Source organism: Streptomyces sp. Je 1-79 (assembly GCF_025195125.1).
In the GTDB taxonomy this organism is placed as follows: Bacteria; Actinomycetota; Actinomycetes; order Streptomycetales; family Streptomycetaceae; genus Streptomyces.
This window is the reverse complement of record NZ_JAMGSL010000003.1, coordinates 1-57,671: the sequence shown is the minus strand read 5'-3', so window position 1 is coordinate 57,671 and position 57,671 is coordinate 1. Positions and strand designations below refer to the sequence as shown.

Sequence of the window (57,671 nt, the reverse complement as noted above, 5' to 3'; positions counted from 1 at the left end):
CGACATGCGGGCGGCGATCGCTCCGGTCGTCGCCGTCGCCGCGTTCGGCATCGGCGCGGTCGCGGCGGTCGTCCTCGCCATGACGGGCGGCCTCTTCGCCGCCCGCCGGAGCTCCGAACTGGCGCTGCTGCGCTCGCGCGGCGGCTCGCTCGCCGGGATCGGCGTCCGGCTGGTCGGCGAGACGGCGGTCCTGGCCCTGCCCGCCGCCGGTCTCGGTCTGCTGCTCGCGACGCTCGCCCTCCCCGAGGGGCGCCTCGTGCCCGCCGCCGTCGCCGCGGGCGCGGTCGCGCTGCTCGCCACCGCGGCGCTGCCGCTGCGTGCGCTGTTCCTGCACCGCAGGCCGCTCGCCCACGGCGGGCGCGAGGACCTCGTCGACGCCCGCCCGTCCCGGGGCCGTACGGTCGCGGAACTCACCCTCCTCGCCCTGGCGGTCGGCGCGGTCGTGGCGCTGCGCCGGCGCGGCACGGAGGACGCCGGGGACCACCTGGTCAGCTCGGCGCCGGTACTCGTCGCGCTGATCGCCGCACTCGTCCTCGTACGGCTGTATCCGCTGCCGCTGCGGTGGGCGACGCGGCCGGCGCGCAGGCTGCGCGGGGCGGTCGGCTTTCTGTCGCTGGCCCGGGCCGGGCGCTCATCGGCGACGGGCGCGCTGCCGCTGCTGGCGCTCCTGGTGGCGCTGACGACGGCCGCGTTCGGCGGTTCGGTGCTCGCCGGGATCGCCGACGCGCGGGACCGGGCGGCGCTCCTGGAGACGGGCGCGGACGCGCGGGTGACGGGCAACGCCGACGCGGTGCCGCTGCCGGACGGGCTCGCGAAGGCGGTGCGCGGGACGGCGGGGGTGAACGACGTGGCCACGGTGCAGGTCGAGTACGGCGTGGCGCTGCCGGTCGGGACGGGCAGGCAGCCGAAGCTGCGGACCACGCCGCTGGTGGGGGTGGAGCCGGAGTCGTACACCCGGCTGGCCGGGCGGACCGGCTTCGGGCCCTTCCCCGCCGAGCTGCTGAGGTCCACAGGGACGGGCGGGAAGGTGGACCCGGAGCGGGTGCTGCCGGCGATCGCCTCGCCCGCGGTCGCGGCGCGGCTCGGCACGGAACCGCAGGACGTGGTGGCGACGGCCGGCAGGTTCACGGTACGGATCGTGGGGGTACGGGACACCACCCCGGTCCTGCCCGCCGAGGACTTCCTGCTGGTCAACGCGGCCGATCTGACCCACCGCGCGGACACCGTCCTGCTGGCCTCCGGGCCGTCGGTGGACGGGGACGCGCTGCGGGCCGTCGTCGCGGCGAAGTCCCCGGACTTCTCGGTGGGGCTGCGGTCCGAGCGACGGGCCGCCTATGTGGACTCGCCGATGCAGTCGGGCGCCGAGCGGATCTATCTGGCGGCGATCGGGGCGGGCGCGGGCTATGCCGTCCTCGCCGTCCTGCTGTCGCTGCTGCAGTCCGCGCCGGAACGGGCCGTGCTCCTGGCCCGGTTGCGCACGATGGGCCTGACCCGGCGGCAGGGCAGGCGGCTCCTCGGCCTTGAGGCGCTGCCGCAGGCGCTGCTCGCGGCGGTCGGCGGCACGCTGGTCGGCTGGGCGACGATCCTGCTGCTCGCGCCGGGCGTGGATCTGGTCCGGCTCTCCCTGTCGGGGACGCCGGGGCCCGCGCCGCTCGCCGAGGCGCCCCTGCGGGTGGACCTGTGGTCGCTGGCGCTGCCGGCGGCCGGTGTGGTGGTACTGGCCGGCCTGGCGGCGGCCCTTCAGGCGTGGTGGTCGGCGCGCAGCGGATCGATCAAGGAACTCAGGGCAGGAGACGCACGATGACGACGACCGACACCACTCTGGCGGAGCTGGAGCAGCGGGCGACGGCGCACCGCGACCGGCCCTCCTACGGGCACGACGCCCTGATCGCCTGCGACCGGCTGGTACGGATCTTCACCACGGACGGGGTGGAGGTGCAGGCGCTCCAGGGTCTCGATCTCCTGGTGCGGGAGGGCGAGTTGATGGCCCTGGTCGGGGCGTCGGGCAGCGGCAAGTCGACGCTGATGAACATCCTGGCGGGGCTCGACGTGCCGACGGCGGGGGCGGCGACCGTGGCGGGCTGCGACCTGCTGTCCATGGACGCGAAGGCGCGGCTGCGCTACCGGCGGGACGTGGTGGGCTTCGTCTGGCAGCAGACGTCCCGGAACCTGCTGCCGTATCTGACGGCGGCCCAGAACGTGGCGCTGCCCATGCAGTTGCGGGGCCGCGGGCGGGGCGGGGTCCGGCGCGCGAAGAAGGCGGAGCGGGCGGAGGAACTGCTGGCGATGCTGGAGGTCGCGGAGTGCCGGGACCGCAGGCCGCACCAGATGTCCGGCGGTCAGCAGCAGCGGGTCGCCATCGCGGTCGCGCTGGCCAACAGCCCCGCGGTGCTGCTCGCCGACGAGCCGACGGGCGAGCTGGACTCGGCGACGGGCGAGCAGGTCTTCGCCGCCTTCCGCCGCGCCAACGAGGAGCTGGGCACGACGATCGTGATCGTCACCCATGACCAGGCCGTCGCCTCCGAGGTCCGCCGTACGGTCGCCATCCGTGACGGCCGTACGTCCTCCGAGGTGCTGCGCCGCACGGAGGTCGACGCGGAGGGGCAGGAGTCCCTGGTCTCCCGTGAGTACGCGATGCTCGACCGCGCGGGCCGTCTGCAACTCCCGGCGGAGTACACGGCGTCCCTGGGCATGGAGCACCGCGTGATGCTGGAGCTGGAGCAGGACCACATCGGGGTGTGGCCGGACGACACCGAGGGGTGAACGGGCCGGGGGGACGGGGGCTGTGGGCCCGGGGGGGCATCGGCCGAGGGCTGTGGACCCGGAAGGGGCGGGTCAGTGCCCGGGGGTGACCGTGAGGGTCATCGGCGCGGTGCGGAGGACCACCGAGCCGTACGGGGTACGCAGCCGCAGCCAGGGACCCGAGGCGAAGAGCGCCACCGGCACTCCCTCGCCGGGCAGGAAGCCCAGCGACTGCGCCGCGTGCACCGCTCGCAGCGGAAGTCCGGTCTCCGCCACGGTCCGCGACCAGATCTCGCGGCCGATCCGGTCCCGCTCCGCCCGCGTCCGCCGCTCCTCGGGCAGCTCCTCGTCCCGTGACCGGAACTCGGCGACGGCCGCGGCGACCGCTCCGCGCAGCCGCTCGGCGCCCGGCAGTCCGGCGACCGGCTCCCAGCCGCCGCGCGGCGGCAGGACACCGGCCCACGGCGGTCCGGTGACGGTGTCGGGGACGACGGCCTTCCCGGCCGACTCCTCGACACCTTCGAGGAGTTCGCCCGCGGAGACGGTGACGTCCAGCTCGACCGCGTCCTCCAGCCGTGCCGTACGGATCGCGAGCACCTCGAACGACGGCGGCCGGCCGAACACGGCGAGCGCGCCGCCCCCGGCCTGAAGACGGACGGCGGCGGCGCGGTCGTAGTGGATGAGCCGGGCCAGGAAGGCGGCGAGGTCCGCCGCCTCCCTGGCGTCGGCGAAGTGCAGCGGCGCGATCATGCGGCGGCAGTCATCCCGTCGTCCATGTACTCCTCCAGGAACGACCGCTCCTCGGCGGAGATACGACGCGGCCGCTGGGCATCGAGGTCGAAGGGGACGACGATCGTGGAGGCCCGTACGTACGTGACGTCCGGGTCCTTGATCTCGTACGCGATCGTCAGGGACGCCGCGCCTATCTTCGTGACCCACGACTCGATGGTGACCGGCTGGTGCCGGTGCACCAGCGGCCGTACGTAGTCGATCTCGTGGCGGGCCACGACGGACCCGCCGGAGAACGACGGCGAACCGTCGCCCGGCGCCAGCCGGAACATGAAGTCGATCCGCGCCTCTTCCAGGTACCGCAGGAAGACGACGTTGTTGACGTGCCCGAAGGCGTCCATGTCCGACCAGCGCAGGGGACAGCTGTAGATGTGACGCACGCTCAGCCTCGGGTCAGCTTCTTGTACGTGGCACGGTGCGGACGGGCCGCGTCCGGGCCGAGGCGCTCGATCTTGTTCTTCTCGTAGGACTCGAAGTTGCCCTCGAACCAGTACCACTTCGAGTCGCCCTCGTACGCGAGGATGTGCGTGGCGACCCTGTCCAGGAACCAGCGGTCGTGGGAGACGACCACGGCCGCACCGGGGAACTCCAGGAGCGCGTTCTCGAGCGAGCCGAGGGTCTCGACGTCGAGGTCGTTGGTGGGCTCGTCGAGGAGCAGCAGGTTGCCGCCCTGCTTCAGGGTGAGCGCCAGGTTCAGGCGGTTGCGCTCACCGCCGGAGAGGACGCCGGCCGGCTTCTGCTGGTCCGGGCCCTTGAAGCCGAAGGCGGAGACGTAGGCCCGCGACGGCATCTCGACCTGGCCGACGTTGATGTAGTCCAGCTCGTCGGAGACGACGGCCCACAGCGTCTTCTTGGGGTCGATGTTGGCGCGGCTCTGGTCGACGTACGAGATCTTGACGGTCTCGCCGACCTTGATGTCGCCGGAGTCCGGGGTCTCCAGGCCCTGGATCATCTTGAAGAGCGTGGTCTTGCCGGCGCCGTTCGGGCCGATGACGCCGACGATGCCGTTACGGGGCAGGGTGAAGCTGAGGTCGTCGATGAGGACCTTGTCGCCGAAGGCCTTGGAGAGGTTGTTGACCTCGACGACGATGGAGCCCAGGCGCGGGCCCGGCGGGATCTGGATCTCCTCGAAGTCCAGCTTCCGCATCTTGTCCGCCTCGGCGGCCATCTCCTCGTAGCGGGCGAGGCGGGCCTTGGACTTGGCCTGACGCCCCTTGGCGTTCGACCGCACCCACTCGAGCTCTTCCTTCAGACGCTTCGCACGCTTGGCGTCCTTCTGGCCCTCGACCTTGAGGCGGGTCGCCTTGTTCTCCAGGTAGGTGGAGTAGTTGCCCTCGTAGGGGTGGGCGCGACCGCGGTCGAGCTCCAGGATCCACTGGGCGACGTTGTCGAGGAAGTACCGGTCGTGGGTGACGGCGACGACGGTGCCGGGGTACTTGGCGAGGTGCTGCTCCAGCCACTGCACGGACTCGGCGTCCAGGTGGTTGGTGGGCTCGTCGAGGAGCAGGAGGTCGGGCGCCTCGAGGAGGAGCTTGCAGAGCGCGACGCGGCGCTTCTCTCCACCGGAGAGGTTGGTGACGGCCCAGTCGCCGGGCGGGCAGCCCAGCGCGTCCATGGCCTGCTCCAGCTGCGCGTCCAGGTCCCAGGCGTTGGCGTGGTCCAGGTCCTCCTGGAGCTTGCCCATCTCCTCCATGAGCGCGTCCGAGTAGTCGGTCGCCATGAGCTCGGCGACCTCGTTGAAGCGGTGAAGCTTCCCCATGATCTCGGCGGCGCCGTCCTGGACGTTCTGGAGGACGGTCTTGGACTCGTCGAGCGGGGGCTCCTGGAGGAGCATGCCGACGGTGTAGCCGGGCGACAGGAAGGCGTCGCCGTTGGACGGCTGCTCAAGACCGGCCATGATCTTGAGGACGGTGGACTTACCGGCACCGTTCGGGCCGACCACACCGATCTTCGCACCGGGCAGGAAGCTCAGCGTCACGTCATCGAGGATGACCTTGTCGCCGTGCGCCTTGCGCGTCTTGCGCATCGTGTAGATGTACTCAGCCAAGAGAAACCGTCCGGCAAAGAGTGAGTGGGCAGATACACCCCATCTTGCCTGACCGCCACCCCTGGGAGCGAACCAGTACCCGCTCACTCCCCTGACCTGCGGGTTCCCCGGGCTCCTCGGTAGCGGAGCTGTCACTTGCGGTGGCCGCCGGTCGCGGGAGTCTGTTCGTGTGCGGTTCCGGCCGTCCGGGGCGTGGCCGTGTACGACACCGGCCCCGGTGCGCGGAGAGCGCACCGGGGCCGGTGGGTGCCGTGAGGCGGGTACTGCTTCGGTACTACTGGCCGGCCGTCTTCTTCTTGCGGAGGAAGAAGACCGCGCCGCCGCCGAGGACCACGAGGAGCGCGGCGATGCCGGCGATCATCGGGGTGGCGTTGGAGCTACCGGTCTCGGCGAGGTCGCCGCCCGTGGTGGAGCCGGTGGTGGAGCCGCCGGCCGTGCCCTCGGTGGGCGGGGTGGTGACGGACGGCTCGGTCGACGGGGTCTCCGACGGGAGCGGGCCCGGGGTGGCCGTCTTGCAGTCGAGAACGCCCTTGAAGTTCTTCTCGAAACCGTTCGGGCCGGTGATCGTGAAGTCGTAGGCCTCGTCCTCGGCGAGCGGGATCGTCACCGTCTTGGACTGACCGCCGGCGATGGTGACCTTCTGGCCCTTGACCTCGAAGGTGAAGTCCTCGTCACCCTCGTTGGACGCCGTGACGTCCAGGCCGCCCTTGGCGCAGTTCTTCTCGGCCGTGACGGCCGGGATCGCGCCCTTCTTGGCCCACGTGGCGGTCGCCTTCGCGGTGACGCTGGAGGTGCTGGTGCCCGCCAGGATCAGGGTCTGGCTCTTGACCTTGGTGGAGACGAACGCGCGGCCGATCGGGACCGTCGTGTCGGCCTGGACCTTCAGCTCGGCGGCGCCGTCGGGCGTGCCGGCCGGAATGTCGAAGAAGACCTGGTCGCCCTTGGCGACATTGGTGACGACCTTGCCGTCCTTGTCGACCAGCTTGACGCCCTCGGGCGCACCCGGCGTGAGGGAGACGGCCGCCGTGGCGGAGTTGGTGTCGACCGTGATCGGGCCGAGGCGCTCGCCCGACTTACCGGCGACCGAGGCCGGGGAGACGCTGAGGGAGGCCTTGGGCTCCTCCAGGTTCACCGCCTCCTTCTCCAGGTACTCGGTCAGCTTCTTGGCGTTCTTGTTGACCGGCGTGGCCTCGACGTTGTCCGAGAAGTGCCAGATCGCGGCCTGCGTGGCGGCGGCGGCGGTCTTCTCGGTGAGGTTCTTCGCGCCGACCTTCTTGGCGAGCGCGTCGAGGTCGTTCACCTGCGGGTACGAGTTCTGCAGGATCCAGCGGATCTTGCCGGCGTTCTCGTTGTTGTGCAGGGAGGACTGGTCCCAGCCGACCTCCTTGTACTCCTGGCCCGTCTTGGCGCCGGTGTAGAGGTCGATGCAGTAGGTCTTCAGCACGCCGCCGGGCGTCACCTGCATCTCGAACAGGCCGGCGGAGATCTCGCCCTTGCCCTTGATCTTGACCGTGTCGAAGACGGTGAGATTGCCCAGCGTGGCGGTCGCGCCACCGGTGCCGTCACCCTCGTCGGCCAGCGCCGGTCCCGCAACAGCTATCGCACCCGCAGCGACGAGGCCAGAGACCACGGTCGCGGCGGCAAGGCGGGCAACGCCGCGCCTCCGAACAGAAAACATGAATTTCCCCTCCGGGCGAGCAGCTCCGTGCCTCCGGTACTTGACACGTGGGGGGAGCGCATCGCCAGCAGTTCACAGACCCGGTTGACTCAACTGTCGACTCAAGTGCTTACTCAAGTCCCGTATGAGTACCCGCGAATCCTATGGATGGGGAAGACCCTGATGCCCGCCCATACGGTCTGATAACCATTCCGACTCGGAATCGTTATCAGCGGCGTCCGCTACGCGGAGATTCGCTGGTCATGGAGTCGACAAATCCCCACAACTCCAGGTCAGGCCGCGGGTTCCAGGACCTTCGGGACCTCCGCCACCTCCCACGGGTCCCGTTCCACGACCCCTTCGCCCCCGTTCCCCTGACGTTCCGTCGTGCGTGGCTCGCCCTTCACGACGCGCCGGAAGGCCGCCGTACCCCGCGTCAGATCGTGGCCCACCGCCACCGCGTCGATGTCGACGAACGTCCTGCGCCGCGCCTCGGGCGGCCTGCCCTCGTCGGGGACGTCCTCCTCGCGCACCCGCAACCGTCCGTGCACCACCAGCGGCTCCCCGACCGAGACCGACGCCGCGAGGTTGGCGCCGAGCGCCCGCCACGCGAACACCGTGTAGAAGCTGGTGTGTCCGTCCGTCCACGTGCCCCGCTCCCGGTCCCAGCGGCGTGCCGTCACCGCGAACCGGAACCGGGCCACCCCGCCCGTCGCCGTGTCCCTGTACTCCACGCTCGTCGCCACGTTCCCGACGAGCGTCACCATCGTGTCGTTCATGCCCCTCCCCTTTCCTCGGCCTTGCCTGCCCCTCCATGCTGGACCGGCCGGCCGAAGCGCGCCGAGGCCTGTGGACGAACGGCGCGTTGGGGACAACTCCGTCACCCGGGAAGGTGATACGTCACGTAGAGGGCGGTACGCCTCCGGAGAGGCCTGTACGTCATCTCAGCCGTGCGCCCGCCCTCGTACCGCCCCATCGCGCACCGCCACCGCCACCGCCGCCGCCCAGCCGGGTCACCCGTGCGCCCGAGCGCGTCCCGGACACCGTCACGTACTGGTCGCGCACCTCCCGGTAGCGCATCAGCTCGGCCGAGATCGGGTCCAGGACCCGCGCCCGGCCGCACGCGGCGGCCGCCTCCCGCAACTTCCGTTCGGCTTCCTGCCCGTACCGCCGGGCCGGTCCCTTCACCGCCGCCGCGCAGGCCCACTCCACCAGCGGGCCACCGACGATGCCTCCGAGCATGATGAGGACGGGCGGCAGCAGCCCCGGCTCCACGACGCCGACGATCTGGCCGACCAGCCACAGGGCGCCGAAGATCTGCAGAAGCGTCATCAGGACCTGTGCCAGGACGGCCGCGGGCCACCAGGCGGGCCTCGGCGGGCGGGCGGCCGGGTCCCCGATCGTCGCCGTGAGTTCGTCGAGCGCTTCGGGCAGCCCGTCGGCTCCCCGTGCCGCCGCCTCGCGCACGGCCTGCGCCCAGGGCGCGGGGAGTCCGCGCGAGGCGTCGTCGGCGACGACCCGTACGGCCTGCTCGACCCGCTGCCGCGCCGTGAGTTCGTCCTCCAGGGGTGCCTGGAGGCGGGGGTCGGTCGAGCCGTGCTCGCGCATCCGCTCGTACCAGCGGTAGAGCCTCAGCCAGGGCGTGCCGCAGGCGCGGATGGCGCCCCTGCGCCAGACGCGTTCGGCGGCCTCGCCCGCCGCGGTGGCACCGACGGCGACCGCGAGCCGGGCCGCGAAGTCCTCCCGCGCCCGCTCCCCCAGGCCGGTCTGGCCCTCGGAGACGTACGCGGGCCGGAGCCGGGAGGCGGCCGCGTCGACGTCGGCGGAGAGCCGGAGCGCGGGCGCGGTCCGTTCCTGGACGAAACGGCCGAGCAGTTCGCGCAGTTCGCCCACGCCGTCTCCGGTGAGCGCGGAGAGCGCGAGGACGGTGGCGCCGGGTTCGCCGTGCTCGCCGAGGGCCATGCCGTCCTCGTCGAGGAGCCGGCGCAGGTCGTCCAGGACGAGGTCGGCGGCCTCGCCGCTCAGCCGGTCGATCTGGTTCAGGACGACGAAGGTGACCTCGGCGTGGCCGGCGAGGGGGCGCAGATAGCGCTCGTGGAGCGCCGCGTCGGCGTACTTCTCCGGGTCGACGACCCAGATGACGGCGTCGACGAGGGCCAGGACCCGGTCGACCTGGTCGCGGTGGGTGGTGACGGCCGAGTCGTGGTCGGGCAGGTCGATCAGGACGAGGCCCTGGAGTTCCTCGTCGGCGGCCCCGCCCGCCAGGGGGCGGCGCCGGAGCCGGCCGGGGACGGCCAGGCGGTCGAGGAGTCCGGCGGAGCCCTCGGACCAGCTGAGCGCGATCGGTGCGGAGGTGGTGGGACGGCGCAGTCCGGTCTCGGAGACGGGAACGCCCGCGAGGGCGTTGAAGAGGGTCGACTTTCCGCTGCCGGTGGGGCCCGCGATCGCCACGACGGTGTGGCGGGCGGAGAGCCGCTGGCGTGCGGCGGCCTCGTCGAGGACGCGTCCGGCCTCGGCGAGCGTCTCGTTCGCCAGTCTCGTACGGGAGAGGCCGACGAGCTCGTGCAGGGCGTCGAGACGGGTGCGCAGGGGGCCGCCGTACTGTCCGCCCAGCGGCGGAAGGCTGTCCTCCTCCCCCGCGTCGGAGCCCGCGCCGGGGGTTTCCTCCAGCGCCTGGGCCCGCTCACTCGCCCGGCGGGCGATCAGGCCGTCGTCCCAGCGGTCGTCCACCGTGCTGCTGCTCACCGGTCCTCACTTCTCCTTCTGCAGTACGGAGAGCGCGGCGATCAGTTCCGCCTGCGGCTCGGGGGTCACGTCGAGGGCGTCGAGGGGGGCGAGTCGTCGGTCGCGTTCGGTGTGCAGGGCGCGGTCGAGGTACGCCATGACCAGCTCGCCTCCCTTGTCGCGCAGGCGCAGGGCGGCCTGGGCGCCGAGGAGTTCGGCCAGCCGTTCGCCGGCGCTGCGGGTGCGGCGGGCGCCGAGCAGGGCGGCGGCGAGCAGGGCGGCGACCGTGTCGGCCTCGGGGGCGGCGGTACGGGCGGTTCCCGGCCGCTCCGTGCTGCGCAGTTCCTCCTCGGCCAGCTCTTCGAGCTCGCGCCGCCAGCGCCGTACGGTCATCTCGATCCGCTCGCCCGCCTCCCGGTCGGGCGTGTCGTGGGCCGCGCCGAGGGCGGCCGCGGCGGGTTCGCGGCGCCAGGCGTCCCGTACGCGCTCGTCGGCGGCGGCGGCCGCGCACTGGAGCAGTGCGGCGAGCGACTCGACGAGGGCGTCGAGCAGTTCGTCGGCGGTGCTGTCGCGGGGGTAGCCGCGCCAGCGGGTCCGGGCGTCGCCGGCGAGCACGGCGCCGCGGCCCAGTTGCTGCCGGACGCGCTCGCGCTGCTCCTGGTACGCGGAGTCGACGGCGCCGCCGAGCCGGACGGCGGCGGCGTACTGGGCGGCGACCGCCCCGGCGAGTTCGGGCATCCGGGAGTCGAGGGAGGCGATGACTCCGGAGGCGGTCCGTCCGATGGCCTGCTGGCGTGCGGCGGGGTCCTGGGCGCAGTGGGCGAGCCAGGCGCGCAGCGGGGCGACCGCGCTGTCGGGCAGGAGCCCGCTGCCGCCGCCCGCGGACTCGGGCAGCTCGGGGATGGTGAACCGGGGTACGTCCCTGAGCCCCGCCTTGTCGAGCAGCGCCTCGTACTGGCGGGAGACCTCGCCGAGGATCTGGTGCGGCACGCGGTCGAGGACGGTGACGAGCGTGGCGTCGTACTCCTTGGCGGTACGGAGCAGGTGCCACGGGATGGCGTCGGCGTACCGCGAGGCGGTCGTGACCATCACCCAGATGTCGGCGGCGCAGATCAACTCGGAGGCGAGGAGCCGGTTCTCGACGACGAGGGAGTCGATGTCGGGGGCGTCGAGCAGGGCGAGGCCGGGGGCGAGGGCGGAGGAGGTCTCGACGCGCAGGGCGTTCTCCTCCGGGGGCTCGTCGGCCGCGGAGTCCTCGTCCTGGTGGGGCAGCCAGACGCGGGTGAGCTGGGGCAGGACGCGCATGCCGGCGAACCAGTGGTGGTCGTCGGGGTGGCAGACGAGCACGGGCGTCCGCGTGGTGGGCCGGAGAACTCCGGCCTCACTGACGCGGCGCCCCACAAGGGAGTTGACGAGGGTGGACTTCCCGGCCCCGGTGGAACCGCCGACGACGGCGAGGAGCGGAGCGTCGGGGTCCTTCAGCCGGGGCACCAGGTAGTCGTCGAGCTGCGCGAGCAGCTCGGCTCGTGTCTGGCGGGCGCGTGGGGCGCCTGGGAGGGGGAGTGGGAGACGCACGGCGGCGACACAGTCGCGCAGGGCGGAGAGTGCGTCGATCAGCTGAGGCCGTTCGTCCAAGGTCACCACATGCGAAGAATGCCCAATTTTGGAGCCTTTTTGAAGCGTATAAGGGCCCTACGCGCCGACCGAACGCCCTGATGACAGAAGCCTCAGGCATAACGAGTGCACAACACCCGGGCCGAGTGGCGTGAAAAACACTGCGGGAATCGCACCTGCCTGCGATTATCGTTCCGCTTCACCGAACCTCCACATCGTGCCACGCAGGTGAAGCAACCGGGCCAAGGCGATCGGAGCCCTATCCTTGACCCGGCAGGCCACGCCCCACCCACCAGGGGCTCCAGGCCACCGGTCCACCACCCGGCCCCCGTAGCTCAGTGGATAGAGCAGGTGCCTTCTAAGCACTTGGCCGCAGGTTCGAGTCCTGCCGGGGGCGCTCCACCACAGACCCTCCTTCGGGAGGGTCTTTTTGCTGGTCATGGCCGGTTCTCGGTGGGTGGGACCGGGCCGGACGCGCCCCTCGGCGGGGGTGGGGCGCGTCCGGCGGTGTCCGGCTGAAACCGGGTTTCTGCGGGTGGCTGCGGAGAATACGCGGGGAAATTCTCAGGACCCGGGCGCGGCCGGATCCTCTAGCTCACCCGCCTACTCAAGGCGCTTCGAGCTGCCTGTCTAGGGCGGCCTGCATTGGCCCCACTGCGCCCGTCGCGACGCAGTCGCTCCTGGGGCGGGCTCTGTCCGACCGTGCTGATACAACCCGGTCGCGACATCCGGTTCACTGCTCGCGTCGCCAGCACAGAGATCGGCCCTGAGGGCTACTTCACCGAGGCCGGCCTCGCGGAGGACAAGGACGGCAGTGGCTTCATCCTGATGTTCATGGCGGGCGAGGCTGAGCCCGACGAACAGGAAGCCGCCCTGGGGATGGACACGCACTGCCTGGTCACGGCCGGGCAGGGGACCGCCTACGGATGCGTGCGCGAAGCCGTTCTGGAGGGCAATGTCCTCCGCATCCTGTTGATCCGGAAGCGCTGGAGAGCCTTCGGCTCTAGGACGGCGAGATTGAAGCCGTCATCGAGGCGCCGGGCGGAGACGTCGCCCTCTTCCGGGAGGTCCTCACCCAGGTGCTCACCTACGGGCGAGCGGACGCTGTTCCTGCGCTGCTGGCGGTCTGATCTGAGGGCGGGGCCACTTCAAACCGTCGCCCCCTGACACTCCCTGGTCCCCCACACGGCCCAAGAGTGGGGCCAGCCGAAACCGTTCCAGCGGGGCCAAAGACACCGTCGAAAACACCCGTCGATGCAGCGGGCGTACGTCGCGAGCAGGACAGGAACGCCGTTCCCCGCCCACTCGGCCACGGTCGCGGCAGGGACGCCGGCGTTGAGTCAGTTGGTCAAGCAGGTGTGCCGGAGGTCGTACGCGCGGCGCCCGAGGGGAGAGCCGAACTCGTACGGGGTGAGCACTTCCTTCCACGCCCGCCTGATCACAGACCCGGCCAGGTCACCACCGAGGATCCGTGTCCGGGCGGGACGGCAAGGCACCGTGTGGGCGGATCCGCGCGGCTCGTGACCACGTTTGCGCATGCCAACTAGCCGGAGTGCTTGCTGGTCTTGAAGACCAGGGGGACCGAGACGCCGATCGGCCGGGTGCGTGAAGCGGTGCCGACAGGCAGCGCAACGACCTATTGGCCTCACAGGTAGGCCCCAGCACGATGCCACGACGGTCCACGTCCGCCGCAGGCAGGGATGGCGATTCCGTGCGGCCACGACACGAAGCCATCACGGCGTCGGCCGCGGTCTCGCCGGGGCTCCACGAGGTGAGTTGTGCACGAACGCCGGCGGTATCGGCACGGGACGCGTGACCTTGACGGCTCGCCGCTTCAAGGAGTGCACTTCGTGGACCGAGCCATCGCCCGTCCACTCCTTGCCGGCTGCGACGACACCTCCGCTCAGGTTGAGCATGCCCCAGCCGCTCTTACTGTAGTGAGACGGAAGCAACAGAGCCCCCGGGCTGTCGGTGGTGTGCAACGCAATCGTCACCGCCGACATCCAGGGACTCTGTCACGCCACTACCCCAGTGGATCGGGTCTCACAGCCCCTCAGGGAAGGGATGGAACCTGTCACTGTGATCTGGCCTTACACCCGACGCCAAGTCAGGAACTCGTGCCGGTCCTCCGCTGAAAGCCGTTCGCTGAACGGGTTCACCTTGCCAGTCAGGACCGCCACGCAGAACGACGCCATTCCGCCATCGAACACGGTCCAGCGGTTCATCCCGTACGGCGTCTGCCTCCGAAAGATGGCCACGGGCCAGTCGTCGGGAGCGCCCTCGCACAGCCAGAAAGCCACATCGCTGCTCGCCGAGTCCGCGAAGGGCAGCAGTGACGGCAGCTCACTTCCTGGCAAGAGCGCAAGGAGATGTTCCGGGTGCGAGAGGGCGGGATCTGTTCTGTCCAGGAGGTCTCCGTACGCCGACCCGGGGACGGGCGGCGTACTGATGGACAGGTACTCGTCGATCTCTCCACCTCCGTACGACTCGACGAACTCGCGGTAATCGACAGGAAGCGTCAGACCTGTCGTCCGCTGGATTTCCTGCCAGTCGATCGAGTCGCCTCCGGAGACGGGCGGCGGGAGAACTTCACGCAGGCGCGCGACGGCGCGGTGAGGCATTTCAGTTTCCCTTCGCGTGGTGGTGGAAGGCCATCTCATGGCTGCCCCGGGAGGGGCACGTCTCCACCGGTGCGGCTGTCGATCGCGGTGCCCAGATTCTTCCAACCCTGGCCGGCGGTGTAAATCAGGTTGGATACTGCTGTGGCATCAGAGCCCACGTAGCGTCCCTTGCTGTCCCATGCCGTGTAGGACATGCGGAATTCGTAGGGCACAGTTCGGCCGTCTTTGTAGACCGGTGTCACCTTGTATCGCACAACATGCTTTGAATCGATGAGGGACCGGACTGTGTCCTCGAAGTTCAGCATGTTGTCCATGGAAGGAATCGGCGACTGGGGCTTGCCTACGTAGGAGTTCGCGTCAGATCCACAGGTCGCGAGGTTGGCCAGGTCGGTCCCCGATCCGCCCAGCTGGGCGCCGAGGAGATGGCAGGCGTTGACGTCGCGGGGCCGACCTCCCAGATATCCGACGTAAGACCGGGCCCAGTCATACCCAGGTGGCTTGATGCCGGCCCCGCGTCCACCTCATGCCGCGCAGTTCCCTCGCCGGGATGAATGACTCCGGCCCTGGTTCGAGGGAGGCTCGAACCAGGGCCGGAGTATTCGTGTCGGCTTACATCACTGTCGTGACCACGGGTTGATGCCCAGCTCCTTCAGCCGCGCTTCCTCGCTCGTGTGAAGGAACCGCGGGTTCGGCAAGCCGGACAGACGGCTCACTCCGACAGGGCAGCGCTCGAACTCCGAACGAAGCAACCTGACGATGAACTCACTCATGGTGCAGTGGTACACCGACCAGGAGCCATTCCCGCGGGAGAAGACTGCCAGCGGCCACTCCTCGGGATCCGGGCCGTTGGCAATCCAGCCGAGAACGTCCGCTTCGCTGGTTTCGCCCCAGACCAGGACGTCTTCAAGGCGGTATTCATCCGCAGCCGCTGGATCCTCCCACTCGTTCGCCTCCGGGTACTCGAGGATCTGCTGGGGCAGCCTGTCCACCCGCCTCACGAGTGGGTCCGCCGTGCTGACGGGGATGGCGATCCACAGCATTTCCTCGATCGAGCCGTCGCCGAAGTTCGCAACGAATTCCATGTAGTCCTGCGGGAAAGACGTCCCGTATTCCTGCTCGACGGCCTTCCAGTCGACCGCGTCGCCGCCATCACCCACACGGGTCAGCAGGCCGGCCAGCTCCATGGCGTGGTCAGTCACGCCCACCTCCTCAGTCATTCCATTCATCCGTGCCACGGACCGGAACAGGGCCGCCCGGGTTCGACACACGCCCGAGGTTGTGCCACTTCTGGGTCTTCAGTCCGTAGAACTGGTTGGGTATCTCATCATTGATGTAGATCCCGGGTGATCCGTCGGCATTCCAACCGGACGCCTGCATCTTAAAGGCGTAGGGGACGGTTCGAGGGCCGTCATACAAGGGCACCACCTTGTAGCTGACCACCTGGCCGGACATGACCGCCTTCTTCACCTTGCTCTCGTACGTCAGCATGTTTGGCGTCATCTGAGGTGCACGCTTGTCGATGGTCCAGGCGTTCGCCTGACGACTACAGGTGACCAGGTTCTCCTCTCGCGCATCACCGGTGAGGTCCTTGGCCAGAAGATGGCACGCGTTCACCCAGATCGCACTGGGCTCGTTGCCGAAGTCCGCCATGTAGTCCTTGGCCCACTGATGGCCCGGCGGGTCGAACTTCCGGTCAGTCGAGTTCTCGTCGGTCTTGTTGTTGACGAGGAAATGCTTGTCAAGGCAGGCTTCCACGCCGGTGGGCCGGTTGCCGTTGACGGTGTCGATCCGCCCCCACTCGCGCCAGCCGCTGCCGAACTTCCGGCAGTCCCGGCTCTGGTGTCCCTCCGGAGCCGTGGTCGGGCCCGGGTCGGTGCCCGGGGCGTCGTGCGTGTCCGGGACCTGGTCCGGGTTGAGGACCGTGTCGGCGCCGCCCGCCAGCATGGCGAGGAGGTTGGCGCCGCTGACGACCATGTCGACGGCCTGGGTGGCGTTCCAGACGGCCTGGGTCGGGTTCCAGTCCGGCTTGGGGATGTGCTTCGGTGCCGGCGGCGGGTTCTTGCCCGCGTAGGGGTTCTGCGGGATGGGCGGCTTGGGGGGTGCGGTCGGGCGCTTCGGGCGGGTCAGCGTGGTGGTGCCGCCACGGTTTCGCCCGCCGCCCGAGTAGTTGTGGCTGCGGCTGGGCGTATCGCGGATTACCGTGCGCGTTTCGCCGCGCATGTCGATGAGCCGGCCGCTGCCCTTGTTGCGGTTGTACGCCCGGTCGCACATTTCACGCATGTAGGCGTTCGAGTAGCACATGTCCTGGCTGGTGACGCTGTGCTCCCCGTTGAGGAAGGCCTCCTTGAAGACGCAGAGGGCGTTCCCCTTCATGAGCCAGCCGAGCTTGGTCTTCGCCGGCTTGAAGCAATTGAGGATGGTGTGGTGGCCCGACGGGTCGGTCCCGTTCATCGGGCCGGCGTTGGCGTACGTGTAGCGGTTGGCCTGGACCGAGGGGTTGGGGTCGAGCTGCCAGGTGTCGCGGCTGGTGAAGCCGCCGGTGCCGGGCTGGTACCAGCGGGCCGCCATGTTGACCTCGCCTGTGGACGAGTCCGTCCAGCCCGACTGGTAGCCGACCGACGGGGTGGAGCCGTTGCTCGCGGTCACCTTGCCGTACGCGTCATAGGCGCGGGACGAGGTGACCGACGTGCCGTCCGGAGACAGGCTGGCGACCAGGTCCGTGTGGCCGTCGGTGACGGTCAGGCCGGCCGAGCCGGGCGTCCCGGTGGTGGCGCTGGCGAGCAGCGTGCCGCCGGGGGTGCGGCTGTAGGTGGACGTGCCGTCCTTGACCAGGTTGTTGGAGCCGCCGTCGTAGCTGAAGGCAGCACCGTTGTGGGTCATGACGCGGTCGAGCGAGTCGTACGTGAAGGTGCTCGTGCCGTTGGTGACGGTCCGCTCGAAGGCGTCGGACTTGATCGTGCGGGTGGTACCGCCGTCGGTGACCCCCTGGACGTTTCCGCGCGCGGAGTAGTCGAAGGTCTGGGTGCCCCAGACCGTGACCCGGTTGCGGGAGTCGTAGGTGCCGGTGATGTCTCCCTTCTTGGTGAGGTTTCCGGCCTTGTCCCACTCGTAGCCGGTGGTGGTGCCCCCGCTGGTTTCGGAGGTCATGCGCCCGGCGAGGTCGTAGGCGTACGTCTCCGCGCCCGCCCCGGCCGTGCCCGAGGTGGTCTTCTTGACCAGGCGGTTGTCGAGGTCGTACTCGTAGGCAGTGCCCTGTACCGCGGCACCCGTGCCGGTCTTCTTGACGCTGTCGTCCGCGAGGCGGCCGAGGGAGTCGTAGGTGTACGAGCGCTTCGCGCCGATCGACCAGGTGCCGCCGACGCCGGGGCGTGCGTACTCGTCGGCGGTCGGGCGTCCGGCCGCGTCGTAGTCGCTGCGCACCTGGGTGCCGGTGAGCGGGTCGGTCGTGGTGTCGAGACGTCCGGCCGTGTCGTAGGTGAAGGCCGTCGCGCCCGCCGCGTCGGTGCGGGAGGTCATCATGCCGTCCGCGTCGTACGCGTAGGACGAGGTGCCGCCCGGACCGTCCGTGGACAGGAGCTGGCCGCGGTCGTTGTAGGTGTACGTGTTGCCCGCGAGGATGCCGTCACCACCGACGCCGGTCAGGCGCCCGGCGAGGTCGTACGACAGGCTGCGGGGCCGGGTGGCCACGGCGGTGCCGGAGCCGGTCTCACCGATAAGCCGGTCCAGGGCGTCGTACGTCTTCTGACGCTTGACGCTGCCGGGAAGCAGCTCGGTGGTGACCCGGGCTGCCGCATCGTAGACATTGGTCCAGGTACGGCTGGAGAGGGCCGGGTGCTGTGCGGTGCTGGGCTCGATGGTCGATTCCGGCAGGCCCCACGGGGTGAACGTGTAGTAGGTGATCTTGCCGCGGCCGTCGGTCAGGCGCGTGCGGTGGCCCGCCGCGTCGTAGCCGAAGGTCGTCGTGATCGAGTCCGTGGCCGTGGCCGTGACCGGTTCGACCTGCTTGGTGAGCTGGCCCAGCGCGTCGTACGTGTACGTGGTGCGCGCACCGCCGGGCGAGACCGACGCGGTGACATTGCCGTCGGCGTCGTACTCGGTGGTGGTCGTGCGCAGGGCGGTCGTGCCCGTGCCGTAGTCCGTCACGGACACCGGCTGACCCGCGAGGTCGTACGCGGTGACGGTCTTGCGGCCGGTCGCGTCCTTGCTCTCGGTCTGGCGGCCGAGGCCGTCGTAGACGGCGCTGCTGGTGCCGCCGGCGGGGTCGGTGACCGTCAGGGTCTGGCCGGCCTTGTCGTGGGTCGCGCTCGTGACCCGTCCGCCGGGCGTGGTCGAGGAGACCTGGTTGCCCGCGTCGTCCCAGGTGAAGCGGGAGACGAGGTTCTGCCGGGCGGGCTTGCGCTCGATGGTGGTGGCGGTGAGCTTGCGGCCCAGTTCGTCGTAGGTGGCTTCGGTGCGTGCTCCTGTCGGATCGGTCGCGGAGAGCGGCAGACCGGTCGGGGTCCAGGTGTAGGTGGAGATTCCGCCGCCGGACAGGGCGGTGGAGGTCCCGTTGAAGTTCGCGGCGCCCGGGGCCGTCAGGCCCTGCGCACCGGCGATCGCCGGGTCGGTCTTGCTGACCAGCTGGCTCAGCTGGTCGTAGCCGTAGTACGTGACGCGGCCCAGCGGGTCGGTCGTGGAGGCCGTGTTGCCGACCTTGTCGTACGTCGTGCGCGAGACGGCGGTGATGGCCGCGGTCGCGCCCGGCGGGGTGTAGTCGGGCAGCGTGAGCGCGACGGTGCGGCCCAGCTTGTCGGTCTCGGTCCGGGTGATCAGGCCGCGCGGGTCACGCGACTCGGTGGTCTCGCCGAAGGTGTTGTAGCCGACGAGGGACTTGGGGGTGACGGCCGTGGCCGCACCGCCGTTCTCCTCGGCCTGCACCTGCGGCGCGGTCTGCTCGACCAGGCGGCCCAGCTCGTCGAACCGGCCCGTGCTGGTGATGCCGCGCGGGCTGGTCTGCGTGAGCGGGAGGCCGCGCTGGTCGAAGGTGGCGGAGGAGACCCGGGTGGTGGTGCCGTCGGTGACGGTCCGCTTCGTCGGGTTGCCCGCCGCGTCGTACTCGGTGGTCGAGGTGATCTTCTTGCCGGTGCGGTCGACGGACTGGGTCGACTCGGTGATCCGGTCCTCCGCGTCGTACGCGAAGGTGGCGACCTGGTTCAGGCCGTTCGGGTCGAACACCGAGCGGGTGGTGCGGCCCAGGGCGTCGAGCGTGTTCACGGTGGTGGCCCCACCGTTCGTGGTGGCCGACACCGGGTTGCCCGCGCCGTCGTACACCGTGGACTCGAGGACGATGTCCTTCTTCGAGCCGTCGGACTGGGTGACCTGCTTCGCCGTCGTCGTGGCCGTCAGGCCGTCGTCGTAGTAGGTGAAGGCGGTCGTGGCGCCCATGGCGTCGGTGGTCGAGGCCAGCCGGCCCGCCGGGTCGTACGCCTTGGATCCCAGGACCAGGTCGCGGGTCTGGCCGGAGGGGTCGCCGGTCCAGTTCTTCAGGACGGTCTCGGCGACCTGGCCGCGCTTGGTGTACGAGGTCGTGACGACGTTGCCCGCGGGGTCCGCCGCGCTGATCACTCGGCCCAGGGCGTCGTGGGCGTACGTCGACTCGTTGCCGGCGGCGTCCGTGACGCTGTCGTTGAGGCCGCGCGTGTTGTAGCGGTAGGTGGTGGTGCGGGTGGCGTCGCCGCCGGTGGTGTCCTCCGTGGATTCGGTGAGCAGGTGGCCGTCCGCGTCGTACGTGCGGCTGATCCTGGCTGTGTGGGTGACGCCGGTGATCTCGTTCTTGACGCCGGGGCCGGTCTCCGCGGTGACGCGGGACATGGCGTTGTAGGCGTACGTCGTGGTGACGCCGGCGGGGTTGGCATCGGAGACCTGGGTCTCGGTCAGCTTCCGGCCGATGCCGTCGTAGGTGTACGTCGTGACCGCGCCGGAGGGCGCCGTCGTCCTGGCCAGGTCACCGCTCTCGAAGTACGCGTACGAGACGGTGGCGCCGCCGGTGGACTTCTTCGTGGCGACCAGGCCCTTCGGCGTCACTCCGCCCCCGACCGCGGGCTCGGTGCCCGTGGTGTAGGTGGTCCTCGCCGTACGGCCGTCGACCGAGGTGACCGTGTCGGTCAGGCCGAGGTCCGTGTAGGAGGTCGTCGTCCGGTAGCGGGTGTCTGCCGGCCCCGAGGAGCGGCCGTCGAGGATCGCGGTCTGCTTGCCGTTGCGCAGGTCCAGCTTGTCCGCGGGGTTGTTGTAGTACTCCGCGAAGGAGGTCCAGCAGGAGTTCGCGTCCCGGCAGGTCGTGGTCGAGACGGTGTTGCCGCGCTCGTCGTGACCGGTGATGGTCGCGTGACCGTTGGGGTCGGTGACCGTGTGCAGGAAGCCGCCGGTGTCGTACGCGTACGTGGTGACACCGCCGTCCGCGTTCGTCGAGGCGGTACGGCGCTGGCCGCGGACCGCGTCGAAGGTGCTGGACGTCTTCGCGCCCGTCGGGTCGGTGACCGTCACCGTCGCGGACAGCGAGGAACCCGATGCCTGCGCGCGGGCGCCGTAGTGGCGGGCGACCTGGTCACCGGTGAGGCTGCGGGGGTAGACCGCGACCTCGTCGATCTGGCCGGTGAAGTACTGCACGCCGTCGCCCGAGGACGCGGGCCACCACCTGGTGTAGCCGGCGCCGATGTATGTGCGCTGGTTGGTCTCGTGGGTGACCGGCGTGGTGGTGGTCTGGGCGACCTGGGCGCCGTCGAGGTACAGCGTGTGGGTGGACCCCTGGGCCGTCACCACGGCGTGGTGCCACTCGTTGTCCGTGACCGTGTTCGGCGAGGTGTTGGTCGCTTCGGTACCACGGGTGAAGTACTGGCCGTGGAGCTTGTTGTCCGAGCCGACGTACAGGACCGGCGCGTAGCTGTAGGCGTCCGGGAGCGGCTTCTCCTGGTCGCTGAAGAGCACGCCGGGCTTGGTGGTCTTGAACCACAGCTCGGTCGACAGGTCGGTGCCCGACATGTGGCCGCCGGCGAGCTCGGCCCACCCGTCGCCCTTGAACTCGGCGGCGGAACCGTCGCCGGTGCCGAACGCGCCGGAGTTGCCCAGCGTCGCGTTGGTGTAGGTGCCGTTGGCGCCTGCGGCGGCGACCTTGTTGACCACGGTCGTGCCACCGGTCTCGTCCAGCTGCCAGTAGCCGGCCGGGGCGTCCGCCATCACGACGCCCTCGTACTGGCCCCCGTTGCCGGCCACCAGGCGGTTGCGGGCCTTGAAGTGGTCCGCGACGGTCGCCGCGTCCAGCTCCTTCGTGTAGAAGGCGGCCTCGTCGAGCTGGCCGTTGAAGTAGCGGGTCGCACGGGCCTGGCCGTCCCACTCCTCGCTGGAGTAGCCGGCGCCCAGGTAGGCGTGGACCAGGGTCTCCGGCTTGACCACGCCGGCCTTGGAGCCGATCTTGACGCCGTCGAGGTACAACGACTGACCGGCGGAACCGCCGGTGATGACGGCGTGGTGCCACTTGTTGTCGGTGACCTTGGTGCCACCCATGACCGGCCAGCCCGCGGAGGGGCCGTCCCACAGGTGGCCGCGCAGCTTGCCCTCGCCGTCGACGAGGAGGCTGGCGTTCCACATCGTCGGAGTGGTGCCCAGCTCGGTGTTCTGCAGACCCAGCAGCACACCGCTGGGCTTGTCCGTGCGGAACCACAGCTCCGCGGAGAATGCGGTGGCGTCGCTGATCGACTCGGACGGTACTTCGATGACGCCCTTGGACCCGTCGAGGGTGACCGCACCGTCGTCGCCGTCGAGGAACGCCCCGACGCCGCCGAGCGCGACACCGTCCCGGTAGGAGCCGTTGCCGCCGCCGGATATCTCGTCCGCCGCCGAGGCACCACCGCTGTCACCGAGACGCCAGTAGTTCACCGGGCCCGATGCCCGGACGGCGTCGCTGTAGGCCTGCGAGCCGGCCGCGTAGCGGGGCTCGGAGATCTGCCAGACCCCGCCGTGTTCGTCGGTGACCTTCGTCGCGCGACCGGTGTCGCCGTCGTACTCGACCTGGGCGCTCACCCGGCCCGACGGCAGGGTGGAACCGGTCAGCTTCGACGATCCCGCACGGGCCTCGAAACGGGCCTTGACCGCCCCGGCGTCGAGGGCGCGGTGGTAGACCGCGACCTCGTCCATGGAACCGGTGAAGCGGCGTACCCCCGCGGGGCCGCCGTCCCAGCTCGGGTTGGAGTAGCCGGCACCCAGGTAGGTGTAGGTCTTGCCGAAGTGGTCGACCACTCCGGGGATGGCGCCCAGGCGCGCGCCGTCGAGGTAGAGGACCTGCTCGGTGCCCGTGGCGGTCAGGACGGCGTGGTGCCACGCGTTGTCGGTGACCGTGCCGGGCGAGGTGACGGGGGTGGTCCCCATGCCCTTGAGCTCGAAACCGCCGTGCAGCTTGCCCGCCTGGTTGATGCCCAGGACCGGGTTCCAGCGGATCGGCTGGCCTTCCGACAGCCGCTTGTCCTGGAAGCCGACGAGCGTCCCCGCCCGGTCCGTCTTGAACCACAGCTCGACCGAGAGGACGGTCGAGGCGGACAGGGAGGTCCCCGGCAGCTCGATGGAGGAATTGGTGCCGTCGAAGGAGGCCGCCTTGTTGCCGGTCGCGCCCAGCGCGCCCGCGGCCCCGAGGGTGACGTCGCGGTAGTGGCCGGCGTTCATGCCCGTGCGGGAGACCGCCTCGCTGGCCGCGGACTCGCCCTCGGCCTCGTTCAGCCGCCAGTACCCGACCGGGCCCGCGTCCTGCACCAGGCCGCGGTAGGACGAGCCGGCCGTGTACGCGTACGTGGAGCACGCGGTGGCGGAGTCCGGCGGGCAGACCTTCACCAGGCGGTCGCCGTCATAGGTGTACGACCAGGTGAGCGCCGGCGCGATCGGACCGACCGCATCGGTGGACACCGACGCGACGTGCGCGCCCGACCAGGTGAAGGTCAGCGCGCGCTTGGACAGCGCGTCCGTGGCCTTCGTCAGCTTCCCGGCCGTGTAGGTGAGCGTCTGCTCGCGCCCGTGGCCGTCCTTGACCTTCGTCAGGCGGCCCGCCGCGTCGAAGGTGTGGACCGTGGCCGCCGCGTCGCGCAGCGTCCAGCCGCCGCCGGCGACCTCGGAGAGCACGTCCACGGAACCGGCCGGCGCGCTATAGGTGCCGTCGGCGTTGCGGCCGAACCGGACCTGGCTGCCGCTGGCGAGGGTGACGACGACGCTGCCGTCGGGCTCGGCGACCGCCCGCATGTCCCAGCGGGTGGCCCAGCCGGCGCCGAAGGCGTTCGTCTGGCGCGGGTCCTGCGAGTTGTACGTACGCGTGACCGCGAGCTCGGGGCCCGCGCTCGGTACGGCGGCGTCGGTGGCGGCGGTGGCGTAGTTGCCGGCCCGCTCGCCGAAGGTGCGGCCGCTGTCGGCGCCGCCGAGGTGGGAGGTGATGACAGGCTGCGGTACCTGGGTGGTCAGGATCGACGGCGCGGTGCGCGAGGACTGGTCCTTGCCGTCGTTCGCGTAGGCGTACCAGGCGTACGTCTTCGCCCACTTCAGCCAGTCCGACGGAACGGTCCAGCTCTCGGAGGCCGCGTGCGTGTTGCCGTGGCAGTTCTTGCGGAGGTCCTTGCCCTCGACCTCGCAGACCTCGAACTGGTAGGTCAGCGCGCCAGGGGACTTGTCCTGGTCGGTGGCCGTCGCCCACAACGTCGGGGTGAGGGTGTCGACGACCGTGCCGCTCGGCGGAGCCGCGCCCGTCACGTACGGCGGGACGTTGACCGCGTCGAAGCGCACGGTCGGGCCGGGGACGCCGTCGTCGACGAAGCTCCGGACGCCGTACTCGTCCATCGTCCACTGGATCGTGTACGTGCCGGGTGCCAGCGGGGCGATGTGCGCGTCGACGGTGGCGGAGCCTCCGGGCCCGACGTCGTACGGCATGTCCGTCCACCGGATCTTGCTCCAGTAGTCACCGCCCACCTTGTTGCCGTTGGCGTCGAACAGGTCGTAGCGCAGCTTGAAGTTGCTGTTCTTGCCCCAGGTCTGCTGGCCCTGGTTGGTGACGGTGACCTTGAAGATGCCGTCGGCGGTGGCCGTCGGGGGCTGGACGAAGCCGCCCAACTCGTACGCGGCCCCGTACTTCGACCAGGTGACGTCGAGGCTGGGCTTGCCGTTCGGGTAGTTGTCGGAGCCGAACTTCTTCCAGGTCCTGGAGTCGTCCGTGGCCGCCTTCACGGCCAGGCCGTAGTTGGCCTTGCGGCCGTGCGTCCAGTCGTCGACCAGCTTGCGGCCGGCGTCGCCGAGCGGGATCGACTCCCACGTGGCGGCGCCGCAGTGCCAGGGGGAGTTGCCGTCCTGGCGCCAGGCGTGCGCGAAGGACTTGGAGCCCAGCGCGCCGCCGGTGGCGGGACCGGGGTAGCTGTTGACGCTGCCCTCGGACCAGTTGGAGGTGATCTCGTGCACCGTCACCGGGCGTGCGGTGCAGGAGTAGGAGTAGGTGTTGTAGAGGCTCAGGTTCGCGTTGATGACGAACGCGTTCCTGAGGGTGGTGTCCAGGCCGTTGAACTTCAGGAACGAGGCCGCCTTGTGGGCGCCGCCGTCGTACGTGCCGACCTTGAGCTCGGTGGAGCTGGAGAAGTTCTGGTTGAACGGCGACTCGACGTACGTGCCGGAGGCCGCCTCCAGACCGTTCACCGAGGGGTCGACCTTCACGGGGAAGACTCGCTCGGGGGCCGACAACCACTTCTGGTCCAGCTTGACGACCAGGACCTGCCGGGAGCCGTCGCGTGCGAGGTCGTAGGTGACGCCGGAGGAGATGACGCCCTCGTCGGAGTTCGGCGCCTTCTTGGAGTCTTCCATCCAGCCCGCCGGCATCCAGCCCTGCTGACGGCCCGCCGCGTCGTTGAAGACGACGCCGCCGAGGCCGTCGAGCTTGGCCGTCAGGCCCTTGAGGGCCAGCGGGAAGCGCCATTCGGTCGGCGCGTTCTTGTCCTTGAGGATCAGCGTCTCCTTGACGGAGTCGCTTCCTGCGATCAGTTCCACGTCCGCCGAAGGACGGACGTCCGGGTACGTGATCACGCTGCCGTTGACACGGCCCTGTGAGCGGGCCGCGCCCTCGATCGAGTAGCCGACCGCGGTGCTGTCGTCGATGCCGGTACCCAGGCGGACAAACGTTTCCGCATCGGAGAACTCGGAGAAGTAGATCGTGTCCTCGGTCGACTTGGCCTGCCAGCCGGATCCCGGGGTCTCCTCCGTCAGCGCCAGTGGCGACGACTTCGCCAGCCGGGTGTCGATCGCCTTCCACTTGCCGTCGTGACCGAGGAAGTTGACCCGCTCGTTGTAGTAGCGGGTCGTGAAGGTGCCGTCCGGGTTGGCGAACGTCCGCGCATCGGCGGCCCGCTTGCCGGGCACCTCCGAACTGGCCTTGGGGTCGAACCCCTTGGGCGCGGCCCGGCGCGGCGACGGGACCTTGCGGTAGGACGGCACCTGCGTCTTGGGCGCCTTGCCCAGCTTCAGCCGGGTGGTGCCGGAGTCCGGCGCGAGTTCGCCGCGCCCCTTCAGGGCGCCGGCGCGGCCGCCGGACGCGTCCGCGTCGGTGGCGTCGCCGGAGGCGGCGTGGCCGCGCCCGCGGGCCGACCCCCAGCCCTGTTCAGGGATTTCACCGGCACCTGGGCCGGATCTGGAAGCAGACCACAGGCCGACGGCCTGCGCTGCTTGTTCCGTGCCCGCGAGCACGGTCATGGTGATCGCCATGGATATGACGAGTGGTCGGGTGATGCGCACCGTTGTAGCCCCCACAGAATGGATCAGTGGGGGCAGTCCTATCGAAGCCGGCAGCAACTCACAAACCATGCCCTGAATCCGACTTGCGCAGTCCCGGGCTTATGCGTTCATGAAACCCGCAAATTCGTTATGTACGCGTCAATTCACCCTAGAAGTGATTGCACGGCGTGAGCAGAATCACTCCGCACCCGTATCGGAGGGTGGACTATCGGCCCGCTCCGGCGCGTTCCGGACACCCCCGTCGACTGAGCGGTGCGCTCCCGGGCCGTGTCGGCGGCAGCGGCGACGGCGTCCGCGCCGTTCCAGTTGTGCTGGAACAAGCGGCGGCCCTGCTCGGTCGCGTACGCCCGGCGGGCCTCGGCCTCGGCCTCTTGGGTCCGGCCCAGCATCTCCAGGGCCTGGCGGCGGTACTCGGGAGCCGCGTCGTCCTGCCGGCTGCGCGAGGAACTCGACCGCATCGGTGACGCCACACAAGACCGCGACCCTTGCGCATGGCGCGGATCTTGGCGGGCACCGGCCACCGCTAGAGCGTGGAAGAGACCACCACCGCCCCGGGGTGGTGGTCTCTTCATCGATCTCCACCTGAGTCGCGATCTGAGACGCGCTGAGTCACGACAGGACTCTCGCAACTCCCCCTTCTGAAGCAGCAGGTCAGCGCCTGTGGCATCCGGTTCGGCCGAGTCTCTTCTAAGCCTTGGCCGCAGGTTCGAGTCCTGCCGGGGGCGCTCCACCACAGACCCTCCTTCGGGAGGGTCTTTTTGCTGGTCATGGCCGGTTCTCGGCGACGGACCGCGGTCGGCTCGATCTTCCGAGGACTGCCGCGTGACCGTCAGAAGAAGGTCTTGAAGCGGGTGGAATCGGTCCGAAGCGGCATGGCCTGTGGTGACGAGAAGGGCCGGTCGACGCTGCCCCGGCCCCAGTAGAGGGCGGAGCCCGAGGGGCCGATCGCGTACAGGTCGGCCGATCCCGGGTAGTTCGCCCCGGCGGGGACGAGGTAGCTGTACTTCTGCCAGCCGCCGCCGACCTTGCGGCGGGCGGTGAAGGTGCCGTCGCCCTTGCCGAGGTAGAGCCAGAGGACCCCGTCCCGGTCGCGGGCCAGAAGGTCGCCGCCGGGTCCTCCGGCGAGGTTGCCGGCGCCGGTCATCAGGTTGTAGATCCCCCAGCCGCCGCCGATCTTCTTGCGGGCGCTGAAGGGGGCCTTGGTGTTACCGGTGGACCTGTAGAGCCACAGGGCGCCCGAGGTGTCGGTGGCCAGGAGGTCGCCGCGGCCGTCGCCCGTGAGGTCGGCGCCGCCGACGAGCTTGTTGTAGACGTTCCAGCCGCCGCCGACCTTCGTTCGGGGCAGGAGCTTGCCCTTGTCGCCCCGGTGCAGCCAGAGGACGCCGTCACGGTCACGGCCGACGACATCCTCGGCGGGGGTCCCGCCGAGGTCGCCGGGGGCGGACATCAGCGTGTACGTGTTCCAGCCCGTACCGAGGACCGTCCGCGCCGGGTCCTTGACCGGCGGCTCGCAGGGCCCGATCCAGTCGCACTCGGTCTCGCGCATGCGGTACAGCTCGTCGATGTCGTAGGCGGAGAGGGTGCCGGACGAGTCACGGACGAGGACGTCGGGTTCGCGGGTGTCGTTGAAGTCGTGGGCGTCGGGGACCAGGGTGAGTGTGAGGCTGCCGGCCCGCTGGACGCCGGGCCCGGAGCCGGTACTCGGCGTGGCCGTCATCTTCCAGGTGTACGCGCCGCTGTAGGTGGAGTAGTGCGGGCCGTACGTGTCGCTCCAGTGGACCCAGGCGAACTCGGTGTCCGGATCCCACGGGGATTCGAGGACCGTCTTCCGCCCGGTGGCGACGTGGGTCAGTTCGACGACGACGTCCACGTCGAGCTGGTTGAACTGCCACTCCAGCCTGGTGCCGCGCTCGGCGGGGGAGAAGGTGACGGCCTGGGGCACGTTCTCGTACGTGACGACGAGTTCCTCCTCGGCGGCGGTCCGCGGCGCCGCGGCGGTCTGCGGCGTGGCGGTCTCCGGCGGGGCGGTGGGCGCGGCCATCGCGCCGGACGGCAGCGTCAGGGTGCCGGCCGTCGTGGCGGCGAGGATGACGGCGACGGCGGCGGTCTGCCGGAGTCGGGGCATGTGAACGGAAGCGCGGTACAAGGCGCTGAGCCTCCTCGGAAGGCGAGAGCGGGTGCGGCGGAGGACGCCGCACACGCAAGACCGGCGTGGAGATCGAAAAGTTGTACGCCGGTCGGCCTGGTCATGGCTTCCGGGTCACGGGTGGACCGGGAACTCCGACTGGAAGGCCAGGCGGCGGCCGGCGTCCGCGCCGAGGCGGGCGAGCAGGTCGTCGAGCGCGAGGAACTCCGCCCAGGGCTCCCGCCCCGTCGCCCCGGCCAGCGCCCGGACAAGCCTGTCCTCGAGGTCGGGGACGCGCTTGTCCTTCCAGATCTTGTCGGCCGTGCTGACAAGAAGGTCCTCGATCGTCACACCGGGGTCGTCCCAGCTCGCGTGGGTAGCGGCGAACCGGGCCAGGCCCGGGGCGAAGCCGCGGTCCAGCAGCAGGTCGCGCCCGGCCGCCTCATGCGCCGAGCCGGGCCCGGCGAGCTCCTCGGGGTGCAGGGTCTTGCCCACGTCATGGGTGGCCGCGCCGAAGAGGAGGGCATCACGATCGACGGCCAGGTCCGGGTAGCGGTCCCGCACCCAGTCGGCCAGCTCGACCGCGACGTCGTGGACCGCGCGCAGGTGCGCCGCCAGACGGGGCGGGGCCCCCAGAGAACGCAGGAGTTCCGTCACCACGGGTGGCAGCGGCCGCAGGGGCGGCTCGCCCGGAACGTCGAGGGCCCGGAGCAGGAGGTCCGAAGGCTTCGCGGTCATCCCACGGACACTACGGCTGCTGGTCCAGCACGGGGTAGCCGGTTCGGCTCCGGGCAAGGCTCGCGCCCGGCTCCGGGGCTTCTCAGCTCAGCCAGGGCCTGCGCCCCGGGCCCGTCGGGTGGGTGCCCGTGACCGCCATGACCACGGAGTAGAGGCTCGTCTCCGCCGTGATGAAGAGGCGGTTTCGTTTCGCGCCGCCCCAGGCGATGTTGGCCACCGACTCGGGGACGACCAGGCGGCCGAGCAGGGTGCCGTCGGGGTCGTAGCAGTGCACGCCGTCGGACATCGCGGCCGCCCAGAGACGGCCGTCGGCGTCGAAGCGGAGGTTGTCGAAGCGGGCCTTCGCGCGGGGCGCGGCTTCGGCGAAGGTCTCGCCCGGCGACAGGGTGTTGTCCTCGCGTACGTCGAAGACGCGGATGCGGCCGGCCCGGGTGTCGGAGACGAACAGCCTCCGCTCGTCGGCCGAGAAGACCAGGCCGTTCGGGGCGGCGAAGCAGTCGGCGACCAGGTGCACGGAGCCGTCGGCCGGGTCGATCCGGTAGACGTTGTTCGAACCGATCTCGCTCTCCGCGCGATAGCCCTCGTAGTCGCTGGTGATGCCGAAGTCCGGGTCGGAGAACCAGATCGAGCCGTCGGACTTCACCGTCGCGTCGTTCGGGCTGTTCAGGCGCTTGCCCTGCCAGCGGTCGGCCAGCACGGTGACCGTGCCGTCGTGCTCGGTCCGGGTCACCCGCCGGTTCCCCTGCTCACAGGTGATCAGGCGGCCCTCGCGGTCGAGGGTGTTGCCGTTGGTGTGGCCGGCCTCCCGGCGGAAGACCGCGACCGCGCCGGTCTCCTCGTCCCACCGCAGCATCCGGTCGTTGGGGATGTCGCTCCAGATCACCTGCCGCCAGGCGGGCAGATAGACCGGACCCTCGGCCCAGCGGCAGCCCGTGTGGAGGACCTCCAGGGCGTCGTCGCCGTTCATGCACCGCCCCGTACGGAACCTCTCGTCGAACATCTCGTACAGCGCAGGGCTCTCGTTGCTCATGCAGTCCTCCCCATTGCGATCCCGGGACGCCGAATGATGTTTGGCGACATCGCGAGATTGGCTGATGTCGTATCCTTGTCGCAAGGTTTGACCGAATGGAGAGTCGTGGATCACATCGATCGCCTTCTGCTGTCGGAGCTCCAGCAGGACGCCACCCAGTCCTATGCCGCGCTCGGCCAGGCCGTGGGGCTCTCCGCAGGCTCCGCCCATGAACGGGTCCGCAAGCTGCGGGAGCGCGGTGTGATCCGGCGGACCGCGGCCGAGGTCGACCCGGCGGCGGTGGGTGGTGGCGTGCTGGCCTTCGTGACGATCGACTCGACGTCCTGGATGGGAGAGGCCGGGGAGAGCTTCGCCGCGATCCCCGAGATCCTGGAGGCGCACATCGTCGCCGGCAGCGCATCGGTGCTGGTGAAGGTGCGGACCGCGACCACCGAGCAGCTCCAGGACGTGCTGCGCCGGCTCTACGCGATCGACGGCGTCGGCGGGACGCAGGCCACGGTGGTGCTGGAGACCTTCTTCGAGCGGCCGGTGTCACCCCTGACCTCCGGCCAGGGGTGACCGTCGCCGGATCCCCGTGCCGCTACCGCGCCGCCTGGGCGCCGGCGGAGGCGGACGCCAGGAACGAGCGGTACCAGGCCGCCGCGCCCGCGAGGCGATGGAGGGGGCCCGGGCCCGGGGGGCAGTGGGCGGCGCGCCAGACGTCCTCGCTCGCGTACCAGTGGTCCTGGGCCAGCAGCGAGAACTGACGCTCGCTCATACGGCCCGGGGTGACGCGCAGGCGGTCGAGGCAGGCTTCCCAGGGCAAGTCCTCGTCGGCGGCGGGCAGTACGTCCAGGGCCGCAAGCTCCGCCATCAGGTCACCGCTGCTGACGGGAACGGGATGGCTGGCGTGGTAGACGCCGGGCTCCGGTGCGTCGGGGGCGGTCGCCAGGGCGGTGATCAGGCGCGCCAGATCGTCCACGTCGACCAGGGAGAGCTGCCCGCGGCCACCGTCCCACCGGGCCGGAACCCGGTCGAGCAGCTCCGCGAGCGCGGGCACCACCCAGCGGTCGCCCGCGCCCAGCACGAGTCCGGGGCGGAGCACGATCCCGCCGGCGGCCAGTACCGGGGCCTCGCCGGCGAGCCGGGTGCGGCTGGCGGGTGAGACCGGCGCGGGATCGATCTCGTCCACCGTGATCCCGCGGTGCGGGCCCGGGCCGTAGACCGCGGCGGTGGACAAGTGGACGATGCGGCCCACCCCCCAGTGATGGACCGCATCGTCGACCAGGGCCGCCGTCCCCTCGACGTTGACCGCGGCGCACTGCGCCTCGTCGCCGGAGATGCGGGAGGCGAGGTGGATCAGGACGTCCGCGCCGCTCGCCGCCGTGCGCAGCGACGCCCGGTCCGTCAGGTCCACGGGCGTCCAGCTCACGCCCGGCGGGGCGGAGTCGGGTGCGGCGGCGGAGCGGCCGAGGGCGCGGATCGAGATCTCGCGCCCCGTCTCGCGCGCGGTCGCGGCGAGTCGATGGAGGACCCGTGAGCCGACGAAGCCCGTGGCCCCGGTCATGACGACCCGGAGGGGACGGCTCACGCGGCGCCCACCGGCTCGGCGGCGGGGATCCGGAGGCCGGAGATGACGGGGACCGGCGCGAGGGCCGGCAGCAGACAGCGCCACATGTCGGTGATCCGGCGGGGCAGGTCGGCGCGGCCGGTGGAGAGCTGCGACATGACTTGCGTACCGGTGTACGCGGCGACCAGGAGCTGCGCGAAGGCGGCCTCGTCCACGCCGTCGAGCAACTGTCCCTTCTGCCGCGCGACGACGAGCTCCTGGTGGAAGCGGTCGGCCCACCACTCGTATATCGAGTACTCCTGCTTGCCCACCACCCCCTGCTCGACCGCGAGCCGGACGCCCGCCCGCAACAGGGTGTTGCGCTGCATCTCCACCGCGAGGTACCCGGTCATGTCCAGGAGTTGCTGGAGACCGCCCTCCCCCTCGGGGAACTTCAGATCCGCGGCCTGCTCCAGGATGACCGCGCGGGCCAGCCCTTCCTTGGACCGGAAGTGGAAGTACACGGCGCCCGCCGTCACGCCCGCCCGGTCGAGGATCTTGGTGATGCTCGCGCCGAGGTATCCGGCTTCGTCGAACACTTCAGCCGCGGCCCGGAGCACCAACTCCCGTGTGCGGATCGCCCGTTCCTGCCTGTGTTCCGCCACTGGCCTGTTACCTCGTATACATCGACAAAGAAAAAGAGTGACCACTATCTTATGTGAGCGGACAGTCGAGACACCAGTGCTACGACCCCGCAAATGTTGTGGACAGTCAGGGGAGAACTGTTGTGCCTGCGATAGAACTTGCACAGGACCGGGCGACCGCCGGTCCCGTGCCTGTGCCCATGTCGTACACCCACAAGACGAATCCGGCCGAAGTGCTTCTCGTGAGCTGGTGCCGGACCGGGGACGACACCTTCACCGTCACCGCCCGATGGCCGCGTGAGCACGCGTTCTACCTGGACCGGTTCGGAAGGCACGACCCCCTGTTCCTGACGGAGACGGTGCGCCAGACGCTGCCGTTGCTGTCGCACGCGGCGTACGACGTTCCGTTCGGGCACCAGCTGCTCTGGAAGGACTTCGGCTGGGACATCGACCCGGACGCGCTCTGGGTGGACGGCGACGACGGTGCCGACGTCGTGTTGCACCTCACCTGCTCGGACGTGAAGTACCGGAAGGGACGGGCGACGGCCGTCACGCTCGCCGTCGAGGCCGAGCGGGCGGGCCGCCGGCTGGCCACCGCCCGGACGCGGTTCACGATCCAGGACCGGGCGGTCTACGAGCGGCTGCGGGGGCGGTACGCCGACATCGAGAGCGCCAACGCCCGGGCCCTGCCGCTGCCGCCGCCGTCGCCCACGCAGCAGACGGGCCGGGACCGCTTCGAGGACGTCGTGCTCTCGTGCACCGACGTCCCGCACCGCTGGCAGCTGCGGACGGACACCTCGCACCCCGTCCTCTTCGACCACCCCGTCGACCACGCGCCGGGCATGCTGCTCCTGGAGGCCGCGCGCCAGGCCGCGCAGGCGGCGGCCCACCCGCGGCAGACGCTGGTCGTGGGCATGCAGTGCGACTTCAGCCGGTACGCCGAGCTCGACGCGCCGTGCTGGTTCACGGCCAAGTCCCTGCCCGACGACCTGGACGGGCGCCCTCGGATGCTCGTCACGGCGGAGCAGAACGACGAGGAGATCTTCACGTCGGTGATCGCGCTGCACGAGGTGGCGCCCGCCCGCTGACGGCCTGAGCCGCATCCGGCCCCCAGCCGGGAGCGCGAGCCCACGCACCGCGCACCCGCGCACCGCGAGCCAGCGAACCGCGAGACCGCGGACCCGCGAGCCCGGACAGCACACGCCGTCCGGGCTCGCGGGCGTCGCCTCACGCGGCGGCGGGCACGTCCGCCGCGTCCGGGCGGAGGGCGAAGAGCCTGCCGTACTCGGTGACGCCCTCGCTGATGGCCGACGCGCCGGCCAGGTGCAGGGCGTGCCAGAAGATCGCCTGGTTCGCGGTCACGACGGAGAAGCCGAACTCCTCCTCCAGCGGCTTGATCGTGCCGACGGCGCGGATGCCGTTGCCCGCCACCAGGACGGCGTCCGGCTTGTGGGAGGCGACGGTGGTACGCAGCCACTCGGAGAGGTTCCGCGGTGTGATCGCCTTCTGGTTCGACGGCAGTCCGCAGGGGCCGTGGTGGACGACCTCGAAGCCGAACTCCCGGAAGTAGTCGGCTCCCTGGCCGGAGAGCCGGTCGTCGAACCAGGGCGGATTGACGAGCGCGATCCGCTTCGCGCCGAGCGCGGTGAAGGCGGCCCGGGCGGCCCTGGTCGTGCCCGTGATCGGCAGCTCCCGTGTGACCGGGCGCAGTCGCTCGTACAGCTCCCGCTCCCCCGCCGCCCTGAGCACGTAGCTGGAGGAGGTGAAGCCGAGGGTGAGCGCGTGCAGGGGCGAGGCGGCGAGCTGCTCGACGGCCTGGTCGAGGAAGGGCGGTTCGACGAACGCGCGGACCGGGTCGTGCGGGATCTTCTCGTCCATCTCGCCGCCGGCCCGCATCGCGCCGAAGTGGACGCGGGAGCCGTGGATCGAGACGGACGCGGGCGCCATGGCCTGGAGTTCGGCCTCCGGGCCCACGTCGGCGTGCGGGACGACGACGCCGATGCGGATGGCGGCGTCCCATCCGTCGGTGGGCGTGGCGGCGCCGTCGGTGGGCGAGGGCGCGCCGTCGGTGGGCGTGGCTGCCTGGGTCATCGGCGTACTCCTTGCTTCGCTTCGTCGGCCAGCCGGCCGCCGGCCACCGTGCTGGTGCCGGGGCCGCTGAGGAACCTGGGATGCCGGGAGCGCATCGCGTCGATGACGAAGTCGTACGGGACGTCGTCGAAGGCGCCGTGGTCCGTGAGGAACTCCATGGAACCGGCGCCCTCCGCGTACGGGTGGTAGAGGCTGTCGGTGAGCCCGTCGAACTCCAGGGCCTCCATGCCGTACAGCTTGCAGAGGATCTTGTTGAAGACCGGCGTGGCCTTGATCCACCTGCCGTCCAGGTGGACCTGGGTGAGGCCGTGGAAGAAGACGTCGCCGCCGATGTGCTCGATGAGGCGCGGCGAGGCGAGGTGGTTGCGGACGTCGCCGTACACGAGCCGGGAGGGGATGCCCAGGGCACGGACCGCCGCGGCGTAGAGGGCGGACTTGTGCAGGCAGAAGCCGGACTTCGTGGTGGCGGTGTGGGACGCCTTGAGGCCGGTGGGCGAGAGGTCCGCGCCGTAGACCTCGTAGAAGACCTCGTCCCGGACGGCGTAGTAGAGCTCGATGGCGAGGGTGCGCCGGTCGGCCGCACGGTCCTTGACGGCGTGGTCGATGAAGGCCTGGACGGCGTCGGTCTCGTAGTCGAGGAACTCGGTGGGCTGTGTCAGCCGGTCGTGCAGGTCGGGCGTCATGGCAGGCGGTTCCCTTGGGGTCAGAGGCCGAGGAGGGCGGCGATGCGGTTGCGCTGGATCTCGCTGGTGCCGGAGTAGATGGTTCCGGCGACGGAGTCGCGCAGTTCGCGTTCGATTCCGTGGCTGGTGAGCACGCCGCGTCCGCCGTGGATCTGGACGGCGTCGAGGGCCATCTGCAGGTTCGCCTCGGAGACGACCGTCTTGGTGGCGGCGAGGTCGATGGCCGCGTCCTGTCCGGTCTCCACCTTGACCCCGGTGTCGCGCAGCCACTTGCGCGCCGTCTCCAGCCGGATCTTCATGTCGGCGATCTTGTGGGAGACGGCCTGGTAGGAGCCGATGGTCTGCCCGAACTGGGTCCGGGACCTGGCGAACCGGATGGTGTCCTCCAGGCGGCGGGTCATCTCGCCGAGGGTGATGGAGAAGGCGAAGAGCACCTCCCGCTTCATCACGTGGTCGAGGACGAGGAATCCGGAACCCTCCCTGCCGACCCGCTGGGTGACCGGGACGCGCAGGCCGTCGAAGGCGAGCGTGCCGATCGGGCTGGTGCGCAGCCCGATCTTGTCCATGGCGGGCCCGACGGTAAGGCCGGGTGTGCCGGCCTCGACGAGCAGGGTGGTGAGGCCGAACGGACCGGGGTCGCCGGTACGGACGTAGAGCAGGAACAGGCCGGCGACGGGGGCGTTGGTGATGAACATCTTGCTGCCGTCGACCACGTAGTGGTCGCCGTCGCGGACCGCGGTGGTGGCGGAGTTCATCGCGTCCGAGCCGCCGGACTCCTCCGTGATGGCGTGCGCGGTGATGATGTCGCCGGACATGATCCGCGGGAGGTACCGGCGCTTCAGCTCCTCGCCGCCGAACTGCTGCAGCGGTACGCCCACGGAGACGATCTGGGTGGACGTGGAGAAGGAGAGGCCCGCGTCGCGGGAGGTGTGACCGAGGCCTTCCAGCACGCGCATGGTCTCGGTCAGGGACCGGCCGTGGCCTCCGTGGTCGGGGTGGAAGGGGGTCCGCAGGATCCCGGAGTCCTGGACGGCGGGCCACTTGTCGGACGGGAACGCACCGTTCCTGTCGAGTTCCCCGATGTCGGCGTTGAGCTTGTCGGCCCACGGGGCGGCGAGGTGGAAGAGGTCGTCGGTCACAGCCTGGTCCTTGTCACGTCGGGTGGGAGGAGGCGCCCCGCGGACGGCACACGCGGCCACGCACGGCCACACGCGATCACGCGACCACGCGCGGCCACGCGGCTGGTTCCGGTGGTGCGGTGCCGTCCGCGGGGCGGGGGGCTCAGGCCCCTCAGTACTGGGAGAACCCGTCGTCCGACAGCGTGTGCTTCTCGTCACCGACGATCGGCGGGTTGAAGACCGAGATCAGGTGCAGGTCCTCGTAGTCCGACGCGATCAGGTAGTGCGGGTCGTGCTGGTCCAGGGCGTATATCGTCCCGGGCACGATCTTGTGCCGGGTGCCGTCCTTCTCCACGACCTCACCCGATCCCGCGACGCAGAAGCAGGCTTCCAGGTGGTCGCGGTACTGGAGAGCGCTGGTGGTGCCCTGGCGCACGAGGGTCACGGCCACGGCGAAGCCCATGCCGTCGGCCTTCGTGAGGATGCGGTGGCTCGTTCCGTTGCCCCACTGGACGGGGACGACGTCGTCGACGCTGCGGGTGAACATGCGGGTACTCCCTTGGGTGTCGGCTCTGCGGACTCAGGCCGCTTCGGCGGGCGTGTGGGCGTGGATGAGGCGGGTGATCGCGGTGAGGGTGCGGAAGTCGTCCGGGCCGAACTCGATGTCGTCCACGGGCACGCCGTAGCGGGCCGCGATGTGGGAGATCATCCGGACGAGGCCGAGGCTGTCGATCACCCCGGAGGAGATGAGGTCGTAGTCGTCGGTGAGGTCCGAGGAGTCCTCGCCCGCCAGGTACTCGGTGACGAGGTAGGCGCGGATCTCGGCGGTCACGTCGGTCTCGCTCATGCGGTGCCGTTCTCCTTGAGTCGGTTGTTCCTGATGAGGTTCCGGTCGGGCTTGCCCGTGGACGTACGGGGAATCGGGGTCTCCGTGACGTGGACCGAGGACGGGATGGCGTGGCGCGGGAGGTGCCCGCTGACGTGGGTGCGCAGCCGCAGGCCGGTCAGGGCGGTGGACGGACGCCGGGTGACGTGCGCGTGCAGCCGTACGCCCGTCCGCTCGTCGGGAAGGGCCACGACGACGGCCTCGGCGACGTCCGGGTGGGAGGCGACGACGGTCTCGACCTCCTGGAGGTTGGTCCGTACGCCGCGGACCTTGACCTGCCAGTCGGCGCGGCCTTCGAGGCGGTAGAGGCCGTCGTCGGTACGGGAGACGATGTCGCCCGTGCGGTAGTGGACCCGGCCGTCCCGGACGGTGAACGCCTGCTCGTTCAGGGCCGACCGCAGGTAGCCGGCGGTCTGGAACGGTGTGGAGACGAGGAGTTCACCGGTGCCGGCGCCCGTGACGAGCTCTCCGTCGGCGTCCACGACGATCGCGCGCACCCCGGCGAGGGGGCGTCCGATCGGCGGGGCGGCGGCGGGGCCCAGGGGGTCGATGGGGTGGATGAAGGAGTCGTTCGTCTCCGTACAGCCGAAGACGTTGTGGAACCGGGCCTTCGGGAAGGCGTCGGCCATCGGCCGGAGCAGCTCCGGGGCGAGGGCGTCGCCCGTGGTGACGATCGTGCGGACGGCGGCGTACTCGGGGCCGTCCTGGACCAGCAGGCGGTGCAGCATGGGCACCCCCTGGACGAACGTGACGCCGTGGCCGGCCACCAGGTTCCGCAGGTGCGGGGCGTCCGTGGCACGGTCCTTGTCGACCAGGACGACCTGCGCGCCGAGGCGCAGGAAGGTCCAGACGTCGAGCAGGGCGAGGTCGAAGTTGAGCGGGGCGTAGGAGAGCGCGACGTCGTCCCGGGTGAGCTCGAACTCGCCCGTGGCCCAGTCGGCGAAGGCGTCGAAGCCCTCGGCGGGGATGGGCACGATCTTCGGTGTTCCGGTGGATCCCGAGGTGGTGAGCAGGAGGCGGGTGCGCGTGGCGTCGGCCCGGTCGAAGCCCTCGGCCTCCTCCTCGCCGCCGTCCACCGCTTCGGCCGTCAGCGCGCCCGTCTCGGAGACGGTGAGCGTGTGGGAGGCGCGGGCCTGCTGGGCGAGTCGGGTGCGGGCGGCGATGCCGAGGTCGGGCGAGGGCGCCAGGGCGATCAGGCCCTCGTGGAAGACGGCGAGCAGGAGTGCGACGGTCTCCGGTGTCTTGTGCGCCGGCACGCAGACGGTGGAACCGGCGGGCAGCCCCAGTCCGCTCAACGCGGTACGGAGCGCTTCCGTCCGGTCGCCCAGCTGCCCGTAGGTGACGGTGCGCCGGTTGCCCGCGAGGGCGACTCGGCCGGCGTGCTCCCGGCTGTGGACGGCGATGGAATCGGCGAGGTGTGTCGATGGCACAGCGGACTCTCCCCCGAGAACGTTGAGACAGCGATTGCATCGTCAAGCAACTGGCTTGCCGACTCGAGAAGCGGGAACCGCGTTCTCGTTACGCTTGATCATGCAACGAAACCACCCCTGGCGCGCTATGCCGAGAGTTCGCGATTGACAGCGCGTCAGGGGTTGGGGGAAGGTGCCGGTTCGCGTATGCCGACCGACGGATGCCGACCGCGGCCGGCCGGGCGCCTCAGGCTCCGGCGGCCCGCAGCGACTGCACCGTGGAGGCGTATTCGGGGTCGGCGGTGAGGGCGTTGAGCGCCGAGGAGAGGACGTCCGCGTAGGTCGCGCGGGCGGCGGCGTGCCGTTCGCGGCCCTCGGCCGTGATCACCGCGTAGACACCGCGCTTGTCCGAAGGACACAGGTCCTTGTAGGCGAATCCGGCCACTTCGAGCCGTGCGACCAGCCGCGTCACGGACGACTGGCCGAGACCGACCCGGTCGGCCAGGTCCTGCATGCGCAGCTCGCTGTCCTCGGCGTGGGAGAGCGACTCCAGCGCCCGGTACTCCGACAGACCGATCCCATGACGCCGCTGGAGCGCCTGCGCCAGCTCCCGCTCCACACGGGAGTGCAGGACGAGCAGACGGCTCCAGACCACTTGGTCGGACGACGCGGAAAGGGAAGCGGCCATGACCTGACGCACCTTTCATGGGGAGATTGACAACAGAGTACATGCTCATGCAACCTCATCTCGCCGCGTCGGTCCGTCACCGGACGACTACGGTTCCGAAGAATTTGCACGAACAAGCAACTTACTGGAGAGTGAGTTCCATGTCGTCCCCCTCCCCGCAGGACACCCCGCAGAACGCCAACGTCGGCTGGGCCTGGCTGCTGTTCTCGTCCCTGTTCGAGATCACGTTCGCGCTCTCGACCGAGGCGACCGACGGCTTCACCAAGCTCGGCCCGTCGCTGCTCACCGTGGCCGCCGCCTCGTGCGGCATCTTCACCCTCTCCATGGCGCTGAAGACCGTGGACGTCGGCGTCGGTTACACGGTGTGGGCCGGAATCGGCGCTGTCGGCACCGTCGTCTTCGGCACCCTGATCTACGACGAGCGGATGACCGTCTGGAAGGTGCTCGCGTTCGTCCTGATCATCGGCGGCGCCCTCGGTCTGCGCATCTCCGACAACATCGCGGCCAAGAAGCAGGCCGCCGTCGAGGCCCCGAGCGCCCCGGCCGCCGCGCAGCCCGTCGCCTGATCCGCCCCACCTGACGCCCGCTCCGTCCCCACCATCCCGAAACGAGTGACACCACCATGACCTGGGTCTACCTCGGCATCGCCATCGTCTTCGAAGTCCTCTTCGCCCTCGGCACCAACGCCACCAAGGGGTTCACCCGCCTGTGGCCCTCCGTGCTCACGCTGCTCGCCGCCGCCGGCGGTATCTACACGCTGTCCCTGGCCCTGCGTGAGCTCGACGTCTCGGTCGGCTACACCATCTGGACCGGTATCGGCGGAGTCGGCACCGTCATCTGCGGCGCCATCATCTTCAAGGAGAAGATCACGCTCGCGCGGCTGCTCTCCTTCGCCTCCATCATCGGCGGCGCCGTCCTGCTCCGCCTGACGGCCGTCTGATCGGCGCGCGCATCATGAACGACATCGACGATCTGCTGCCCCACGTCAGGGAAGCGGTACGGATCAGCCGGGAGCACGTGGCCACGGGCGGCATCCCCTTCTCGGGGATCGTCGTCCAGGACGGCCGGGTCCTCGGCACCGGGTTCAACCGGGTCCGGGAGGACCACGACGCCAGTGCGCACGCGGAGGTCGTGGCGCTGCGCGAGGCGGCGAAGCGCGCCGGCGTGTTCGCCGTCGCCGGGTCCACGCTGATCGCCTCGGGCGAGCCCTGCGCCATGTGCTACATGGTGGCCCGCTACTTCGGCGTCGAGCACATCGTCTTCGCCGCCGACCGCAGGACCGCCGGCGCCTACGGCTTCGACTACGGCAGCTCGTACGGCATCTTCGCGACCGACCCCACCCAGTGGCCGATCAAGGTGACACACGCCCCGGTCGAGGGCCACGAGGTGCCGTTCCAGGAGTTCCTGACCGTGCAGAGGGGCGGGGTCCGATGACCGAGCCGGTGAAGATCCAGATCTGGTCCGACTACGTGTGTCCCTTCTGCATGCTGGCCGAGGGACCGCTGGAACAGGCCACCGAGGACCTGGACGTCGAGATCGAGTGGAAGCCGTTCGAGCTGCGGGCCCATCCGCAGCCGACGCTCCGCCCGGAGGACCCGTACCTGCCCGACATCTGGAAGCGGGCCGTCTATCCGATGGCCCGGCGGATGGGCGTGGACATCACGCTCCCCACCGTCTCCCCGCAGCCCTACACCCGGCTCGCGTTCGAGGGCTTCCAGTACGCGCAGGACCGGGGCAAGGGCGACGCGTACACCCGGCGCATGTTCCGTGCCTTCTTCCAGGAGGACCTGGACCTCGGACAGATCGACGTCCTCACCCGGCTCGCCGGTGAACTGGACCTGGACCAGGAAGAGTTCCGTACGGCGCTGGAGAAGGGCACGTACACCGCCCGGCACGAGGACGCGCTCCGGGAGGCCGCCGCCCACCGTGTGCAGGTCGCCCCGACGTTCCTCGTCGGCGACGTCCGCATGGAGGGGGTGCCCTCGGTCCCCCAGCTGCGCAAGGCGATCCTGGACGCCCAGGCACGGCAGCAGGACGAGTCCCACGGCGCCGCGTGCGGCATCGACGGCGTCTGCTGACCGGGCCCCGGCCCCGGCGTTCCGACCCCGGACACGCGACCGCACACAGGTCGGGTGCCCGGGGTCTTCGCGTCCGGGGGTGCGCCCGAGGGTGCGCTCTTCGTGGGACGCGGAGGAGCCGGACGCCTGCCTGGGGCGTCCGGCTCCGTGGGGGGTGGGTCCTGGGCTGGGTCCCGCTACGGCGCGAGCCGTGCCGCGAGCCGCGGGAAGAGGGCCAGCGCGTTGGTGCGGCCGACGGCGGTGCGCCGCTCCTCGTCCCAGCCCCCGTACGTCCGGAAGCCCTCGACGTTCTCCGTGGTGTGGGCGGCCGGCATGAACGGGAAGTCGCTGCCGAACAGGATCCGGTCCGGCGCGGCCAGCTCGGTCAGCGCGGGCAGCGCGAAGCGGTTGGCGGACATCGCGATGTCGTAGTACAGCCCGCGCAGGGCACCGACGACGTCCTTGGGGGCGCGCTCGGTCAGGTACCTGCCGATCGTCGGGCCGTAGGTGAGCCGCTGCGCGAGGAACGGCAGCGTGCCGCCGGCGTGCGAGACGATCAGCTTCAGATGCGGCAGCCGCTCCAGCGTGCCGCTGAAAAGCAGGTCGACCACCGTGCGGGTGGTCTCGAAGGTGAAGTCGTACAGCGACGGCGGCAGGTCGAAGGTGGCCACGTCCTTGGCCGGCGGGGTGCCGGGGTGGACGTGGACCGGGACCCCGCGGTCGGCGATCTCGGCGAGCAGCGGCTCGAACTCCGGGTCGCCGAGGTAGCGGTTTCCGTAGCTGGTCAGCAGGCCGACGCCGTCGAGGCCGAGCTCGTCGATCGCGTAGGTGAGTTCGTCCTTGGCGGCGGCCACGTCGGGCAGCGGCAGGATGGCGAACGCGCCGAAGCGGGTGGGGTGTTCGGCGATGAGAGTGGCGTAGTACTCGTTGACCTGGCGGGCCAGGCGGTGGCTCTCCGCGCCCTCGGCGAAGGTGACGCCCGGCGCGGTGACGGACAGGACCGACGCGGCGATGCCGTGGCGGTCCATCACCTCCAGGCTCTCCTCGGGGCTCCAGGTCGGGTAGTCCACACCGGGGATGGCGACCTTGTCGCCGAGCGCCTCGCGGTAGGCCGGCGGGATGGCGTGGTGGTGGACGTCGATGAGGCCGGTCTCGTGCTGCATCAGTCTTCTCCGTCGGTCTTGCTGTCGGGCAGTGCGTCGAGTTCGATGCCGAACCAGGTGCGGTAGGCGGCGCGGACCGCGGTGTCGTCGGCCAGTTCCTCCTTGGTCCTGACGCCGTTCTCGGTACGGGTGAGGGTGCGGCCCGCGAGGGTGACCCGTCCTCCGGGCGTGGGCATGGAGCACACCTGGCGCGCCAGGAACGGCGAGTCGTCCGCGCTGCGGAACCACCACATGGTGGGGGCGAAGTCCTCCAGTTCACGGCCGCGCGGTTCGAGGCGGTACTGCAGCTCTCCGTCGCGGTAGAGGTCCAGGTCCCCCTTCGGGGCCTCGACCAGCTCGAAGGTGCCCTGCGGGTCGTGCTGGGGCCCGCCCGCGCGCAGCCGCAGGGGGGAGCGGAACGCGTGGCCGTAGCCGACGTCGGCCAGCCAGGGGCCCTCGCCGTCCTCGGTCCGTACGCGCAGGCAGAGGTGGCCGAGGAGCGGGCCGAACACGCCGTCCTCGAGGACCCGGGCGCCCATCGGCTCGACGTCGAAGCCGAGCGAGGTCAGCAAGGTGAAGAAGGCGCCGTTGAGTTCGTAGCAGCATCCGCCGCGTCCGCGGTCGATGAGCTTCTCCAGGGCGGGTTCGCCGAGGCCGATGGGAAGGCTCGGCCGGCCGAAGGCGAAGTCGATGTTCTCGAAGGGGATGCTGAAGACATGGCGTTCGTGCAGATACGCCAGGGCCTTCCCGTCGGGCCGTTCGGGCCGCTCGGCGCCGATCCTCGCGAGGTACGCGTCCACGGTCTTGTCGTCGAGCATCAGACGTACTCCGCGTGGTACTTGGCAACGATGCTCTGGGCCTTCTCGACGTCCGCCGCGTACTGCTCGGCCTCGGGCGCGGGCATGCCCTCCTCGGCGGCCACCCCGAGCTCGGTGAAGAAGCGCTCGAAGCCCGCGGGGGTGAAGATGATGAGCATCTTGGCGGGTTCGTCGCCGACGTTCTTGAAGGCGTGGGTCCTGCCCTTGGGCACGAAGATGAACGCGCCCGCCCCGACGATCTCGCTGCGCTTCTCGTTGGAGATCTGCAGCTCGCCCTCGATGAGGTAGAAGGCCTCGTCGGCGTCGTGGTGGATGTGCAGGGGCGGCCCTCCGCCCGGCGGCACCATGGCCTCGATCAGGCCGAGGGAACCGTGTGTGTTCTCCGCGTCCGCCTTGAGCGTGTAGTGGTCCCCGAAGACCCAGCGTGCCGGTCCTGCCTTCGGCGGGATGTAGACGATGCCCTCGGATTCCTCGAAACTCAAGGCTCTTCCCTTCCTCGCGGGTGTACGCGTACTGCTCGCTCCACTCCACACGGCGGCCTGCCCGGCCGGCATCCCGTGTTCACGGGGTTTTCGCAGGTCACTCCCGTGAATACGTGATGGCGGGGGCGGCCGTTGTGGCCATCGTGGTGCGTGCGCGGCGCGCGCGACGTGCGCGCGCACGCGACGCACGTACCGACGATGGGATGAGAGACATGACTGCTCGCTTCACCGGCAAGGTGGCGCTGGTCACCGGTGGCGGCTCCGGGATCGGCCGCGCCACCGCCGTGGCCTTCGCCCGCGAGGGTGCCACCGTGGTGGTCGCCGGACGCACCCCCGACCGCCTGGTCGAGACGGTCGAGCTGATCGAGAAGGACGGGGGCACGGCCGGGTACGTCGCGGCCGACATCGCCGTCGACGCGGAGGTGGAGGCGCTGGTCGCGACGGTCGTGGAGCGCCACGGCCGGCTGGACGTCGCCGTCAACAACGCGGGTCACCTGCCCGATCCGGCCCCTCTCGCCGAGCTCGCCGAAGAGGACTTCGCGCGGACCCTGGAGATCAACCTGCTGGGCACGTGGCGGTCGATGAAGCACGAGATCCGCCACATGCGGGCGAACGGCGGTGGCGTCATCGTCAACGTGGGTTCCGTGGTCGGCGCCCACCTGACCATTCCGGGTGCCGGCGCGTACGGGGCGAGCAAGGCGGCGATCGCCGCGCTCGGGCGCAGCGCGGCCCGTGAGTACGCCGCCGACGGGATCCGGGTGAACACGCTCAGCCCGTCCTCGATGGACACCCCCATGTCCTTGCTGGAGAACGAGACGCCGCAGGAGCGGGTGGAGCGCGCCAGGGGCATGTTCCCGCTCGGCCGGATCGGGACGGTGGAGGAGGGCGCGGCGGCGGTGCTGTACCTGGCCTCCGCTGAGTCGGGCTTCGCCCTCGGCCACGATCTGGTGATCGACGGCGGCATCACGGCCTGAGCGGTCGCCGACGATCGGTTCCGGGCATGACCGTGCCCCGGTCCGCAGGGGGGAGGCTGCGGACCGGGGCACGGCCGTTCAGGGGGCGTGTCGGGTCACACGCGGGTGTCGGTCAGGGTCTGCTCCTGGAGCGTGCCGGTGCCGCCGCCCGCGACCACGCCGACGCCCTTGGCGGGCCGGGAGCGGTACTGGAGATGGCCCGCCCACAGCGTGCCCAGCAGTCCCGCCGCGGCGAGCGCGGCCCCGACCCAGGCGACCGAGGCGAAGCCGAAGCCGGCGTTGATGGCCATGCCGCCGAGCGCCGGGGCGAGGGTGTTGCCGACGTTGAAGGCCGAGGTGTTGGTGGCCCCGACCAGGGTCGGAGCGCCGGGCGCCACGACGAACACCCGGGACTGCAGGATCGGGTTGGTGACGTATCCCGCCAGGCCGAGGACGAAGATCAGGGCCACGGTGACGACGGTGTTCTCCGCCAGCACGGCGAGCAGGGCGGAGGCCACGGCGAGGACACCGGTGCCCAGCGCGAGCGTACGGATGGGGTACGCCTCCGCAGTCCGGCCGCCGATGACCATGCCCAGGAGACCGCCGACGCCGAACAGCGCCAGGAGGGCGGGCACCCAGCCGTCGGCCAGCCCGGTCACGTCGGTGAGCAGGGAGGCGAGGTAGCTGAAGGTGACGATGACCGCGCCGAAGGAGAACGCGGTCACGGCGTACGAGAGCCACAGCTGCGGCCGGGCCATCGCCCGCAGTTCGGCGCGGACGGTACGCGGCTCCTCCGTGGAGCCCTTGCCGCCGGGGATGGCGAACACCGAGCAGGCGACACTGACGAGGGTGAGCGCGGCCACGCCCCAGAAGGCGGCCCGCCAGCCGGCGAACTGGCTGAGCACGGTGCCCGCGGGGACGCCCACGATGGTGGCGAGGGTCAGTCCGCTGGCAACCACCGCGACGGCCTTGCCCTTGGCGTTCGCCGGGACGAGGGCGACGGCGGTGGCCACGGCGACGCCCCAGAAGCCGGCGTAGGCGAGGGCGCTGATGACGCGGGTGGCGAAGAGGACGCCGTAGCCCGGAGCCAGGGCGCCGACGATGTGCGCGGCGATGAAGACGAGCTGGAGCGCGACGAGGGCGGTGCGGCGGGGCCACTTCAGGGTCGCCACCGCGAGGAGGGGCGCGCCGACGACCATGCCGATGGCGAACGCCGAGATCAGGAGCCCGGCATCGGGGATGGAGACACCCAGGTCGTCGGCGAGGTTGGGCAGGAGCCCGGAGAGCATGAACTCCGAGGTGCCTTGGGTGAAGATTCCCAAGCCGAGGATGTAGACGGCTAGGGGCATGGAGTGCCTCCAAGTGCGTGGGGATGGACCGGTGTTGCGTCCGGTCGCGAGCGGTGTGGCCGGCCTCGGTGGCGACGCTAGCACATTTTGGAGCGCCCGCTTCAAAACCTGGGTGGGACGGGGCACGTGGTGCCACCCGCAAGGGATTCGGCCCTCAGCTGCGCCAGTTGTCCGGCGCGTTCAACCGCCACAGGAGCAGGGCCGTGTGCGCCCGCTGCCGCTCCGACGGATCGCTCAGCGACATGTCCAGGGCACGTTCGGCACGGACCACCCGATGGGCTACGGAACTGTGGTGCAGCGAGAGCAGTTTGGCCGCCTCACGGAGGGACCGGGTGCGGCAGACGGCCTCCAGGGTCGCCAGCATCTGCGCCCCGTCCGGCTCGGCTTCGAGGCGGGCGAGCGCAGCCACGTCGGGGTGGGCGAGCGCCACGGGCCCGGGGATGTCGGCGAGAAGGGCCTGCGCCCCCAGCGCCGCGGCGTCCATCAGCCGCGGCCAGGTGGGGCCCAGGCCGGCGAACCGGGCCGCGCGCCTGGCCTGCCCCCAGGACTCCGGCAGCCGCTCGGGGGCGACCGCCGGTCCCAGGCCCACGGCCACACAGGGCGGCAGCGTCACCCGGCCCCTCGCGGCGGCGCCCGTGCCGGGGAGGAGGAGGGCGCCGACCCTGGGCCACAGCGCGCCCTGGGGCGCCGGGCCGCCCGCGCGTGTCGGCGGTGCGTGCAGCGCTCCCGCACTGGCCCGCAACGCCCCTTGCAGTCCGGCCGGTTCGGGGACGACCACGGCGGCCGCCCGCATCGGACCCACCGGCGCGAGGCCGAGCAGGTGCAGTGCGCGGGACCTCTGCACCTCGGGCATCGAAGGCGACAGGACCGCCTGGACGAGCGCCGGATCCCCGAGCCCGTCCGGCCACCAGAGCTCCGGATCCGAGGACGTACCGGCGTACGTACCGGCGTACGTACCGGACAAGGGGTCCGTCGAGACAGGTGACGCCGGGGCCGCCATCGGGTCGTCCGACGTACGCGACGACAGGCCCGCCACCGGATCCGTCGGCGTACGCGACGGCACGCCCCCCAGCGGATCCGCCGAGGCCCCCGGCGGGGCCTGCGGGACTCCGCCGCCCACACGCCCGGCCGCGGCCAGCGCCATGCGCTCGACCAGCAGCCCGTCGAAGGGCAGCGGGTCCCCCGCGCGTTCGATCCACACCTCGCCCGCCGCGCGCCCGTGGAGGGCGATCACCCGCCGCGTCGAGGGCGCCGCCTCCCCCGGGTCCGGCGCGCCTCCCGCCGGGCCGCGCCGCAGCACCCGGCGGGAGGGGCCGCGGTCGTCCGTCAGGCCGGCGGTACAGCCCGCGAGCCGCGCGGCGGCGCGGACCAGCTCGTCGGCGTCCGCCGCGCTCCGGAAGAGAGCGTCGAAGCGGGCGAGGAGAGCCGGCGCCGCCTCCGCCTCGGTGGGCGGGGGCGGCGGGCTCGACGTCAGTCCGTACATCCGCGCAGGCTAGTTCCGGAGCGGGGCGGGCACCCCCACGGTCACGACACTCCGTCAGGTCGGCGCACCAATCGGTGTCCCCAGGGCGTCAATACGCGACGGGCGGCGGCGGCGGACTCCCCCACCCGCACGGGACGATGACCCCATGAGTGACGCCACGCCCCGATCCGCCCCGCCCGTGCCCACCCGGATGAGGCTCCGGCCCGATCTGGCACCGCTCGTCGAGCAGATCCCGTACCTCGACGTCGCCGAGCCGGACGTCGCCCGCCGCACCCTCAAGGACCTCGAAGCCCAGTGGGAGCCGGCCGACACCAGCGCCATCACGGTCACCGAACGGCTCATCCCCGGGCCGGCAGGCGCCCCCGACGTCGCCGTGCGCGTCTATACGCCGCGCACCCCGGGACCGCACGGCGGTCTGCTGTGGATCCACGGCGGCGGGTTCGTGATGGGCAGCCTGGAGACCGAGCACAACCAGTGCGTGTGGTTCGCCTCCCGGGCGGACGTCGTCGTCGTGAGCGTCCAGTACCGGCTGGCGCCCGAGAACCCCTTCCCCGCGGGTGCGGAGGACTGTTACGCGGCCCTGCGCTGGCTCGCCGACAGCACCGACGAGCTCGGGGTCGTCCCCGAGCGGCTCGGTGTCGCGGGATGCAGCGCGGGCGGCGCCCTCGCCGCGTCCGTCGCCCTGATGGCGCGCGACCGCGAGGGGCCGCGGCTCGCCCTCCAGGTGCTGACCTTCCCCGTGACCGACGACCGGATGGACACCCCCTCCGCGCGGAGCTTCCACGACACCCCGGTGTGGTCCACGCCCCAGTCCGTCTCGATGTGGCGCCACTACCTGGGCGAAGGCCACGAGCAGCGGGAGACCTCGCCGTACGCGGCGCCCAACCGCGCCGACGACCTGAGCGGACTCCCCGCCGCGCACATCGTCACCGCGCAGTACGACCCGCTGCGCGACGAGGGCCTCCGCTACGGGCAGCGCCTCATGGAGGCGGACGTACCGGTCACGCTCCACCAGTGGGCCGGGGCGTTCCACATCTTCGACTCCTTCGGTACCGAGTCCGGGCAGCGCTCGATCGACGAGCTGGTGCTCGCCGTCCACGAAGCGCTGGCCGAGTGACCGCCGTGGCCGACGCGTCCGGTGCTCCGCGGCGCGTCCGCGTCACCGCGGATCCCGACTGGTACGCCCCCGCCGGCATCGCGCTCGGCATCCGGGTCGGCGACCTCGTCTTCGCCTCCGGCCAGGGACCGATCGGCGAGGACGGCGCCACCGTCGGCAAGGGCGACTTCGAGGCGCAGGCCCGGCAGGCGCTCGCCAACCTCGCGCTCGTGCTGAAGAACGCCGGCTCGGGTCTCGACGGGGTGGTCAAGGCGACCGTGTTCGTCACCGACATCGCCCGGGACCAGGACGCCTTCGCGCGGATCAGGGCCGAGCACTTCGCCCCGCACACGTTCGCCGAGTCCTTCGTCGAGGTCTCCTCCCTCGCCGATCCCGACTGGCTGATCGAGATCGAGGCGATCGCGGTGACATCATGATCGATTCCCGAATTTCAGTGCGATCGCTCCAAAAACCTTAGAGTACGGGTATGGCCAGGCCCAGGAAGTTCGACGAGACGCACGCCCTCACCGCTGCCATGAACACGTTCTGGCGGCGGGGGTTCGAGGCGACCTCGACCCGGGACCTGGCCGACTCGACCGGCATGGGCCAGTCGAGCCTGTACAACGCGTTCGGCGACAAGCGCGAGCTGTACCTGCGGGCCCTGCGCCGCTACTACGAGACGCACACCGCCGAGCAGACCGCCCTCCTGGAGCAGCCGGGACCGGTCAAGGACCGGCTGCGGGACCTGATGGAACACGCCATCGACGCCGATCTGTCGGACCCGGAGTCCTCCGGATGCTTCGCCATCAACGCCTCCGTCGAGAAGGCCGGCACGGACGACGACGTCCGTGAGGAGGTGGTCCGCCACTTCGGCACCGTGGAGGCGGCGCTGGCCGAGGCCATCGCGCGGGGGCAGCGCTCCGGCGAGATCGGCACCCGGCAGAGCGCCGGGACACTCGCCCGCCAGGTCCTGAGCACGTACTACGGACTGCGCGTTCTCGCCCGGGTCCAGAAGGACCGGAACGCCCTGCTCAGCGTGGTGGAAAGCGCCCTCTCCGCGCTGTAGCGGGGCCTCTCCGTCCGGCTCGGGGAACCTGACGGAGAACATGACAGAGTGGACCGGCGCCCGTTGCGACCGTCAGGGCGCCCCGCCAGGGTCTGCCGGGTGAATACAGCCAACGCTTCCTACCGGAAACACCCGTCCGGACAGGTCCTCGGCTGGGCGAGCCTCACCCCGGCCGAACTGCGGGTGGCCCGTCTGGTGTCCGAGGGGCTGACCAACCGCGCCGTCGCCACCCACCTGGTCGTTTCACCGCACACGGTGGACAGCCACCTGCGCCACATCTTCATCAAACTCGGCATCTCCAGCAGGGTCTCCCTCGCCCGCCTGACCGTGTTCCACGACCACGCGAGCCCTCACGACCAGCCCGCCCAGAGCGCCGGCCCATCCCGTATCCGCGCCACTTGACGGACTCACCGGACCTTCGTTGCGGGCCGGTGGAGGCCTGGGGATAGTGGCATTCGTACGAATCGGCGCGTCCTTCGAGACACCGCGCCGCACACACTCGTCGACGCTCCGGCATGCCGATGCTGCCAGCCGAGCCGCCGCCGCAGGACGGAAGACGCCGGGCGGGACACCACGTCGACGCGCACGCGTCCGTGCCACCCGCTCGCCCCCACGCCCGCCATCAGCCGGAGTCCATCCGGCACGCCCGCCGAGGGAAACCGATGACCGACATCCTGTCCCACCTCCGTTCCCTACCCGCACTTCAGCAGCCCGACTGGGAGGACCATCCGCGTCTGGCCGAGATCCGCACGGATCTCGGCCGGATGCCGGCCCTCGTGGACGCCGAGGCCGTACGCCGTCTGCGGTCCCTGCTGGCCGAGGCCGCCGCCGGCCACATCCAGGTGATCCAGACCGGTGACTGCGCCGAGGACCCCGCCGAGGCCAACCCCGAGGACGTACGCCGCAAGGCCGCGCTCCTCGACGTCCTGGCCGGCACGATGAAGCTCGCCTCCGGAAAGCCCGTGCTCCGGGTGGGCCGCATAGCCGGCCAGTACGCCAAGCCGCGCTCCAAGCCCACCGAGACGGTCGGCGGCACCGAACTCCCCGTCTACCGGGGCCACATGGTCAACCGCCCCGAGCCCGACCCCGAGCAGCGCCGTCCCGACCCGGCCCACCTGCTCACCGGCTACCGGGCCGCCAGCGACACCATGCACTACCTGGGATGGCGCGGCACGGCCGCCCGCTCCGAGCTCGAGGTGCCGGTGTGGACCAGCCACGAGGCGCTGCTGCTCGACTACGAACTGCCCCTGCTGCGCCGCGAGCCCGACGGATCGCTGCTGCTCACCTCGACGCACTGGCCCTGGGTGGGTGAGCGGACCCGGCAGCTCGACGGTGCCCACATCGCCCTGCTCTCCGCCGTCTCCAACCCCGTCGCGGTCAAGGTCGGGCCGACCATGACCCCCGACGAACTCCTCGCCCTGTGCGACCGGTTGGACGCCCAGCGCCGTCCCGGCCGGCTGACGCTGATCGCCCGGATGGGCGCCGAGAACGCCGCCGCGAAGCTGCCGGCGCTCGTCGAGGCGGTCGACCGCGCCGGCCACCCGGTGCTGTGGCTGTCGGACCCGATGCACGGCAACACCGTCAGCGGCCCCGGCGGACTCAAGACCCGCCTGCTGACGACCGTCGTCCAGGAGATCGAGGCCTTCCAGGCGGCGGTGCACACGGGCGGCGGCGTGGCCGCGGGTCTCCACCTGGAGACCACCCCGGAGAGCGTCACCGAGTGCGTCGTCGACGCCGACGGCCTGGGGAGTCTCGGCGACAAGTACCTGAGCTTCTGCGACCCGCGCCTCAACCCGCAGCAGGCGACGGCGGCCGTCGCGGCATGGCGCGGATGAGCGCGGCGGGCGTGGACACGGCACGGACGGATTCGGAGGGTCCGCAGGTGGCAGGAACAGTCGTCCTGGTGACGGGTGCGGCCGGCGGCATCGGCGAGGCGGTGGTGCGGCTGCTCGCCGAGCGCGGCGCCGTCGTCGCCGCCGTCGACCTGGTGCCGGACCGGCTCGCCGACACGGTGGGCCGGCTGCGGGCCGACGGTCTGGACGTGACCGGCTTTCCGGCCGACGTCACGTCGAGCGACGGGGTCGAGGCCGTGGTCGAGCGGGTCGAGGCCGAACTCGGTCCCGTGGAGCAGCTGGTGAACGCGGCCGGGGTACTGCGCCTGGCCGAGGCGCGCGCCCTGAGCGACGAGGACTGGCTGACCACGTTCGCGGTCAACACCAACGGCGTGTTCCACACGTCCCGGGCCGTGGTCAACCGGATGATCCCCCGGCGGCGCGGCGCGATCGTGACGGTCGCGTCGAACGCGGCGGGCACCGCCCGCGCGCAGATGGCGGCGTACGCGGCGTCCAAGGCGGCCGCGACCGCGTTCACCAAGTGCCTGGGCCTGGAGGTGGCGGAGCACGGTATCCGCTGCAACGTTGTCGCGCCCGGCTCCACCGACACCCCGATGCTGCGCGGGATGCACACCGCGGACACCGCCGCCAAGGCGTCGATCGCGGGCTCCCCCGAGGCGTACCGGGTCGGCATCCCGCTGGGCAAGGTCGCCCGGCCCGAGGACGTGGCCCGGGCCGTCGCCTTCCTGCTGTCCGACGACGCCGGCCACGTCACCCTGCACGAACTGACCGTGGACGGCGGTGCCACGCTCGGTGTCTAGCCAAGAGAGGACCGACCGGCCGATGCCCGGTATTCCCCCGATCGAGTCGTATCCCATGCCCCAGGAGGGCGAGCTGCCGGAGAACACCGTCAGCTGGCCGGTGGATCCGCGGCGGGCCGTTCTCCTGCTCCACGACATGCAGGAGTTCTTCCTCAAGCCGTTCCCGCGGGGCGAGGCGCCGGGGAACGCCCTGGTGGGCAACGCGGCGCTGCTGCGCGAGCGGTGCGCCGAGCTCGGCATCCCCGTCGCCTACACGGCGCAGCCCGGCGGCATGACGCCGGAGCAGCGCGGACTCCTGAAGGACTTCTGGGGGCCGGGGATGAAGCCCACGCCCGAGCACCGCAAGGTGGTCGAGCCCCTCGAACCGGCTCCCGGCGACTGGACGTTCACGAAGTGGCGCTACAGCGCCTTCTTCAAGTCGGACCTGCTGGAGCGGATGCGGTTCCACCAGCGGGACCAGCTGATCATCTGCGGTGTGTACGCGCACGTGGGTGTGCTGATGACCGCGGTGGAGGCCTTCACCAACGACATCCAGCCCTTCCTGGTGGCCGACGCCGTGGCCGACTTCTCGGCCGAGTACCACCGGCTCGCCCTCGACTACGCGGCACAGCGCGCAGCCCGCGTCGTGTCCGCCAAGACCGTGCTGAGCGAACTCGACGCGGGCGGCGCGGCGCGCTGACCGCGTCCCACCGCCGAAAGGAATCCCCATGGCAAGGCAGGACAGCGCGCACGACCTGCTCGCACGCATCCTCGACGGCTCGGCCGGCGCGTTCGCACTGATGCACCGGCCCGAGACGGTGGACCCCGACACCCTGGAGCTGCTGGCCGGCGACGTGACGGAGATCCCGTCCCTCGCCGACCTCGATCTGCCACCGCGGGAAGGGACGGGCGCCCGCACGGAACTGCTCACCCTGATCCCCTACCGTCAGCTCGCCGAGCGGGGCTTCGCGGCTCCCGACGACGGCGCGCCGCTGCTGGCGATGACGGTCCGCGAGCAGGCGGCGTTGCCCCTGCGGGCGACGCTTCCGCTGCTGCCGGACGAGCCGGTGAAGGTGACCGACGGCCACTTCGACGTGGACGACGAGGCCTACGCGGACATCGTGCGGCGGGTCGTCACGGACGAGATCGGGACCGGTGCGGGCGCCAACTTCGTGATGCGGCGCTCCTTCACGGCCCGGCTGCCCGGCTTCGGCCTGCCCGCGGCGCTGTCGTTCTTCCGCCGCCTGGTGCAGCGGGAGGCCGGGGCGTACTGGACGTTCCTCGTGCACACCGGCGACCGGACGTTCGTGGGCGCCACCCCGGAGCGGCACATCAGCGTCCACGACGGCACGGCCGTGATGAACCCGATCAGCGGCACCTACCGCTATCCGGCGGGCGGTCCCGACCTGGACGGCGTCATGGAGTTCCTCGCCGACCCCAAGGAGGCCGACGAACTGTACATGGTCGTCGACGAGGAGCTGAAGATGATGGCCCGGATCTGCCCGGCGGGCGGCCGGGTGGTGGGCCCGTACCTCAAGGAGATGGCCCGTCTCGCGCACACCGAGTACTTCATCGAGGGGCGTACCGACCGCGATGTACGCGACATCCTGCGCGAGACGCTGTTCGCGCCGACGGTGACCGGTTCCCCGCTGGAGAGCGCCGCGCGGGTCATCAGCCGCTACGAGCCCCAGGGCCGTGGCTACTACAGCGGTGTGGCCGCGCTGATCGGCCGCGACGCCGCCGGTGGCCGCACCCTGGACTCCTCGATCCTGATCCGTACCGCCGACATCGACGACGAGGGCATGATGCGGATCGGGGTGGGCGCGACCCTGGTGCGCCACTCCGACCCGGAGTCCGAGGTGCAGGAGACCCGGGCCAAGGCGGCCGGGCTGCTCGCCGCGCTCGGCGATCCGGAGCCCGTCCGCTTCGGGGCGCACCCCGCGGTCCGCGAGGCTCTCGACGGACGCAACGAGCGCATCGCCGACTTCTGGCTGCGGGAGCAGGAGACGCGCGACGGCACGGACGGGCCGCTGTCCGGCCGCCGGGTGCTGGTGATCGACGCCGAGGACACCTTCACGGAGATGATCGCCCATCAGATCCGTTCGCTGGGCGGAGAGGTGAACGTACGGCGGTTCGACGAGCGGTACGGCTTCGACGAGCACGACCTGGTGGTGATGGGCCCGGGCCCGGGCGATCCACGGGAGACGGGCGACCCCAAGATCGCGCACCTGCGGTCGGCGGTCGCCCAGCTCCTGGAGGAGCGCAGGCCGTTCATGGCGGTCTGCCTGAGCCACCAGGTGCTCAGCACGCTGATCGGTCTCGACCTGGTGCGCCGGCCGGTGCCCAACCAGGGCGCCCAGCACGAGATCGACCTCTTCGGCCGGCGTGAGCGGGTGGGCTTCTACAACACGTTCGCCGCGCACTCCTCGGGTGACTCCTTCGAGCACCCGGTGCACGGGCGCGTCGAGGTCAGCCGCGACCCGGCGACGGGCGAGGTGCACGGCCTGCGGGCCGCCGGTTTCGTGTCCATGCAGTTCCACGCCGAGTCCGTACTGACCGTCGACGGGCCCCGGATCATCGGCTCGCTGCTCGCGGAGGTGGCCGGCTCGTGCGTGCGGTAGTCGTCTGGTGGGACCTGGGCGAGTCGTCGCAGACCATCGCCTCGTTGCGCGGCTTCCTGCGCGACGAGGCGGTGGACCGCTTCTCCACGGTCCCCGGGCTGCGGCTGAAGTTCTGGGTCTCCGACGCCGCGACGAACCGGTGGGGGGCCGTCCTCCTCTGGGAGTCGGCCGAGGCCGCGATCCCGCAGCGGGCGGCCGAGCTGATCGGCTACCCGCCGACCGAGCGGCACTCCTTCGACGTGGAGGCGACGGTCGAGGGCGCGTTCGCCGTCGCCGCACTCGCGGGCCGCGGCACGGCGCTGGAGCCGGCCGAAGGCTGACCGGCCGGCCGGCGGCTGACCGGCGCCAGCGGCTGACCGGCCCGGCGGTTGACCCGCCGGGAGGCTTACCGGCCCGGCCGCCGACCGGCAGGCGGTCGACCGGCGCCGGCGGTCGGTCTTTCGTTCCGTGGCCGCACAGGGCGGGAGGCCCGTCCGGACGCCCGCGTGTGCGGCGATCTTCCCGGACCGCCGCGCACGCGGCGGCCGTACTCGTAAAGGACAGCCATGACCATCGCCGTACCGGCGACTCCCGCCCTGCACGCCCGGATTCCGGGGTCGAAGTCGCTCACCAACAGGGCGCTGCTGCTCGCCGCCGCGGCCGACTCGACGAGCGCCCTCGGCGCACCGCTGGTGAGCGAGGACACCACGGCCTTCCGCGAGGCCCTGAACGGGCTCGGTGTCCGTGTCGACTCCTCCGACGACGACGGCGTCTGGAACGTGACCGGTCTGGGCCGCGGCCCGGTCGGCACGGCGACCGCCTGGTGCGCCGACGCCGGCACGGCGGCCCGCTTCCTGCCGCCGTTCGCCGCCACCGGACACGGCGACTTCGGCTTCGAGGGCTCCGACCAGCTCACCGCCCGCCCGGTGGCTCCTCTCGCCGACGCCCTGCGGCGGCTGGGGGCCGAGGTCACCACGGGACCGGGCGGGCGCCTGCCGCTGCGGGTCCGCTCGCGGGGCCTCGACGGCGGCGCGCTGACCGTGGACTCCACGCTCAGCAGCCAGTTCCTGACCGGGCTGCTGATGGCCGGCCCGCTGATGCGCCGGCCACTGGCGCTGACCGTGCCGCGGCTCGTCAGCCGCCCGTACATCGACATGACGCTCGCCCTGATGCGGCACTTCGGCGCCGAGGTCGACGAGGCCGCGCCCGGCGAGTTCACCGTCCGGCCGACGGGCTACCGGGGCGCCGACCTGCCGATCGAGCCCGACGCCTCCACCGCCTCGTACGTCTTCGCCGCCGCGGCGATCACCGGGACGAGCGTGCGCGTGCCCGGTCTCGGCCGCGGCAGCCTCCAGGGCGACCTGCGCTTCTGCGACGTCCTCGCGCGCACCGGGGCCCGGGTGGAGACCACCGGCGAGGCGACCACCGTCACCGGCACCGGAGCGTTCCGGGGCGGCTTCACGGTGGACATGGGCGAGATCTCCGACACCTTCATGACGCTCGCCGCGATCGCGCCCCTGGCCGACGCCCCGATCACCGTCACCGGCATCGGGCACGCCCGCCTGAAGGAGTCGGACCGGGTCGCCGCCGTCGAGGGCAACCTGCGGGCCCTCGGCATCCGGACCGAGACCGGCCGGGACTGGATCACCGTCCACCCCGGCGCCCCGACACCCGCCCGGATCGTCTGCCACCGCGACCACCGCATCGCGATGGCCTTCTCCGTCCTCGGTCTGCGGGCCGAGGGGATCACGCTCGACGACCCCGGCTGCGTCGCGAAGACCTTCCCGGGCTTCCACGAGGAGCTGCACCGGCTCTTCCCCCGTCACTCCGTACCGGCGGCCGGCCGACACGTCCCGGCCGTAGAAGGGACCTGAGGAAAGACATGGCTCACATACTGATCGCCGGTGGTGGCATCGGCGGGCTCGCCACAGCGCTGGCGCTGACCCGTCGCGGGCACCGCACCACCGTTCTCGAACGCCGCGACACCTTCGCCGAGATCGGCGCGGGCATCCAGCTCGGCCCCAACGCCTTCCACGCCCTCGACCGGCTCGGGGTCGGCCAGGGCGTGCGCGCACGGGCCGTCTTCATCGACGAGCTGCGGTTCATGGACGGCACGACGGGCGAGAAGGTCGCCGCCATGGAGCTGACCGGCGCCTACCGGCAGCGGTTCGGCAACCCGTACGCCGTCGTGCACCGCGGCGACCTGTACCAGCCGCTGCTCGCCGCCTGCCAGGCGCTGGAGGGCGTGACCCTCGTCGGCGACGCGTCGGTGGAACGGTACGAGCAGGGCGACGGACATGTCACCGTCCACACCTCCGACGGCCGGCGCTTCACCGGCGCCGCGCTGATCGGCGCCGACGGCATCCGCTCCACGGTGCGCGCCCAGATGCTGGGCGACGGCGAACCCCGCGTGTCCGGTCACACCATCTACCGCTCGGTGATCCCGATCTCGCGGGTGCCGGAGGAGCTGCGCTGGAACAGCGTCACCCTCTGGGCCGGGCCGAAGTGGCACTTCGTCCACTACATGATCGGCGGCGGCGAGTTCCTGAACCTCGCCGTCACCCGCGACGACGGCGCGCGCGTACCGGTGACCGGCCGGCCCGCGGCACGCGAGTACGTCCTGGAGCAGTTCCCGGGGATCGGCTCGACCGCCCGCCGGCTGCTCGAACTCGGCGACGACTGGCGCGAATGGGTCCTGTGCGACCGCGACCCGGTCGAGGGCTGGACCGACGGACGGGTCGGCCTGATGGGCGACGCGGCGCACCCGATGCTGCAGTACGCCGCCCAGGGCGCGTGCCAGGCGCTGGAGGACGCCGTCGTCCTGGCGGAGCTGCTGAGCGACGTGGACGACGATGCCGTGGTGCAGAGCCTGGAGAAGTTCAACGCCGTCCGCCGCGAGCGCACCGGAAGGACACAGGAGGTGGCCCGGCTGATGGGTTCCGAGCTGTACCACCCGGCCGGCGACCGCGCCCTGGAGCGCAACCGGATGCTCGCCGCGTTCTCGCAGGAGGAGCTGTACGACCAGGTGTCCTGGCTGCACGGAGACCGGGACTTCGCCCGTGCCGGCCGGGAAGGAAGCCC

General features: G+C 71.1%; 48 protein-coding genes and 1 tRNA gene (1 of these 49 running past the window's edge). 21 read left to right on the top strand and 28 right to left on the bottom strand.

From position 1 onward, the window contains the following. Together M5362_RS05695 and M5362_RS05690 are read left to right on the top strand one after the other, a co-directional pair. Positions 1-1,804, top strand: the 3' portion of a protein-coding gene (locus tag M5362_RS05695; RefSeq protein ID WP_260226224.1) for an FtsX-like permease family protein. Its footprint begins 968 nt before the window's first position; only the last 1,804 of its 2,772 coding nucleotides appear in the window; its start codon lies beyond the left edge, outside the window; the stop codon is at positions 1,802-1,804. Further along, the gene (locus tag M5362_RS05690) at positions 1,801-2,763 is read left to right on the top strand and encodes an ABC transporter ATP-binding protein (RefSeq protein ID WP_260226223.1); all 963 of its coding nucleotides are present in this window, start codon (positions 1,801-1,803) and stop codon (positions 2,761-2,763) included. Before M5362_RS05695 ends, M5362_RS05690 begins: the two co-directional genes overlap by 4 nt. 72 nt (positions 2,764-2,835) lie before the next feature. On the opposite strand, the gene M5362_RS05685 is transcribed toward M5362_RS05690, so the two are convergent. The 7 genes from M5362_RS05685 to M5362_RS05655 all read right to left on the bottom strand — a co-directional run bounded on the left by M5362_RS05685 (position 2,836) and on the right by M5362_RS05655 (position 11,594). Then, positions 2,836-3,492, bottom strand: coding sequence for a hypothetical protein (locus tag M5362_RS05685; RefSeq protein WP_260226222.1), 657 nt, complete (start codon positions 3,490-3,492; stop codon positions 2,836-2,838). Further along, on the bottom strand, positions 3,489-3,911 hold the full coding sequence (locus tag M5362_RS05680; protein WP_260226221.1) for an acyl-CoA thioesterase: 423 nt from the start codon (positions 3,909-3,911) through the stop codon (positions 3,489-3,491). The genes M5362_RS05685 and M5362_RS05680 overlap by 4 nt, the downstream gene beginning before the upstream one ends. Before the next feature lie 2 nt (positions 3,912-3,913). After that, positions 3,914-5,578, bottom strand: coding sequence for an energy-dependent translational throttle protein EttA (gene ettA / locus M5362_RS05675; RefSeq protein ID WP_260226220.1), 1,665 nt, complete (start codon positions 5,576-5,578; stop codon positions 3,914-3,916). 274 nt (positions 5,579-5,852) lie between these two features. Further along, the gene (locus tag M5362_RS05670) at positions 5,853-7,256 is read right to left on the bottom strand and encodes a Cys-Gln thioester bond-forming surface protein (RefSeq protein ID WP_260226219.1); all 1,404 of its coding nucleotides are present in this window, start codon (positions 7,254-7,256) and stop codon (positions 5,853-5,855) included. A 272-nt stretch (positions 7,257-7,528) separates the two neighbouring features. Continuing rightward, complete coding sequence (locus tag M5362_RS05665) at positions 7,529-8,014, bottom strand: single-stranded DNA-binding protein (protein ID WP_260226218.1); 486 nt, start codon at positions 8,012-8,014, stop codon at positions 7,529-7,531. A gap of 160 nt (positions 8,015-8,174) precedes the next feature. Further along, positions 8,175-9,980, bottom strand: coding sequence for a YfjP family GTPase (locus M5362_RS05660; RefSeq protein WP_260226217.1), 1,806 nt, complete (start codon positions 9,978-9,980; stop codon positions 8,175-8,177). 6 nt (positions 9,981-9,986) lie between these two features. Beyond that, positions 9,987-11,594, bottom strand: coding sequence for a dynamin family protein (locus M5362_RS05655; RefSeq protein ID WP_260226631.1), 1,608 nt, complete (start codon positions 11,592-11,594; stop codon positions 9,987-9,989). 303 nt (positions 11,595-11,897) lie between these two features. Between M5362_RS05655 and M5362_RS05650 the strand changes: the two genes are divergently transcribed. Beyond that, a tRNA-Arg gene (locus M5362_RS05650) sits at positions 11,898-11,970 on the top strand. A gap of 1,693 nt (positions 11,971-13,663) precedes the next feature. Here the strand turns inward: M5362_RS05650 and M5362_RS05635 are convergent. The 7 genes from M5362_RS05635 to M5362_RS05605 all read right to left on the bottom strand — a co-directional run bounded on the left by M5362_RS05635 (position 13,664) and on the right by M5362_RS05605 (position 29,865). Continuing rightward, positions 13,664-14,194, bottom strand: coding sequence for an SMI1/KNR4 family protein (locus M5362_RS05635; protein WP_260226215.1), 531 nt, complete (start codon positions 14,192-14,194; stop codon positions 13,664-13,666). A 35-nt stretch (positions 14,195-14,229) separates the two neighbouring features. Next, positions 14,230-14,652 (bottom strand): DNA/RNA non-specific endonuclease, encoded by a 423-nt coding sequence (locus M5362_RS05630; protein ID WP_260226630.1) that lies wholly within the window; start codon positions 14,650-14,652, stop codon positions 14,230-14,232. 156 nt (positions 14,653-14,808) lie between these two features. After that, positions 14,809-15,393 (bottom strand): SMI1/KNR4 family protein, encoded by a 585-nt coding sequence (locus tag M5362_RS05625; protein ID WP_260226214.1) that lies wholly within the window; start codon positions 15,391-15,393, stop codon positions 14,809-14,811. A gap of 10 nt (positions 15,394-15,403) precedes the next feature. Continuing rightward, the gene (locus tag M5362_RS05620) at positions 15,404-25,942 is read right to left on the bottom strand and encodes a LamG-like jellyroll fold domain-containing protein (protein WP_260226213.1); all 10,539 of its coding nucleotides are present in this window, start codon (positions 25,940-25,942) and stop codon (positions 15,404-15,406) included. 859 nt (positions 25,943-26,801) lie between these two features. Further along, complete coding sequence (locus tag M5362_RS05615; protein WP_260226212.1) at positions 26,802-28,097, bottom strand: hypothetical protein; 1,296 nt, start codon at positions 28,095-28,097, stop codon at positions 26,802-26,804. 135 nt (positions 28,098-28,232) lie between these two features. Beyond that, on the bottom strand, positions 28,233-28,835 hold the full coding sequence (locus M5362_RS05610; protein WP_260226211.1) for an HD domain-containing protein: 603 nt from the start codon (positions 28,833-28,835) through the stop codon (positions 28,233-28,235). A gap of 82 nt (positions 28,836-28,917) precedes the next feature. After that, on the bottom strand, positions 28,918-29,865 hold the full coding sequence (locus M5362_RS05605) for an SMP-30/gluconolactonase/LRE family protein (protein WP_260226210.1): 948 nt from the start codon (positions 29,863-29,865) through the stop codon (positions 28,918-28,920). A 105-nt stretch (positions 29,866-29,970) separates the two neighbouring features. Here M5362_RS05605 and M5362_RS05600 point away from each other — a divergent pair, with 105 nt between their 5' ends. Next, on the top strand, positions 29,971-30,423 hold the full coding sequence (locus tag M5362_RS05600) for an Lrp/AsnC family transcriptional regulator (protein WP_260226209.1): 453 nt from the start codon (positions 29,971-29,973) through the stop codon (positions 30,421-30,423). 22 nt (positions 30,424-30,445) lie between these two features. Here the strand turns inward: M5362_RS05600 and M5362_RS05595 are convergent, their stop codons facing one another. Both M5362_RS05595 and M5362_RS05590 read right to left on the bottom strand, forming a co-directional pair. After that, on the bottom strand, positions 30,446-31,435 hold the full coding sequence (locus M5362_RS05595) for an NAD(P)-dependent oxidoreductase (protein WP_260226208.1): 990 nt from the start codon (positions 31,433-31,435) through the stop codon (positions 30,446-30,448). After that, complete coding sequence (locus M5362_RS05590; RefSeq protein WP_260226207.1) at positions 31,432-32,058, bottom strand: ScbR family autoregulator-binding transcription factor; 627 nt, start codon at positions 32,056-32,058, stop codon at positions 31,432-31,434. Before M5362_RS05590 ends, M5362_RS05595 begins: the two co-directional genes overlap by 4 nt. A gap of 179 nt (positions 32,059-32,237) precedes the next feature. Here M5362_RS05590 and M5362_RS05585 point away from each other — a divergent pair, with 179 nt between their 5' ends. Continuing rightward, complete coding sequence (locus M5362_RS05585) at positions 32,238-33,125, top strand: ScbA/BarX family gamma-butyrolactone biosynthesis protein (protein WP_260226206.1); 888 nt, start codon at positions 32,238-32,240, stop codon at positions 33,123-33,125. 139 nt (positions 33,126-33,264) lie between these two features. Here M5362_RS05585 and M5362_RS05580 read toward each other — a convergent pair whose 3' ends face one another. The 7 genes from M5362_RS05580 to M5362_RS05550 all read right to left on the bottom strand — a co-directional run bounded on the left by M5362_RS05580 (position 33,265) and on the right by M5362_RS05550 (position 38,912). Further along, on the bottom strand, positions 33,265-34,128 hold the full coding sequence (locus tag M5362_RS05580; RefSeq protein WP_260226205.1) for a maleate cis-trans isomerase: 864 nt from the start codon (positions 34,126-34,128) through the stop codon (positions 33,265-33,267). Next, positions 34,125-34,811 carry a transglutaminase family protein gene (locus M5362_RS05575; protein WP_260226204.1) on the bottom strand — a complete coding sequence of 229 codons (687 nt, stop codon included), beginning with the start codon at positions 34,809-34,811 and terminating at the stop codon, positions 34,125-34,127. The genes M5362_RS05580 and M5362_RS05575 overlap by 4 nt, the downstream gene beginning before the upstream one ends. A 20-nt stretch (positions 34,812-34,831) precedes the next feature. Beyond that, positions 34,832-35,950, bottom strand: coding sequence for an acyl-CoA dehydrogenase family protein (locus M5362_RS05570; RefSeq protein WP_260226203.1), 1,119 nt, complete (start codon positions 35,948-35,950; stop codon positions 34,832-34,834). Between the two features lie 151 nt (positions 35,951-36,101). Further along, complete coding sequence (locus M5362_RS05565; protein ID WP_260226202.1) at positions 36,102-36,476, bottom strand: ectoine synthase; 375 nt, start codon at positions 36,474-36,476, stop codon at positions 36,102-36,104. 33 nt (positions 36,477-36,509) lie between these two features. Beyond that, entirely contained in the window at positions 36,510-36,776 is a 267-nt protein-coding gene (locus M5362_RS05560; RefSeq protein ID WP_260226201.1) for an acyl carrier protein, read from the bottom strand. Beyond that, on the bottom strand, positions 36,773-38,245 hold the full coding sequence (locus tag M5362_RS05555) for an AMP-binding protein (protein ID WP_260226200.1): 1,473 nt from the start codon (positions 38,243-38,245) through the stop codon (positions 36,773-36,775). Before M5362_RS05555 ends, M5362_RS05560 begins: the two co-directional genes overlap by 4 nt. A 226-nt stretch (positions 38,246-38,471) precedes the next feature. Further along, on the bottom strand, positions 38,472-38,912 hold the full coding sequence (locus M5362_RS05550; RefSeq protein WP_260226199.1) for a MarR family winged helix-turn-helix transcriptional regulator: 441 nt from the start codon (positions 38,910-38,912) through the stop codon (positions 38,472-38,474). Positions 38,913-39,052: 140 nt separating this feature from the next. Between M5362_RS05550 and M5362_RS05545 the strand changes: the two genes are divergently transcribed. The 4 genes from M5362_RS05545 to M5362_RS05530 are packed head-to-tail and all read left to right on the top strand — an operon-like array spanning position 39,053 to position 40,990. After that, positions 39,053-39,478 (top strand): multidrug efflux SMR transporter, encoded by a 426-nt coding sequence (locus M5362_RS05545; protein WP_260226198.1) that lies wholly within the window; start codon positions 39,053-39,055, stop codon positions 39,476-39,478. 56 nt (positions 39,479-39,534) lie between these two features. After that, on the top strand, positions 39,535-39,852 hold the full coding sequence (locus M5362_RS05540; RefSeq protein ID WP_260226197.1) for a multidrug efflux SMR transporter: 318 nt from the start codon (positions 39,535-39,537) through the stop codon (positions 39,850-39,852). Between the two features lie 14 nt (positions 39,853-39,866). Then, on the top strand, positions 39,867-40,346 hold the full coding sequence (locus M5362_RS05535; protein WP_260226196.1) for a nucleoside deaminase: 480 nt from the start codon (positions 39,867-39,869) through the stop codon (positions 40,344-40,346). Further along, a complete protein-coding gene (locus M5362_RS05530) occupies positions 40,343-40,990 on the top strand; it encodes a DsbA family protein (protein ID WP_260226195.1) in 648 nt (215 codons plus the stop codon). Before M5362_RS05535 ends, M5362_RS05530 begins: the two co-directional genes overlap by 4 nt. A 176-nt stretch (positions 40,991-41,166) precedes the next feature. Here M5362_RS05530 and M5362_RS05525 read toward each other — a convergent pair whose 3' ends face one another. The 3 genes from M5362_RS05525 to M5362_RS05515 are packed head-to-tail and all read right to left on the bottom strand — an operon-like array spanning position 41,167 to position 43,411. Beyond that, the gene (locus M5362_RS05525) at positions 41,167-42,132 is read right to left on the bottom strand and encodes an amidohydrolase family protein (RefSeq protein ID WP_260226194.1); all 966 of its coding nucleotides are present in this window, start codon (positions 42,130-42,132) and stop codon (positions 41,167-41,169) included. Further along, positions 42,132-42,929, bottom strand: coding sequence for an arylamine N-acetyltransferase (locus M5362_RS05520; protein ID WP_260226193.1), 798 nt, complete (start codon positions 42,927-42,929; stop codon positions 42,132-42,134). Before M5362_RS05520 ends, M5362_RS05525 begins: the two co-directional genes overlap by 1 nt. Next, the gene (locus tag M5362_RS05515; protein ID WP_260226192.1) at positions 42,929-43,411 is read right to left on the bottom strand and encodes a cupin domain-containing protein; all 483 of its coding nucleotides are present in this window, start codon (positions 43,409-43,411) and stop codon (positions 42,929-42,931) included. Before M5362_RS05515 ends, M5362_RS05520 begins: the two co-directional genes overlap by 1 nt. Before the next feature lie 212 nt (positions 43,412-43,623). Here M5362_RS05515 and M5362_RS05510 point away from each other — a divergent pair, with 212 nt between their 5' ends. Next, on the top strand, positions 43,624-44,385 hold the full coding sequence (locus tag M5362_RS05510; RefSeq protein ID WP_260226191.1) for an SDR family NAD(P)-dependent oxidoreductase: 762 nt from the start codon (positions 43,624-43,626) through the stop codon (positions 44,383-44,385). A 95-nt stretch (positions 44,386-44,480) separates the two neighbouring features. Here M5362_RS05510 and M5362_RS05505 read toward each other — a convergent pair whose 3' ends face one another. After that, a complete protein-coding gene (locus tag M5362_RS05505; protein ID WP_260226190.1) occupies positions 44,481-45,713 on the bottom strand; it encodes a Cmx/CmrA family chloramphenicol efflux MFS transporter in 1,233 nt (410 codons plus the stop codon). A 154-nt stretch (positions 45,714-45,867) separates the two neighbouring features. Then, positions 45,868-47,196 carry a helix-turn-helix domain-containing protein gene (locus tag M5362_RS05500; protein WP_260226189.1) on the bottom strand — a complete coding sequence of 443 codons (1,329 nt, stop codon included), beginning with the start codon at positions 47,194-47,196 and terminating at the stop codon, positions 45,868-45,870. A 145-nt stretch (positions 47,197-47,341) separates the two neighbouring features. Here M5362_RS05500 and M5362_RS05495 point away from each other — a divergent pair, with 145 nt between their 5' ends. From M5362_RS05495 to M5362_RS05445, 11 genes are all read left to right on the top strand, one after another. After that, positions 47,342-48,313, top strand: coding sequence for an alpha/beta hydrolase (locus M5362_RS05495; RefSeq protein ID WP_260226188.1), 972 nt, complete (start codon positions 47,342-47,344; stop codon positions 48,311-48,313). Next, a complete protein-coding gene (locus tag M5362_RS05490; RefSeq protein WP_260226187.1) occupies positions 48,310-48,729 on the top strand; it encodes a RidA family protein in 420 nt (139 codons plus the stop codon). The genes M5362_RS05495 and M5362_RS05490 overlap by 4 nt, the downstream gene beginning before the upstream one ends. A 50-nt stretch (positions 48,730-48,779) precedes the next feature. Continuing rightward, positions 48,780-49,358, top strand: a complete 579-nt coding sequence (locus M5362_RS05485; protein WP_260226186.1) for a TetR/AcrR family transcriptional regulator — start codon at positions 48,780-48,782, stop codon at positions 49,356-49,358. A 99-nt stretch (positions 49,359-49,457) separates the two neighbouring features. Continuing rightward, complete coding sequence (locus tag M5362_RS05480) at positions 49,458-49,760, top strand: response regulator transcription factor (RefSeq protein WP_260226185.1); 303 nt, start codon at positions 49,458-49,460, stop codon at positions 49,758-49,760. 260 nt (positions 49,761-50,020) lie between these two features. Further along, complete coding sequence (locus tag M5362_RS05475) at positions 50,021-51,193, top strand: 3-deoxy-7-phosphoheptulonate synthase (RefSeq protein WP_260226184.1); 1,173 nt, start codon at positions 50,021-50,023, stop codon at positions 51,191-51,193. A 47-nt stretch (positions 51,194-51,240) separates the two neighbouring features. Then, positions 51,241-52,011 carry a 2,3-dihydro-2,3-dihydroxybenzoate dehydrogenase gene (locus M5362_RS05470; RefSeq protein WP_260226183.1) on the top strand — a complete coding sequence of 257 codons (771 nt, stop codon included), beginning with the start codon at positions 51,241-51,243 and terminating at the stop codon, positions 52,009-52,011. A gap of 22 nt (positions 52,012-52,033) precedes the next feature. Continuing rightward, the gene (locus M5362_RS05465; RefSeq protein WP_260226182.1) at positions 52,034-52,690 is read left to right on the top strand and encodes an isochorismatase family protein; all 657 of its coding nucleotides are present in this window, start codon (positions 52,034-52,036) and stop codon (positions 52,688-52,690) included. Positions 52,691-52,718: 28 nt separating this feature from the next. Continuing rightward, positions 52,719-54,611 carry an anthranilate synthase family protein gene (locus tag M5362_RS05460; RefSeq protein WP_260226181.1) on the top strand — a complete coding sequence of 631 codons (1,893 nt, stop codon included), beginning with the start codon at positions 52,719-52,721 and terminating at the stop codon, positions 54,609-54,611. Then, complete coding sequence (locus M5362_RS05455) at positions 54,599-54,931, top strand: hypothetical protein (RefSeq protein ID WP_260226180.1); 333 nt, start codon at positions 54,599-54,601, stop codon at positions 54,929-54,931. The genes M5362_RS05460 and M5362_RS05455 overlap by 13 nt, the downstream gene beginning before the upstream one ends. A gap of 225 nt (positions 54,932-55,156) precedes the next feature. Continuing rightward, the gene (aroA, locus tag M5362_RS05450; RefSeq protein ID WP_260226179.1) at positions 55,157-56,464 is read left to right on the top strand and encodes a 3-phosphoshikimate 1-carboxyvinyltransferase; all 1,308 of its coding nucleotides are present in this window, start codon (positions 55,157-55,159) and stop codon (positions 56,462-56,464) included. A gap of 8 nt (positions 56,465-56,472) precedes the next feature. Continuing rightward, a partial coding sequence (locus M5362_RS05445; protein WP_260226178.1) for a 3-hydroxybenzoate 6-monooxygenase occupies positions 56,473-57,671 on the top strand: 1,199 nt, incomplete at its 3' end.

Bases quoted from the DNA above. Each gene is read 5' to 3' on its own strand.
- M5362_RS05500 (WP_260226189.1), bottom strand. From the start codon at position 47,196: ATGTACGGACTGACGTCGAGCCCGCCGCCCCCGCCCACCGAGGCGGAG.
- M5362_RS05580 (WP_260226205.1), bottom strand. From the start codon at position 34,128: ATGACCCAGGCAGCCACGCCCACCGACGGCGCGCCCTCGCCCACCGAC.
- M5362_RS05560 (WP_260226201.1), bottom strand. From the start codon at position 36,776: ATGAGCGAGACCGACGTGACCGCCGAGATCCGCGCCTACCTCGTCACC.
- M5362_RS05530 (WP_260226195.1), top strand. From the start codon at position 40,343: ATGACCGAGCCGGTGAAGATCCAGATCTGGTCCGACTACGTGTGTCCC.
- M5362_RS05635 (WP_260226215.1), bottom strand. From the start codon at position 14,194: ATGCCTCACCGCGCCGTCGCGCGCCTGCGTGAAGTTCTCCCGCCGCCC.
- M5362_RS05670 (WP_260226219.1), bottom strand. From the start codon at position 7,256: ATGTTTTCTGTTCGGAGGCGCGGCGTTGCCCGCCTTGCCGCCGCGACC.
- M5362_RS05510 (WP_260226191.1), top strand. From the start codon at position 43,624: ATGACTGCTCGCTTCACCGGCAAGGTGGCGCTGGTCACCGGTGGCGGC.
- M5362_RS05585 (WP_260226206.1), top strand. From the start codon at position 32,238: ATGTCGTACACCCACAAGACGAATCCGGCCGAAGTGCTTCTCGTGAGC.
- M5362_RS05615 (WP_260226212.1), bottom strand. From the start codon at position 28,097: ATGCCCCGACTCCGGCAGACCGCCGCCGTCGCCGTCATCCTCGCCGCC.
- M5362_RS05685 (WP_260226222.1), bottom strand. From the start codon at position 3,492: ATGATCGCGCCGCTGCACTTCGCCGACGCCAGGGAGGCGGCGGACCTC.
- M5362_RS05610 (WP_260226211.1), bottom strand. From the start codon at position 28,835: ATGACCGCGAAGCCTTCGGACCTCCTGCTCCGGGCCCTCGACGTTCCG.
- M5362_RS05575 (WP_260226204.1), bottom strand. From the start codon at position 34,811: ATGACGCCCGACCTGCACGACCGGCTGACACAGCCCACCGAGTTCCTC.
- aroA (WP_260226179.1), top strand. From the start codon at position 55,157: ATGACCATCGCCGTACCGGCGACTCCCGCCCTGCACGCCCGGATTCCG.
- M5362_RS05475 (WP_260226184.1), top strand. From the start codon at position 50,021: ATGACCGACATCCTGTCCCACCTCCGTTCCCTACCCGCACTTCAGCAG.
- M5362_RS05545 (WP_260226198.1), top strand. From the start codon at position 39,053: ATGTCGTCCCCCTCCCCGCAGGACACCCCGCAGAACGCCAACGTCGGC.
- M5362_RS05495 (WP_260226188.1), top strand. From the start codon at position 47,342: ATGAGTGACGCCACGCCCCGATCCGCCCCGCCCGTGCCCACCCGGATG.
- M5362_RS05465 (WP_260226182.1), top strand. From the start codon at position 52,034: ATGCCCGGTATTCCCCCGATCGAGTCGTATCCCATGCCCCAGGAGGGC.
- M5362_RS05690 (WP_260226223.1), top strand. From the start codon at position 1,801: ATGACGACGACCGACACCACTCTGGCGGAGCTGGAGCAGCGGGCGACG.
- M5362_RS05485 (WP_260226186.1), top strand. From the start codon at position 48,780: ATGGCCAGGCCCAGGAAGTTCGACGAGACGCACGCCCTCACCGCTGCC.
- M5362_RS05505 (WP_260226190.1), bottom strand. From the start codon at position 45,713: ATGCCCCTAGCCGTCTACATCCTCGGCTTGGGAATCTTCACCCAAGGC.
- M5362_RS05535 (WP_260226196.1), top strand. From the start codon at position 39,867: ATGAACGACATCGACGATCTGCTGCCCCACGTCAGGGAAGCGGTACGG.
- M5362_RS05525 (WP_260226194.1), bottom strand. From the start codon at position 42,132: ATGCAGCACGAGACCGGCCTCATCGACGTCCACCACCACGCCATCCCG.
- M5362_RS05605 (WP_260226210.1), bottom strand. From the start codon at position 29,865: ATGAGCAACGAGAGCCCTGCGCTGTACGAGATGTTCGACGAGAGGTTC.
- M5362_RS05520 (WP_260226193.1), bottom strand. From the start codon at position 42,929: ATGCTCGACGACAAGACCGTGGACGCGTACCTCGCGAGGATCGGCGCC.
- M5362_RS05460 (WP_260226181.1), top strand. From the start codon at position 52,719: ATGGCAAGGCAGGACAGCGCGCACGACCTGCTCGCACGCATCCTCGAC.
- M5362_RS05540 (WP_260226197.1), top strand. From the start codon at position 39,535: ATGACCTGGGTCTACCTCGGCATCGCCATCGTCTTCGAAGTCCTCTTC.
- M5362_RS05565 (WP_260226202.1), bottom strand. From the start codon at position 36,476: ATGTTCACCCGCAGCGTCGACGACGTCGTCCCCGTCCAGTGGGGCAAC.
- M5362_RS05620 (WP_260226213.1), bottom strand. From the start codon at position 25,942: ATGGCGATCACCATGACCGTGCTCGCGGGCACGGAACAAGCAGCGCAG.
- M5362_RS05550 (WP_260226199.1), bottom strand. From the start codon at position 38,912: ATGGCCGCTTCCCTTTCCGCGTCGTCCGACCAAGTGGTCTGGAGCCGT.
- M5362_RS05665 (WP_260226218.1), bottom strand. From the start codon at position 8,014: ATGAACGACACGATGGTGACGCTCGTCGGGAACGTGGCGACGAGCGTG.